The sequence below is a fragment of the Novosphingobium sp. FW305-C-111 genome (assembly GCF_058783565.1).
Genome location: NZ_JBYSYP010000015.1, coordinates 1 through 56,512, shown reverse-complemented (window position 1 = coordinate 56,512; position 56,512 = coordinate 1). Strand labels below are relative to the sequence as shown.

Below are 56,512 nucleotides of genomic sequence, written 5' to 3'. Positions count from 1 at the left end.
ACTGTGCGAGCGGCTGGCGCAGCCGCGCACGCGCGGGTCGTCGGGCCACGCGTCACGGAACAGCTGCGCGGTCCGATCCCGTTCCGCCAGCAGGATCCGAACGGGTCCATCGAATTGGCCGAGACGCGCCGCCAGCTGCGCGGCTAGCGTGGCGTGTTCGGGGTTTCCGCCGCCGGCCGCCTTGCGCAGGCCGCTGGCGAGCTTGCGCAGATCCACCCCGCCGCGCAGCAGGCGCAGGAGCTCGCGCGGATTGGCCAGCTTTTCGAGATAGCGTGCGCGGATCGCCGACGAAGGCATGGCTTCAGGCGCCTCATCGCCGTCGATCACCCACGGGTTGGCGAGGACCAGTCCGTCAAGGGCCAAACCGGACGCATGGAGGGCCAAGGTCGTCGCGCCGTCGCAGTTGCCGAAGGCGACTACATGGCGGACAAGGGGGGCCGCCTCGCGGAAGGCCGCAAGCGCGGCGTCTAGGTCCGGCCCTCCACCACGAAAGCCGGTGTTCGTCCCTTCGCTGTCGCCCACGCCGCGGCGATCGTAGCGAAACACGGGGCATCCCGCCGCGGCGAGCTCCGCAGCCAGGCGTGCGTGTCCCGAATAGGCTCCGCTGCGGACTTCGTTACCCCCGCTGACGATGAGCAGTCCGGTCTCCCCGTCCGCCTCGTCAAGCGTGGCGGCCAGCACCTCGCCCTCGCATCGAAACGTACAGTGGCGGCGACTCACGCCCGGCCCTCCGCGATGAGGCGGGCCAGGGCGTCGGCTTGGGCGGGGTCCTCCGAAGGCTCGGCCCGCATCCAGAGCGCGGCCCCGCCAAGGTCCGGCTGGCGGATTACCTGCTGTGCAGCGCTGTCCTGCCAGATTGCTTCGGCAAGCTGCTGAAGCAGCCGAGGACCGCAGGAATAGCCGTTCAATTCCAGCCCTTTGTCAGAACCTTCCGACAAAAGGCCTTCAATCGTCTCGCTGCGGCCTTCCTCCCTGGCGGCGATGGTGCGGGCGCGCAGTTGCTGGCGCAGCAGCGAAGCGCCCGATACCGGTTCAAGGACCCAGCCGGGGGCGTCGGTTGGCAGAAGCAGCGCGCCGCCGCGCACGGCAAGGATCGACGTGGCGGCAAAATGCGCGATCGCCGCGCCTACGCAGGCGCGCCAGCCCGAAAGCGTCTGATCGCGGAATGCCCGGAGGCTCTCGTTGCATCCCGGCAGGTCGGGGAGAAGGCTGTCGATCCCGGCCGCATCCAGCCGGCGCATTGTCTCGACGAGGAAGCGGCGGGTGCGGTTCGCTTCGTCGAAAAGCGGCGCAACGAACAGGACCCTGCGCCTGCGCGCGCGATCAAAAGTCATCGCCAGTTCCTGCACGGGGCCGTCCGGACCCGGACAAGGCCAGCTGGCGATCACGTCCGCTGCTTCGCCTCGACGAAGTTCAGCAGGTTTCCGTAAGTCTCAAGCAGTTCGCCATCGACCTCGTCGTCATCGATGACAATGTCCAGGCGATCCTCGATCTCGGTCAGCAGACCGGCCACGGCCATCGAATCGAGCTCGGGCAGTGCTCCGAACAGGCCCGTGTCGGCATCGAATCCGGCGACTTGCTCGGCACCCAGGCCGAGCACGTCGCACAGGATGGCACGCAAGGTGGCGTCTGCGGCACGTCCTGCGGGTTCTTCGGGCACCCCTGATCCTTCCCAAATCCTGTCCTGTCCGGCCTCTAGCCAGCGATCCGTGGTCAAACAAGACCTTGTTGCAATGCAGCAGTCATCAACGCAGCCACCGGCGCGCCCATTCCCTCGCGATGCGCGGCCAGACTGCCGGACTGCCCTTCCGGTAAAGCATGACGGCATGACGCTCGCGGCGCTGTTCCATCCAGTCGCGCTTGTAGGGGTCGTCGCCGGTGCCGAAATCGACAAGTTCGACCTTGTCGCGGTCGATGACGTGCTCGAACAGTGCCGCGGTGAGCAGGGTCCCCGGGGAGTGCGCCTTGGCGCGTTCGTCATGGGCGAGCTTGTGAATGAAGGCGGTTCCCGCCTCGACCGTCCAGAACTGCGCGGCGACCGGCTGGCCTTCGATCTCGGCGAGGCCCATGCGGAGGCGGCCGGCGCTGCCTTCGGCCAGGGCAAGGGCGCGGAGAAAATCGGGGCTGCCTTCGCCGGGCTTCCAGCTGAGCTGGTAGATCGTCTCGTACGCGTTCCACGCAGCCTGGTCGAAGCGGTCGAGCAGGCGAATTGTCACGGCGCCCTTGCGCGACTTCCGCCGGACTGTCTCGCGCAGTCGGCCATGGCGAGACGCCCAGTATTCGGCAAAGCTGCGGCCCTTGACCGGAAGCACGTGGTTGGCATCGCACGGGCTGGAAAATGCAGCCCACCCGCAGGCGCCGAACGAGGCGGCGATGGCGGCGGCCTCGTCTTCCGGCAGATGGTCGAGGCGAATGATGTCACAGCGTCGGCCAAGCATCCGGGCCAACGGCTGGAGCAGGCCGAGGTCGCCCAGCGGCCGCCACCAGAAACTGTACCAGTTGGCGAGCGGGGCGAGCGCGCGTGGCCCGGTCTGTATCAACGGCAGCGCGAGGACCCGGTCGCCTTCTCGCGCGACGGCGACGAGCGGACTGGAATCGGCCATCGCGTGCCGCGAGAGGAGCGCGAACCACTCCGCCCGGTCGAACGGGCCGGCTGCGCATGACCCGGCAGCCGCAAGGTCGCCTTGCGCTTCGTTAAGATCGACGTGATAGACGATCTCGACCACCCAGCCTGCCCTTGTCCTTTCTCGAGATCTTCGCGTGGCCGCCGAACCCGATTCCACTGTCTTTCCGCTCGATCACCTGGCGCTGCGCGGCGATCCTGCCGCGCCGGCCCTGATCCTGCGCGACCGGATCGTTAGCTTCGAGGAGTTAAATGCGCGTGTAGGTCTGCTCGCCGGTTGGCTCGAAAATCGCGTCGGCGAGAAAGGCGCTAGGATCGCCACCTGGTTGCCCAAGAGCGAGATGGCCTGCCTCATGCCGCTGGCAGCCGTGCGCGCGGGTCTTGTGCACGTGCCGATCAATCCGCTGCTCAAGCGTGCGCAGGTTTCACACATTCTCTCGGATAGCGGCTCCAGGCTCCTGATTTCAAACAAAGCAAGGTTGTCCACCCTCGAGGACGGCGATGCGGCCGACGCCTTGCCGGTGGAAGAGGGCGAGGCGTGGGCGCAGGCGGTGGCGCATGGGCAGTCGCTGGTCCCCGGAAACCTCGCGGCGGACGATATCGCGGCAATCCTCTACACCAGCGGATCGACCGGCAGGCCCAAAGGAGTGGTGCTTTCGCACGCCAACTTGTGGCTGGGCGCGGTCAGCGTCGCGCATTATCTTGGCTTGTCGCCGAACGATCGGACTTTGGCCGTACTGCCCCTGGCGTTTGACTACGGGCAGAACCAGCTGCTTTCGACGTGGTACGCCGGTGGTGCGGTCGCGCCGCTCGATTACCTTACTGCGCGCGACGTGGTGAAGGCTGTATCACGATTTAAGATCAACACTTTGGCGGCAGTTCCTCCGCTTTGGCTTCAGCTTGTCGAGCAGGATTGGCCGGCCGAAGCTGCGCGGCTGCTGCGGCGACTGACCAACAGCGGCGGGGCACTGACCCCGTTGCTGGTCCGGCGCCTGCGCGAGACGTTTCCGGGTGCCGACATTTTCGCAATGTACGGGCTGACCGAGGCGTTCCGCTCGACGTACCTTGAACCGCACCTGATCGACACCTGGCCGACCTCGATCGGCACTCAGATCCCCTTTGCCGAGGTCATGGTTGTGTCGGATGATGGCGGCGAGGCTGCACCGGACGAAGAGGGCGAACTGGTTCATGCGGGGCCGTTGGTCGCGCAGGGTTACTGGCAGGACGAGGCGAGAACCGCCGAGCGGTTTCGTCCCGCGCCCGCGTTCTCGAAGCTTGGCGGCACCGCGGTGTGGTCCGGCGACCGGGTGCGGCGCGATGCCAACGGTCTGCTCCATTTCGTGGGCCGGCGCGATGCCATGATCAAGACCAGCGGCAACCGGGTCAGTCCCCAGGAAGTCGAGGATGCCGCCGTGGCGACCGGGCTGGTGGCGGAAGCGGTGGCGATTGGCGTGCCTGATCCGGCGCTTGGTGCGGCGATCCATCTGGTTGCCCGCCCTGGAAATGACCGCGCGAAGGCCGAATCGGACCTGCTTCCGGCGCTGCTGCGGGCCTTGCCGAATTTCATGGTTCCCAAGGCCGTCCACTGGCGGGACGAGCTACCACGAAGCCCCAACGGCAAACTCGACCGGGTTGCGCTCGCCGCGGAACTGGCGCAGGCGCACGGGCAATGAAGCCGCTTGGACCCATCCCCGCCGGCTATGATGCCATCGACGGCGAACTCGCGGTCGATGGGCACAAGGCGAGCGCACTCGTGGCGCAGGCGGGATCGACCCCGCTGTTCGTCTATTCGCGGGCCCTGCTCAGCGAGCGGGCGGCCCTGCTGCGATCTGCGATGCCGAATGAAGTTGCCTTGCATTATGCTGTAAAAGCAAACCCCTATCGGCCCATTCTTGAACATCTATCAGGTTTGGTCGATGGCTTCGATATCGCTTCCGGCGGCGAGCAGGCCATGGTCGAGGCCGCAGGGATCAACCCCGAGCGGGTAAGCTTTGCGGGTCCGGGCAAGCGCGATGGCGAACTGGAAGCGGCGATCGCCGCGGGCGTGACGCTCAATCTCGAATCCGAAGGCGAGTCCGACCGGGCATTGGGCATCGCGAGCCGGCTCGGCACTGTCCCGCGCCTCGCTGTGCGGGTTAACCCGGATTTCGACCTCAAGGGCTCGGGCATGAAGATGGGCGGCGGGGCCAAGCCGTTCGGCGTGGATGCCGAGCGGGTTCCGGCGCTCGTCCGCAAGTTGGTGGAAGCAGGGGCCGATTGGCAGGGCTTCCACATTTTCGCGGGAAGCCAGGCGCTCGATGCTGCGGCGATCATCGAGACACAGGCCCAGACGCTGGCGCTGGCGGCGCGACTGGCGGACGAAGCGGGGGCGGCGCTGCCCAAGCTGAACCTCGGCGGCGGGTTCGGGATCCCGTACTTTCCGGGAGACGCTCCCGTCGACGTCCATGCGGTCGGAACGGCGCTCGCCGAACGACTGGCCGAGCGTCCGACTTCACTCGCGGGCACAAGATTCTGCATTGAGTTGGGCCGCTATCTTGTTGGGGAAGCTGGAGTTTATCTCTGCCGGATCGTCGATCGCAAGGTCAGCCACGGCGAGACCTACCTTGTCACCGACGGCGGCCTGCATCACCAGCTGGCGGCCAGTGGCAACTTTGGAACGGTGGTCCGCCGCAATTATCCCGTTGCCATTGCCTCCCGCTTCGGCGCTCCTGTCGAAGAAGAGGTGAACGTCGTCGGTTGCCTCTGTACGCCGCTCGACCGGCTCGCCGACAAGGGCGGTTTCCCGCGTGCCGATGAGGGGGATCTCGTCGCGGTTTTCTGCGCCGGGGCCTATGGTGCCAGCGCCAGCCCGGCCATGTTCCTTGGGCAGGGACCTGCGGCGGAATTGCTCGTCTAGGCCAAAAAAGCGTATTTTCAGCGCGTTAACTTACCCATCTGACGCCGTCCCCATTCGGGACGCGCCCGGATTGGCGCTTTGAACTGTCCGCTTTCGAGACAAGGCTAACGGTATCTTCACCCTTTTTGGCGAAGACGGCTGCCAGATGCGGCGCCCGTTCCGGGCCTCTTGCGCAAGGTCGGTCGCCTGCGCCGCGATGGAAGGACGACGAGGCCGATGCCGATCAATTCGCGTTTCACCCGCCTGCTCGCCGGCAGCGCCCTCGCGTCGCTGGCGCTTTCCGGGTGTTCGACCGCGAGCGGCCCGCAACTTCCCCCGGCGTCGTTCGTGGCGTTGCAGGAGGGACCGGGCGAGGAATACGTGATCGGCCCGCTCGACGAACTGACCGTTTTCGTCTGGCGCAACCCTGAGCTGGGCGCGAACGTCCAGGTGCGGCCCGACGGCCGCATCACCACGCCGCTGATCACCGACATGCCCGCCGTCGGCAAGACCCCGTCGATGCTCGCCGAGGACATCAAGCTCCAGCTGTCGCAGTACATCCAGGAGCCGATCGTTTCGGTCATCGTCAACAAGTTTTCCGGCACCTTCAGCCAGCAGATCCGCGTCGTCGGCGCAACCGAGAAGCCGGCATCGATCCCCTACCGCGCCAACATGACCCTGCTCGACGCGATGATCGCGGTCGGCGGGCTCAGCGAATATGCCTCGGGCAACCGGGCGCGGCTGGTGCGGTTCGACAAGGAGACCGGCAAGCAGCGCGAATACGGGCTGCGCCTCTCCGACCTGCTCCGCAAGGGCGAGACCAAGGCCAACGTCCTGCTGATGCCGGGTGACGTCATCATCATCCCCGAAAGCCAGTTCTGAGGGGCGGATGGGCAACCTTTACGAAGAGATCCGGATTGCGATCCACGGCGTCTGGAACCGCCGGTGGGTGGCACTGGCGATTGCCTGGGCGCTGTGCCTGGCGGGCTGGCTAGCGGTCGCCGTCGTGCCCAACAGCTATGAATCGAAGGCGCGGATCTTCGTCCAGACCGACGACGTGCTGGCCGACCAGATCGGCATCGGCTCCGGCGACCGCCGCCGCGACATCGAACGTGTGCGCCAGACCCTGACGAGTTCGGTCAACCTCGAGAAGGTCGTCCGCGCCACCCGGCTCGGCGACAACGTGACCACCGACAAGCAGATGGAAAGTGCCGTCGCCTCGCTCGGCGAATCGATCAAGGTCGTGAGCCAGCAGGACAACCTGTTCGAAATCACCGCGGTCGCGGGCGGCGGCGGGATAAGCGACCGGGACAACGCCAAGCTCGCGCAGGACGTCGTCCAGAAGATGATCGACATCTTCCGCGAGGAGAACCTTTCCGGCGGTCGCGGGCAGATGAACGACACGCTGGCCTTCATGGACCAGCAGCTCACCGCCCGTCAGAAGGAACTCGAAGCGGCCGAGCAGCGCCAGCAGGAATTCGAGGCCAAGAACGCCGATCTGATGCCGGGTGCGGGTTCGGTCAGCGCGCGCCTGTCCGCGGCTCGCAATGAGCTGCGCGGCGTGGAAGCCGACCTGCTCGCCGCCCAGAGTGCGCTCGCTGCGATCAATGGACAGCTCGCCAGTACGCCGCAGACGCTGGTCATCCCCGGCGCCGCCGGCGGTGCGCGGGGCGCGCTGGCCGATGCCCAGGCCCAGCTGGCCGGGATGCACGCTCGCGGGCTGACCGACGGCCATCCGGACGTGATCGCGCTCAAAAACCAGATCGCGCTGCTCCAGAAGCAGGCTGCAGGCGAGGGCAGCAAGGTTACGGGCACGCCGAACCCTGCCTATGCGTCGCTGATTTCGGTCAAGGCCGACCGCGAGGCGACGCTGGTGTCGCTCCAGTCACGCAAGGCCTCGCTCCAGCAGGATATCGCCCAGGCCACCGCCGGCCAGTTCAGTGAACCGGCGGTCGCGGCCGAGGCGGCACGTATCAACCGCGATTACGACGTGCTCAAGGACCAGTACGACAAGCTGCTTCGCGACCGCGAGGCGCTGCGCCTGCGCGGCCAGGTCGAGACCGAGCACAACGCGATCAAGTTCGAAGTGATCGACCCGCCCTCGACCCCGCGCAGCCCCGTCGCGCCGAACCGGCCGATGTTGCTGGCGCTGGTGCTGGTGCTGGGGCTGGGTGCAGGCGTGGGCGCGGCGTTTGCGGTCGGCCAGCTGCGCTCGACCTTCGCGACGACCGGCGCGCTGGAGCGGTCGACCGGACTCCATGTGCTCGGCTCGGTCTCGGAAGCGATGACCCGCGCAACCCGCGTGCGCCGCGCCAAGCAATTGCGCGTGTTTGCCGGGGCGACCGGGGCACTGGTGGTCGTGTTCGGGCTGCTGCTGGCGCTCGAGATGGTCAAGCGCGGGATGGTGGCGTGAGGGGGATGCGGTGACCGAACAGAGCAAGATCCCCGTGCCGCCCGAAGGCGCATCGCTGATCGAGCGGGCCGCCGGCCGCTTCGATCTGGGCAACTTCCGCGTGCCAGTTCTGCCGCCCGAAGCCCCGGTTCGTGCGCGCCCGCAGGCTCAGGTTCCTGAGCCGGTCCAGGTGTTCGCCGAGCCGGTCGTCGCCGCGCCGGCCGGGGCCGAGCGTGCGCCGTTCGCGCCGCCCGCTCCGCCGTCGGTTCTGCCGACGCGCAAGCCGTTTACCGGACCGTACCACGAGATCGACCGGCTGCATCTGCGCGAACAGTGCCTGATCGAGCCGGAGGGCGCGGTCACCGGTCTTCTCGAGGAGTTCCGCATCGTCAAGCGCCAGCTCCTGCTGGCGGCGGCGGAATCGCGTGCGGGCCATGGTCCGGCGCATGGCGAGCGCATCCTTATCTGCTCGGCCCATCCGGGCGAGGGCAAGACCTTCTGCGCCGTCAACCTCGCGCTGTCGATTGCCGCGGAAAAGGACAACGAAGTCCTGCTGGTCGATGCCGACTTCGCCAAGCCGTCGGTCCTCTCGACGCTGGGCCTGCCCGGCGGGCCGGGGCTGATGGACGCGCTGGCCGACGAGACGATCCAGGTCGAGGACTGCATCCTGGGCACTGACATTCCCGGCCTCTTCGTGCTGCCCGCAGGCAACTCGACCGGGTCCGACACCGAATACCTCGCCAGTTCGCGGACCGCGCGCGTGCTCGACCGACTGACCGAGGCCGCGCCGAGCCGGATCGTCATATTCGATTCGCCGCCCGCGCTCGCCGCGTCGCCGGCGTCGGAGCTGGCGATGCACGTCGGCCAGGCGGTGATGATCGTCCGCGCCGACCGCACCGACGAGGCGGCGCTCAAGGATGCGCTCAGCATCCTGTCGGGGTGTCCCGACATCAAGCTGCTGCTCAACGGCACGAAGTTCTCGCCCACCGGGCGGCGCTTCGGCTCGTACTACGGATACAAGGAATGACCCGGATGCACGCCATGAGGCGCGTCGTTGCGCTGGCGGGAGCGGGGCTCCTGGCCGCCCTGCCTTGTGCGGCTGGCGCGCAGACGCTGCCCTATGCGAGCGACGATTCTCCCCGTGACGAGAAACCGTCGGCGCAGGGCGCGCGGACATCGGTGCGCCCATATCTCGAAGCCGCGCAGGTCGTTTCGGCCGAGCTCTCTCCGGGTGACGACGTGCTGACCTACAGCACGATCGCCGCGGGCGTGGACGCGACCATCGCCGGTCGGCGGACCGCGGGGCAGGTCTCGCTGCGCTACGAACGGCGCATCGCGTGGGACGACAAGGTTGCCGGCGGCGATGTCATCTCGGGGATCGCCCGGGTGAAGCATGACCTCGTGCCGCGCACGCTGTCGATCGAGGCGGGCGCACTGGCGGCGCGCACACGTGTCGAAGCGTCGGGCGGCAACAGCCTCAATCCGGTGGGGGCCGGCGATTCCGTCACGCAGGTCTATTCGCTCTATGCCGGGCCGTCGTTCTCGACCCATGCGGGCGACGTCGCGCTGAGCGGATCCGGCGCGGTCGGGTATAACCGGGTGGAAAGTCCCGATGCGTTGCGGGTTGCACCGGGCCAACCGCTGGTCGACGTGTTCGACGATTCGGTCACGTACTCCGCGCAGGTCGCGGCCGGGGTCAGCCCCGGCGTCGTAGCACCCGTCGGCGCGACCGTCAGCGGCGCCTATGCCCGCGAAGACATCTCCAACCTCGACCAGCGGGTCGAGGACGGGCACGTCCAGCTCGATCTGCTCTATCCCGTCACCAACGACCTGGCGTTCGTCGCCGGGGTGGGCTGGGAGCACGTCAAGGTATCGAGCCGTGACGCGGTACGTGACGTAAACGGCGCGCCAGTGATCGGCTCGGACGGCCGTTACGTGACGGACAAGACCGGCCCGCGGCGCATCGCCTATGACGTCGACGGGCTGATCTGGAACGTCGGCGTGATGTGGCGGCCGAGCCGGCGGACCTCGCTCACGGCGAGCATCGGGCGGCGTTACGACAACACCAGCTATACCGCGAGCTTCGCCTGGGCGCCCGACGACCGGCGTTCGCTGAACCTTTCGGTCTATGACAGCGTCTCGGGTCTGGGCGGCTCGCTGAACCGGGCCCTGCGTGATCTTCCCACCGATTTCGAGGTAACCCGTAACCCGGTGACCGGCGACCTCGACGGGTGCATCGTCGCGCCGAAGAACGGCCTGTGCCTCAACAATGCCCTGGCATCGGTGTCCTCGGCCACGTTTCGCTCGCGGGGGATCAATCTCTCCTACGGGCAGCGGATCGGGCGGCTTTCTGCGGGTCTTGGTGCCGGCTACGACCGCCGGAGCTTCTTCGCCGCGCCCGGCACCGTCCTCGCGCTGGCCAACGGCGTGGTCGACGAGACCTGGTATCTGGGCGGTTCGCTCGCCGGGCCGCTCGGCCGCGACGCCAGCTTCACGACCTCGATCTACGCCAATTGGTACCGCAGCGGATTTTCCTCTGCTGGCGATGCCAATGCCATCGGCGCAAACGCAGCCTACTTTCGCAACCTGACCGACCACCTGACCGCCTCTGCCGCGATCAGCGTGGACGGGATCAGCCGCAAGGCACTTGAAGACGAGTGGTTCGCCTCCGCGCTTCTTGGCCTTCGCTACGATTTCTGAGCCTGGAGCGGTTCGATGTACGACGATTTCTACCAGCTGACGGGACGTCCCTTCCAGCTTACCCCGGACCCCGAGTTCTATTTCGAGAGCGCGACGCACCGGAAGGCGCTGTCGTACCTCGGCTATGGCCTGGCGCAGGGCGAGGGCTTCATCGTCGTGACGGGCGAGGTCGGCGCGGGCAAGTCCACGCTCGCCGCGCACCTGATGGCGACGATCGATCGCAACCGCCTGACCGCGGCGCAGATCGTCACCAGCAAGCTCGACGGCGAGGAACTGGTCCACGTCGCCGCGCATGCCTTCGGGCTGGACGTGGCCGGGCACGACAAGGCTTCGGCGCTCGGCCGGATCGAGCAGTTCCTCCACGAGGAAGCGCGTGCCGGGCGGCGCTCGCTGCTGGTGGTCGACGAGGCGCAGAACCTGTCGGTCTCCGCGCTTGAAGAGCTGCGGATGCTGTCGAACTTTCAGCTCGGCTCGCACCCGCTGCTGCAGATCCTGCTGCTGGGTCAGCCCGAGTTCCGCACGCTGGTGCAGACCTCGCCGGAGCTGGAACAGCTGCGCCAGCGCGTCATCGCCTCGCACCATCTCGAGGCGATGGAAGCCGGCGAGGTCGCCCAATACGTCGAACACAGGCTGTCGCGGGTCGGCTGGACCGGCGACAATCCGGGCGTCGACCAGCGCGTGTTCGCGGACCTTGCAAAGGCGAGCGGCGGCATCCCGCGGCGGATCAACCAGATCTTCAACCGCCTCCTCCTGATGGGCGCGATCGAACAGCGCCCGCGGCTGGATTCGGCGATGCTCAAGGCGGTTCTGGACGACCTGGCGCGCGACACCGCGTTGCCGGTCATCGAAGTCCCGGTCGCCCCGGTTGCGGCAGCCCAGGTGTCCGAACCGACGGGCGTTACGGAGCGTCCGGTCGCGGCATTGGGTGATTTCGGCAGCGAACTCGCCGAACTGCGCGCTGCCCTGGCCCAGCGCGACGAGCAGATCGCCGAGCTCCAGCAGGCTGTAGTCGAACTCGCCGAACAGCAGCCCGCCAACCTCGCGGTACCCGAAGGACCGAGCGACAGCGAATTGCTCGAAGCCCTGGGCGAGGCGGCGCGGCGCATCGCGACGCTCGAATCCCGCCAGCTCGAGCAGGAGCAGACGCTGCGCCACACGCTCACCATGCTGATCGAGTGGATCGAGTCCGACGACCCCCACCGCGTCGCCGCCTGACGCCCGCGAAAGGACACCGATGCACGGCCGCGCGCCCCGCGCCACCGCCCCGCTGAACGGCCTTTCGGTCGACGTCGAGGAGTGGTTCCAGGTCGGCGCGTTCGAGCGGACCATCGCGCCCGCCGACTGGGGCAGCCTTGAAAGCCGTGTCGAGCGCAACTGCGACGCGATACTCGCGCTGTTTGCCAACGCCGGCGTCTCGGCGACATTCTTCACGCTTGGCTGGGTTGCGGAGCGCCATCCCGCAATGATCCGCCGGATCGTGGAGGCGGGTCACGAGCTCGCCAGCCATGGCTGGGCGCACGACCGCGTGTTCAAGCTCGGCCACCAGGCGTTCGCCGCGGATATCGGGCGTGCCCGCAAGGTGCTGGAGGACGTGTCGGGCAGCGCGGTCATCGGTTACCGCGCGCCCAGTTTTTCGATCGACACGCGGACGCCCTGGGCGCACGAAGTGCTGGCCGAGCACGGGTATGCCTATTCCTCCTCGGTCGCGCCGGTCGTTCACGACCACTACGGCTGGCGCGAAGCGCCCCGCTTTGCCTTCCGTCCGGTGGCTGGGGCGGAGTTGATCGAGATTCCGGTGACGACGGCGGAGGCGATGGGGCGGCGGTTCGCTGCAGGGGGAGGCGGCTTCTTCCGCGTCCTGCCCTATGGCTTCACCCGCTGGGCCATCAGGCAGGTCAATGCGGCCGGGCATGGTGCGGCGTTCTATTTCCATCCGTGGGAGATCGATCCCGACCAGCCGCGCGTGGCCGGCGCTCCGCTGCGGTCGCGGCTGCGCCACTATACCGGCCTTTCGGGCATGGCGGCGAAGCTCTCGCGGCTCGCACGCGAGTTCCGCTGGGGGCGAATGGACGCGGTTGCGGCGCAGGACGCGGCGCTGATCGCATGAACGCGCCGTTTACTCCCCCGCGCACCCGCGTCCGCCGCGCCGACCTTGGCGACCGTCCGGCCGTTGCGGCCTTTCTAAAGCAGAACGGCGGGACCGCGTTCCATGACTTTCGCTGGCTCGATGCGGTCGAACGCTCCACCGGGCATCACCTGCACCTCCTGCTGTGCGAGAGCGGCGGCGACATTCGCGGCCTGCTTCCGCTCCACGAGGTCCATTCCCCGCTGTTCGGGCGGGCGCTGGTCTCGACGGGGTTTGCCGTGGGCGGCGGCATCATCGCGGACGGGCCGGCGGAGGCGGTCATGCTCGCAGAAACCGCCGAGGACATGGCCGCCCGCCTCTCCTGCCCGACGATCGAGCTGCGCGGCGGGCTGCTTCCTGACCGGAGCGGCTGGCACATCAAGACCGAAAGCCACGCCGGCTTTGTCACTGCGCTTGCGGACGACGACGAGGCGCAGCTGCTCGCGATCCCGCGCAAGCAGCGGGCCGAGGTGCGCCGGGGCCTTGGCAACGGCCTGGAGGTCTGCGTCGGGCGCGGCCCGGCGGAGCGCGCCTGGCACTACGCGGTCTACGCCGAATCTGTCCGCAATCTCGGCACGCCGGTGTTCCCCCGCGCGCTGTTCGAGGCGGTAATGGACGGGTTCGGAGACGACGCGGACATTCTCACCGTGCTGTCCGATGCCAGGCCTGTCGCCAGCGTTCTCAGCCTCTACCACGGCGGCGCGGTCATGCCGTACTGGGGCGGGGGCACCTGGGCGGCCCGGGCGCTGCGGGCCAACGACGTGATGTACTATGCGCTGATGAACCACGCGCGTGCCAGGGGCTGCGAGCGGTTCGACTTCGGCCGGTCCAAGACGGGCAGCGGTGCGTATCACTTCAAGCGCAACTGGGGGTTCGTGCCCGAGCCGCTGTCTTACGCAGTGTGGAGCGCCGACGGGGCCGCACCGCGCGACGTCAACCCGCTGAGCCCTCGCTACAAGGCCAAGATCGCGATGTGGCAGAAGCTCCCGCTGCCTGTCGCCAATCGCCTCGGCCCGCTGATCGCGGCCGGTCTCGCGTGAGCGTGGCGGCATGAGTGAAATCCTGTTCCTGGCCCATCGCATCCCGTTTCCGCCCGACCGCGGCGACAAGATCCGCTCGCACAACCTGCTGAAGGCGCTGGCCCGGCTCGCGCCCGTCCATGTCGCCTGCTTCATGGATGACGACGCGGATGCCGCCGAGGAAGCGAACCTTGCCGCGCTGGCGGCGAGCCACTGCCTGGTCCGCCGCACCAAGCCGGTTCCGCTGGCCGCGCTCGAGGCGCTGGCATCGGGGCGTCCGGTGAGCCTGCCGGCCTTCGCATCCTCGCGGATCGACCGTTATGTGGCCGACACGTTACGTAACCGGCCGATCTCGACGCTGTTCGTGTTCTCGGTCCAGATGGCGCAGTACATTCCGGACGACTTCGCGGGGCGGGTGGTCATGGATTTCGTCGACGTAGATTCGGCGAAGTTCGATGCCTATGCGGCCCGGGCGTCGCAGCCCCTGCGGTCGATCTACGCCCGCGAGGGCCGGCTGCTCTCGCGGTTCGAGGAACGGGTCGCCCGCCGCGCCGATGCCACCCTGCTGGTGACCCCGCAGGAAGCCGAGCTGTTCCGCTCGCGCCTCGCCGAACGCCGCAACCCGCCCCGGATCGAAGCGGTCGCCAATGGCATCGACAGTGCCTTCTTCGATCCCGCCGGGGTCGCCCCGACGGCCCGGATGGTCGAAGGTGGTCCGCAAGTCGTGTTCACCGGGCAGATGGACTATCCGCCCAACGTCGCGGCGGTCGAGATGTTCTCGCGCGAAGTCATGCCGGCAATCCTCTCGGCTCATCCCCATGCGCGGTTCCATATCGTCGGGCGCGAGCCCTCCGCCGCGGTGCGGGCGCTCGACGGCCTGAACGGGACGGCGGTGCAGGGCCGGGTGCCGGATGTTCGCCCGTGGCTCGCCGGCGCGGATCTGGTCGTTGCGCCGCTGACGATTGCCCGGGGCGTGCAGAACAAGGTGCTGGAGGCAATGGCGATGGCTCGCCCCGTCCTCGCCACGACCGCTGCCGCGACCGGTATCCCCGCAATGCACGGCACGGATCTGGCCGTTACCGACGGTGCCGATGCGCTGGCCAAGGAAGCGATCCGCCTGCTGCGCGATGCTTCCGCGCGGCAGGCCATGGGACTGTCAGCGCGGCGCTTCGTAGTCGAAAATTGCAGCTGGAACAGCGTTCTGGCCGGGTTGCCGTATCTGGTCGGTCTCGATCGGCGGGAGCAGCGCGATGCCGCCTGAGGCCGTGCTCACCCGGAGCGCTGCCCGCTGGGCCGAACAGGTCCCCGAAACGTGGCGCGCCCCGCTGGCACGGCTGGGCCTCGCGTGGACCGCGATCCTCGTCCTGTTCATCGGCGACTGGGCCGACATGGCCGCGCAGTGGTGGGACAGCTCGACCTACAATCACATCCTGCTGATACCCTTCATCCTCGGGTGGTTGGTCTCGCTCCGCTGGCAGCAGGTGCAGAAGCTGACGCCGACCGCGTGGTGGCCAGGGCTGGTCCCGTTTGCCGGGGCCGCCTTCCTCTGGCTGTTGGGCTCGCTCGCCGGGGTGGGGCAGGCAAGTCAGCTGGCAGTCGTGGTGATGGCGCAGGCGGCGGCGGTTACCCTGTTCGGTCCGCGAGTCACCGCCGCACTCGCCTTTCCGCTGGCCTACATGCTGTTCCTCGTTCCGTTCGGCGACGAGCTGATCCCGACTCTGCAGACCGTGACCGCCAAACTGACGATGGTCCTGCTGTTCTGGACGCACTTGCCGGCGACGATTGAGGGCGTGTTCATCACCACGCCGACCGGCTACTTCGAGGTGGCCGAGGCTTGCTCGGGCGTGAAGTTCCTGATCGCGATGATCGCCTACGGTGCGCTGGTTGCGAACGTCTGCTTCCGGTCGTGGCCGCGCCGGGCGGCGTTCATGGCGGTATCCGTGGCCATGCCGATCCTTGCCAACGGGGTGCGAGCATGGGGGACGATCTTCATCGCGCACTACCGCGGCATCGAGTTCGCCGCGAGCTTCGACCACGTGTTCTACGGCTGGGTGTTTTTCGCCGTGGTCATGGCGCTGGTCATGGCGCTGGGCTGGAAGTTCTTCGACCGGGCGGTGGACGATCCGATGATCGATGCAGGAGCCATCGCCGCTTCTCCGACGCTTGGCCGACTTGAGCGGTTTGGCCTTGGCGGAGGCAGGGCGCTGCTGTCGGTCGCCGGAATCCTCGCGCTCATGCTCGGCTGGGCGACCCTCGCGAGCCATGTCCGCGCCGATCTGCCACGACAGGTGTTCCTGCCCGAGGTGCCCGGCTGGCAGCGCATCGACTACCAGCCGGCGACATGGTGGGAGCCGCGCCACGGCGGGGCTGACCATCGCCTGCTCGGAAGCTATCGTGACGGGCAGGGGCGGGTGGTCGACGTCTCGTACGCGCTCTATTCGAGCCAGGAGGAAGGGCGCGAGGCGGGCGGTTTCGGCGAGGGTGCTCTGCCGCCGGGCCATGTGTGGAACTGGGTCGCACAGGGCCCTGCGATTGCCAATGGCAAGTCCGACCGGATCCAGGCCGCCGGCCCGCTCGACCGCCTGGCCGTGACGTACTACCGCACCGACGGTCTCGTAACGGGCAGCAACCTTCGCCTGAAACTGGCGAACATCCGCGACCGGTTGCTGCTTTCGGCGTCGCCCACGGCCGTGCTCGTAGTTTCGGCAGAGGACAGCGCGGAACGCCCGGCCGGGGATGCCGTCAACGCCTTCCTCGCGGGGACCGGCCCGGTGAATGCGTGGATGGACCGGTTGGGTCAGGGAAGGTAGCAGGGCACCATGTGCGGCATTGCCGGGATCTTCCACACCGAGGGCCTCAAGCCCGTCGATCCCGCCCGGCTCGAGCGGATGGGCGAGGCGATCGTTCACCGCGGCCCCGATGGCGACGGGGTGTGGACCGCGCCCGGTGTCGGCCTTGGCTTTCGCCGCCTCGCGATCATCGACCTCGCCGGCTCGCCCCAGCCGATGCAGTCGGCGGACGGCGGGGCGGTGCTGGTGTTCAACGGCGAGATCTACAACTTCCGCGAACTGCGCGAGGAACTGAAGTCGCTCGGCGCGACATTCCGCACCGATGGCGACGGCGAGGTCATTCTTGCGGCCTGGCAGCAGTGGGGCGTCGATTGCCTGCCGAAACTGCATGGCATGTTCGCCTTTGCGCTTTACGACCTGCGGCAGAAGACGCTGCTGCTGGCGCGCGATCGGCTCGGCGTGAAACCGCTGCACATGGCACGCCTTTCGGACGGCAGCGTGATCTTCGGCTCGGAACTGAAGCAGCTCCTCGCCCATCCGCTGCTGCGACGGGAGATCGATCCGCTGGCGGTCGAGGACTACCTGACCTGGGGCTTTGTGCCCGATCACCGCTCGATCCTTGCCGGGGTAGAGAAGCTTCCGGCGGGCCACTACCGCCTGCTGCGCCACGACGCACCGCCGCCGCCTCCGGTGCAGTGGTGGGACGTTTCCTTCGAGCAGCGCGAGAAGGGCAGCGCCGCCGATCTCGGCGCGCACCTGCTCCACCGCCTGCGCGAGGCCGTGACCTCCCGGATGTTGGCGGACGTTCCGCTTGGGGCGTTCCTCTCGGGCGGGGTGGACAGTTCGGCGGTCGTCGCCCTGATGGCCGAAGCCAGCCGCGATCCGGTCAAGACCTGCTCCATCGGCTTCGACGTCGCCGCCTATGACGAGACCGGCTATGCCACGCAGGTCGCGCAGCGGTTTGCCACCGACCATCGCCAGCGCCTCGTCTCACCCGACGACTTTGCCTTGGCCGATACCTTGGCCGGGGTCTTCGACGAGCCCTTTGCCGACGCCTCTGCCTTGCCGACATACCGCGTCTGCCAGCTCGCCCGCGAGACGGTCACCGTTGCCCTCTCCGGCGACGGCGCGGACGAGGCGTTCGCCGGGTATCGCCGCCAGGCGTTCCACTTGCGCGAGGAGCAACTCCGCCGGCTCCTCCCCGGTTCGCTGCGGGCCCCGATATTCGGCGGGCTTGGCCGCGCCTACCCCAAGGCGGATTGGGCGCCGCGTCCGCTGCGGGCCAGGACGACGCTGCTGAGCCTCGCCCAGAGCGGGGAGGAGGGTTATGCCCGCGGCCTCTCCGTGACGGAGCCCGGACTGCGCGACGCGCTCTACACCGAAGACTTCCTGAAGCTGCGCGGCGATTACCGGGCCGAGCAGCCCTTCGTCGACCTGATGCGGGCCGCGCCAGCACGGACCGGGCTGGATCGCGCGCAGTATGCCGACCTCAAGTTCTACCTGCCCGGCGACATCCTCACCAAGGTCGACCGCGCGAGCATGGCTGTGAGTCTTGAAGCACGCGAACCGCTGCTCGACCACCGCCTGATCGAGTTTGCGGCGCGTCTACCCGAAGGAATGCGGGTTCGCGGGATGACCGGCAAATGGCTGCTAAAGCGCGCGATGGAGCGCTACTTGCCGCGTGACGTCCTTTACCGGCCGAAGATGGGCTTCGTCACCCCGATTGCCGCATGGTTCAGGGGCCCGCTCGCCGGGGAGGCGCGTGCGTTGTCGTCGAGCGCGGCGCTGGCGCGGACCGGTTGGCTGCGCGGCGACAGGGTAGCTGAGCTGGCCACCGCGCATATCGCAGGCCGCAGCGACCATAGCCGCTTGTTGTGGCAGTTGCTGATGCTCGACAAGTCGCTTTCGCGCCTCGGCGTCTGAGCGCGGCCAGGCGGGGCGTTACCACGCCGAAGTATGGTAACCGGCCTTTAACCGTCAAAATGGTAGCAGTTCCTGTCAACAAACAGCTTGCGGGACAATGCGCGCCTTCTGGAAGTCTCCTCTTTTCATCGCGATCGCGCTCGGGCTGGTGACCATCATCAGCCGCGACGCCCGCGATCTGGAGCATTTCGTCCAGAATACGTGGTTTCGTTATCATAGCGAAAAGGTCCCGACGGGCGCTGCCATTGTCTCTCTCGATGGCGAAACACGGCCCGAATCGAGCTCACCCGTTACCGCCACTGCCGAACAGGCAAAGCTTGTAACCAAGCTCCTGGCGGCGGGCGTTGATCATATCTATCTTGATTTTCCAGCGACCGCTGGAGCGGATCCGATTGGCGATGAACTCCTTCGCCAACAGGTCTGGGCGGCGCGGGATCGGGTAACTCTGGTCAATCGAGGCGTCGTCACTGCGCGTCCGGCCGCAGCCATGAGGCTGACCCAGCCGCGCTTCCAGCCCGCGCCGGGTACTGATGTGGCGTTTTCCTCGTGGTCGCTGAATTTCCTTTTCACCCCACTGTCTTCCGATGCGACCGCTAATCTTGGTGGACGACGGCTTCGGGCCGTCGCAGCCGCGATGAATCCGGAAGTTGAGGCGCCCACTGAGCTCTATCCGGATTTCACGATTGCGCGCGACAGCGTGCCGACCGTCGATGCTCGCGGTCTCCTTACGGACGATAGCGACCTGTCGGGGATGGCCGGCAAGAAAGTCTTCGTGACCCAGACGGGTGTCAATCTCGATACCGCGGTCAACTATTTCGGCGTCGGCAAGGTGCCGATGGCTTTTGTCGATATTGCGACAGCGACCGGCATGGGGAGGGGCGGCAGCGACTTCCTGTGGTGGCAGCCATTCCTGCTAGTGCTCGTTGCTGGCGTGCTGGTGGGGCGCAGGGTTCAGTCGCGCCAGCGCCGCGCGGCCCTTTACACGATGGTTGTGGTGATCATCACGGTCGGGCCGCTTTACCTGCGATCACACGGATTTGTGACGAACTTTGGCGGCGCACAGGTGGCGCTCGTCATCTACGGCGCGTTGCGCGGTTGGCAGAAGTGGCGCGAGCGGATGCGCACGACCGCGTCGGGCTCGGGTCTTCCCAACATCGAGGCCCTGTCCCAGGGAGGAATCCCGCCAGGGACAGACGTCGTCGCGGTTTCCGTCAGCAATTACGAGCAGATGCTCGCGAGCCTGCCTCGCGAGCTACATGGCGAATGTGCGCGGCAAATTGCGCGCCGGCTCTCGGTCGCGGCGTCGGGCTCGCGCGTCTATGACAATGACAACGGCCACTTTGTCTGGCTCGTCCAGCCATATGCGCTCGATGCGCTGATCGCCCAGTTCGAAGGTCTGAAGGCGCTGTTCTCGGCTCCGCTGGTCATCGGCGGGCACGTCCTCGATACCAATGTCCACTTCGGGCTCGACCGCAATTCCGCGAACCAGGCAATCAACCGGATCCGTTCAGCGATCGTCAGCTCGTCGGAAGCGCAGTCGAAGGGCAAGCTTTATGAGGAGTTCGGCCAGCAGCGTCTCGCCGAAGCGCCTTGGGAGCTATCGCTCAATGCGCGCATCGACGAGGCGCTGCGCAACGGGGATATCTGGCTGGCGTTCCAGCCGCAGCTGGACCTGCGCCGCGACCGCATTTCCGGCGCCGAAACCCTGATCCGCTGGACCGATCCGGAGCGCGGCGTGATCCCGCCCGATTCCTTCATCATCCAGGCCGAGCGCGCCGGGCGGATCGATGCGATTACATATTGGGTGCTGGAGCGGGCGATCGAGGCTTCGGGCGATCTGGGCAGCCTCGTCGGCAAGGATTTCCACCTCGGCGTCAACCTTTCGGCGTGGATGGTAGACCAGCCCGGACTTGTCTCACACGTCAGCGAGATCGCAGCGCGTACCGGGTTCGACTGTCGCAAGCTGACGTTCGAGGTCACCGAGACCTTCAGCATGACCAATCGCGAGCTGGCCAAGCGGAATCTTGAAGACCTGCGCGCGATGGGCTTCCGCCTGTCGATCGATGATTTCGGGACCGGGTGGGCCAGCCTGTCCTATCTTTCGGAGATCCAGACCGACGAGATCAAGCTCGACAAGCGCTTCGTCCAGGCGGTCTGCCACAACCATCGGGACCGCGCGATCGTGCGCAGCACCATCCAGCTGGCCCAGTCGCTGGGGCAGGTGATCGTGGCAGAAGGGGTCGAGGACCTGCCGACCTTGAGGGCACTGCGCGAACTCGATTGCGACGTCGCGCAGGGCTACCTGATTGGTCGGCCTGTCCGGTACGACGAGTTCGTCCGAACCCTGGATATGCTTCCAGATCGGAGGCAATCCGCGATTTAGGGCTTGTTAACCATAGAGTTTTACCATATTTCTTGGGCTCCCTCACAACGGGAGAACAGGAATGCTTATCGCTGGTATCATTGAGTGGTTCTTCCAGACCTTCGGGATGTGAGAACCGGATGCCGGTTTCCGGTGTCACAGTTCATCGGGATCTAAGCCCGTGAAAAAGTTCAAAAATCAGGGGTAAGTCGTTTGCGCGGCTTGCCCCTGATTTGCTTTCGGCGGCGCAATTCGGGACGCCGAAGAGTGCTCCCGGATTGGCTATGGAAAGCGGTTAACCACGATTCGGCGGGCACTGTCCGACCTATCCAACGTTAACCTGATTTTTGGGCCGATCCGGGGCTATGCCGCCGCGATCACGCTTCGCCGTGGCCGAGCGCGAGATAATCCTGGCTCTGCATTTCCATGAGTCGGCTGACGGTCCGGTCGAACTGGAATCGGCCTTCGTCGTCCCCCTTGCCTGACCCGTAAAGCGCGATCGGTTCGGCATCGGCGGAGGCGATCAGCTTGACCTTGTGTTCATACAAGGCGTCGATCAGCGTTATGAAGCGCGCCGTCTCGTTGCGCTGCTCCGCGCCCAGTTGCGGGATCCCGACGATGATCACGGTATGGTAGTGCCGGGCAATGGCCAGATAATCCGCCGCGCCGCGCGCCTCCGCGCACAATCGCTTGAAGCTGAAGACCGCAACGCCCTTGAGGCTTTTGGGTACGTGAATCGTGCGGCCGACGCCGACGTCGAGATCCGCAGCGGGCACGTGCTCGCTATCCTCGGGCGGATAGTCGGTCAGGCGGAAAAAGGCCTCGCGAACCGCTGCCGTCGCTTCTGGGCCGTTCGGGACATGCCACGTGCCGACCCCCTGCAGGCGTTCGAGCCGGTAGTCCGTTGGCCCGTTGAGACCCACCACATCGAGCCGCTCGCCGATCAGCGCGATGAAGGGCAGGAAATGCTCGCGGTTCAGCCCGTCCTTGTAGAGATCCTGCGGCGGCCGGTTCGAGGTGGTAACGATGGTCACGCCGCCTTCCACGATCAGCGCCGTGAACAGCCGGCTCATGATCATGGCGTCGGCGCTGTTGTTCACCACCATCTCGTCGAAGGCCAGTACGCGGACCTCGCGGGCGATTTCGGCGGCGACGGGCAGAATCGGGTCGCCGCTTTCCTTCTTGCGCTCTTCGCGCAGGCGCGCGTGCACCTCGAGCATGAATTCGTGGAAATGGGCGCGGCGCTTCTGCGGGATTTCCAGGCAGTCGTGGAACAGGTCCATGAGCATCGACTTGCCGCGACCGACCCCGCCCCACATGTACACGCCGCGCGGGCTTTCCGGTTTCTTTCGCCCGAACAGCTTGCCGAGCAGGCCGCCGGTGTCCTGCGGTGCTTCAAGCTCCTGTTGCAGCCGGTCCAGCCGCGCTGCCGCTGCGGCTTGCTCGGGATCGGGCCTCAGTTCCCCGGCGGCAACCAGTTCGGCATAACGCGCCGAAACCCGCGTCACCGCTTCGACGCCTTGCGGACGGTTGCGGAAAACGAGGCGAGGATCGCGTCATCCTGTTCGACCAGCCCGCGCAGGAACACGAGCCGGCCGGTTTCGCGCAGAACTTCGACCACGGCGTCGACCGGCGTCCCGAACTTGCCGGCGGACAGGAACTGCTGGTTGAGATCGAGCGTCACCGCGCCGTCGCCGTCGCCTTTCAGGACAAGCCGGATCGCGGCGAACAGTGCGAGATCCACCAGCAGCATCATCGCGCCGCCGTGGAGCGTGTTCAGCATGTTGCAGTGCTGGCGCGCCGGTTGCATCCGCAACCGCGCGCGCTGCTTTCCGTCCGGTCCATCCTCGACCCGCACGCTGAGGGGGGCGATGACGTGCGCGAAGCTCTCCGCATCGCGCGCCCGGTACGTATGCCAGCCGGGATTGTCGGGATCGGGCTCGAAATGGAACCGGGCGAGATTATCGGACAAGCGTCATCACCCGGGCAGGATCAGACCAGCCGTTCCGCCGTCATCTTCTTGATTTCGGCGATCGCCCGCGCCGGCGACAGGCCTTTCGGGCAGACGTTGGCGCAGTTCATGATCGTGTGGCAGCGATAGAGCCGGAACGGATCCTCGAGCTCGTCGAGGCGTTCGCCGGTCATCTCGTCGCGGCTGTCGGCCAGCCAGCGATAGGCCTGAAGCAGGATCGCCGGGCCGAGGAACTTGTCGGAATTCCACCAGTAGCTGGGGCACGAGGTGCTGCAGCAAGCACACAGGATGCACTCGTACAGCCCGTCGAGCTTTTCGCGCTGTTCCGGCGACTGGAGCCGCTCCTTGCCCGAAGGCGTGGTCGACACAGTCTGCAGCCACGGGCGGATCGAGGCGTACTGGGCGTAGAAGTGCGTGAAATCGGGCACCAGGTCCTTGATCACGTCCATGTGGGGCAGGGGCGTGATCCGCACGTCGCCCTTGAGATCCTCGATCGCGGTGGTGCAGGCGAGGCCGTTGCGGCCGTTGATGTTCATCGAGCACGAACCGCAGATGCCTTCGCGGCACGAGCGGCGGAAGGTCAGGGTCGGGTCCTGTTCGGACTTCATCTTGATGAGCGCGTCGAGCACCATCGGGCCGCACTGGTCGAGGTCGATCTCGAAGGTGTCGTAACGCGGGTTCTGGCCGCTGTCGGGGTCGTAGCGATAGACCTTGAACTTGCGGATCTTGCCGTTGGTGGCCGAGGCGTGGTGCCGCGACTTGCCGGTGATCTTGCTGTTCTTCGGGAGAGTGAAGGTCGCCATCGTTCTGCCCCTATGCGCTACGGTTCGCGCCGTGATCCGCGCTTTTGTCCAAGCTAGCTGAGTCGGGTTCTTAGCGAAAGGGGCGCGAGGCACAAGCGTTGACGCCGCAAAATTTCGACCGCCGGCCAAGGGGCGGGGACGCTACGGCTTTGTCGGAGGGCCCGGGGAGGCGGAGCCGAGGAGACCGGGAAGGCTCCGCCTCATGAAGACTATCGGGATACCGGTACCAAAGCACGGACCGTGCCAGTTTCCCAACGTGCCGCGATTGCGGGCGTTCGGCACGGTGTGCGGAGTCGCCACTTCATCAGCTTGTCAAATATCCCGACAAGTATGGAGGGGTCTTGGCAAGCGCAGCGAACCGGCGCAAAGCTGGCGGCGATGATGAACGTAAGCGACCTGGGCGACAATGCGGACGCCCCGCCGGCCATCCCGGCAGCCACCGTAGTTATCTATCGCCGCGACCCGGGCGGGGAGGAGCGCGCGGCGCAGGTGCTCATGGTCATCCGCTCGAAGACGATGAGCTTTGCCGGCGGTGCGGCGGTGTTTCCGGGCGGGCGGATCGATCCGGCGGACTATGACCTGGCCCGCGAGATCGCCCCGCACCTGCCAGAGATAGACGCGGCTTCGCGGATCGCGGCGATCCGCGAAACGCTGGAGGAAACCGGCCTCGCGCTTGGCATCGCAGAGGCGGTCAGCGCCGAAGTGGCCTCAGAAGCCCGCGCCTTCCTGCTCGAGCAGGGCGCGCTCGCCCCGGTATTGCAGCGGCACGGCTGGACCCTGATGCTCGACCGGCTGGTGCCGTTCGCGCACTGGCTGCCGCGGCACAAGGGCATGAAGACCTTCGACACGCGCTTCTATATCTACGACATCGGCACCGGCGCCGTGGACATCTCGGTCGACGCTACCGAGAACAACCACCTGTTCTGGGCGAGCCCTGCGGAAGTGCTCGAAAGGGTCGAGGCGGGCGAGATCGAGGTGATCTTCCCCACCCGCCGCAATCTCGAACGGCTCGCCGCTTACCCCACGTTCGAGGAATGCCGGGCCCATGCCGACGCGACTCCGATCGTCACCGTAACCCCGCGGGTCGAGGAGCGCGACGGCGGGCCGTGGCTGGTGATACCCAGCCACGCCGGTTACCCGTGCGACGGCGAACCGATCGAGATGGCCCGCAGGATGTAAGCCGGAAAGGCTGGCGCGCCCGGCAGGACTCGAACCTGCTGCCTCAAGATTAGAAGTCTCGCGCTCTATCCAGATGAGCTACGGGCGCGCGCCGGGGCTGCTCATACCGGGCTTTGCGGGAAGCGCAAACCGGGTTAGCAGGTGCGGCCATGAGCGATCTGCACATCCATCGCATCGACGGGACCACCGGCGCGCGCCGTCACTTCCGCTATTTCGACTATGTAATGGCCTCGTTCGTCGCCATCCTCTTGCTGTCGAACCTGATCGGCGCGGCCAAGCTCGCGCAGGTTGGTGGCTATACATTTGGCGCGGGCATCCTGTTCTTTCCCGTCTCCTATGTCATCGGCGACGTGCTGACCGAGGTCTATGGCTATGCCAACGCCCGCCGCTGCGTGTGGATGGGGTTCTTCGCGCTGATCTTTATGGCGTTCATGAGCACGATCGTCGTCGCCATGCCGCCGGCGCCGGGCTGGGACGGGCAGGCCGCCTACGAAAGCGTGTTCGGCTCGACCTGGCGGATCGTCCTCGCCTCGATCACCGCGTTCTGGGCGGGCGAGTTCGTCAACTCGTTCGTCCTCGCCAAGATGAAGATCCTCACGCAAGGCAAGGCGCTGTGGACCCGGACGATCGGCTCGACGGTGTTCGGCCAGGCGGTCGACAGCCTGCTGTTCTACCCGATTGCCTTCCTCGGCATCTGGACGACCGAGCAGGTGCTGACCGTGATGGTCACCAACTGGCTGATGAAGGTGGTGTGGGAAGCGGTGCTGACGCCGGTGACCTATGCCGTGGTCGGCTGGCTCAAGGCCCGCGAGGGGACCGAGGTGTTCGACACCGGGACCGATTTCTCGCCGTTCGCCAAGGCCCCGTCGCAGTAGAGGCGGTTCAGGTTCGGCCTGCCATTCCTGGCGAAGTTGACACGGTTGACAGTGTCCTGAGCGAAAACTCGCGAGGCCCCGCAAGAGGGCCGCGCCGGTCCCGCATGGTCTGCGGGAGCCCGGCGAATCCGGGGTATTCAGGCTGCGAAAGAGCGGCGCCGTCCATGGCAGGAAACCCGCCTGTAGGACAGCGCCGCCTTGGTTACCCGAACCCTCAGTCCGCGATCAGGCCGATCGCGATGTAGACGAGGATCAGCGAGCCGAAGCCGAGCAGGGTGCCCAGCACCCAGGCGACGCGGACGAGGGTAACGTCGACCCCGGTGTAGTCGGCGATGCCGGCCGAAACGCCCATCACCTTGCCGCGCGCCTTGTTCAGGCGGAAACCGCCGCGGCTGTTGCTGACGGGACGCGCACCAAAGTCGCTGGCTCCCTCTTCGAAACGCAGGTCGCTCATGCCGAAATCTCCTGGGCAAAGTCCGCGCCCTGCTGCGGCGCGGGGGTGGAAACGGTGGTCCCGATCAGCGCGAGGCTGAGCGCGAAGGCGGTGCCGGCGGCCACGATATGGGCGGCGAAGTTGCGGATGGTGGTCATTCTTGTTCCCCTTTAGTGTTCGGTTTCACCGGTGGTCCGGTGGATGAACGAAGCATTGCAGGGGGCGTGCCAAATGCGGGAAATGGCGGTTTTGGGCCGTTTCGGCCCGGGGAACTGGAAATTCCGGAAGTCCGCAATCCGAACGATTGGGAAATTCTCCGGAAAAATAGCAAAAGGACAAGCCCCGGCCGCGCGGCAGGCGGCCGGGGCTTGCTTAACCGTCAGGCGAGCATGCGGACCTTCGGTTCGCGGTTCCAGTGACGCTTGGGCGCGATCCCGGCAAAGTCGGCGAGCGTGACAACGCCCTCGTCCGCCACGACCCCGGCCTTGTCGAGCAGCGCCTGTGCGCCCGGATTGTGGCCGATGGTCTTCACATGGCCGAACGCATCCATCACGAACTGGACTGCCGCGCCGTCCATGGCCAGCTTCTCGGCCGCATCGGGGTGGAGCACCACCGCGATCGCATCGAACAGGACCGAGGGTGACCCGGCCAGCTGGCCGTCGGCCTTCATGGTGCCGCCCTTCAGTTTCAGTCCGCCGACCTTGGGGGCCACGGTGAACACCGAACCGCCAGCCTTCTCCACGGCAGCGGTGACCTTGTCGATCTCCGCCTTGTCGGATGCTTCGTCGAACAGCAGCGCGACCTTGCGGCCCTTCATGGGCGTGTCGCCCTGCTTGACGATCGACAGCGCATCGGACGGGTCGAGGTCGATCGGCGCGCTCGCCGGCACCGATGCCGCGGGCAGGTCCATCGCCAGGCCAGCCGCTACCCGAGCGGCGAGGTCTTCATCGACGTTGCGGAGGTTGGAAAGCATCCGCAGGCGGATCGGCTCGAGCATCACCTTGGAAAGCTCGAACGTGAACGCCGACGCCATGTGCGCCTGCTCGATCGGGGTCTGCGAGCGATAGAACAGCCGCGCCTGGCTGTAATGGTCGGCGAATGTCTCGCTGCGGATCCGCAGCTTCTGGGCTGCATCGTTGCGCTCGGCGTTCTTGGCGACGGTGCGGAAGCCGGCATCGCTTTCGCGCGGGCCGCCGTCCTCGCCGTTATCGGCCAGGCTGTTCGGCTCGTAGTTGGCCCGGCCCTTGGGGACCATCGTCTGCATCATCCCGTCGCGTTCGAAATTGGCGAACGGGCAGCGCGGTGCATTGATCGGGATCTGGTGGAAGTTCGTGGTGCCGAGCCGCGACTTCTGGGTGTCGAGATAGGAGAACAGCCGACCCTGCAGCAGCGGGTCGTTCGAGAAGTCGATGCCCGGCGGGACGTTGCTGGGCAGGAATGCGGCCTGCTCGGTTTCCGCGAAGAAGTTGTCGACGTTCCTGTTCAGCGTCATCCGGCCGATGATCCGGACCGGGAGCAGTTCTTCGGGAATGAGCTTGGTGGCGTCGAGCACGTCGTATGGCAGGCTCGCGGCGAACGCTTCGTCGAACACCTGGATGCCGAGGTCCCATGCCGGAAAGTCGCCGCTGTCGATCGCTTCGAACAGGTCGCGGCGATGGTAGTCGGGGTCAGCGCCCGCGATCTTCACCGCTTCGTCCCAGCAGGTTGACTGAAGGCCGAGCACCGGCTTCCAGTGGAACTTGACGAAGGTATCGTCGCCATCGGCATTGACCAGGCGGAACGTGTGGACCCCGAACCCTTCGATGGTGCGGAGCGAGCGGGGGATCGTGCGGTCGCTCATCGCCCACATCAGCATGTGGGTCGATTCCGGCATCAGGCTGACGAAGTCCCAGAACGTGTCGTGCGCGCTGGCGGCTTGCGGATAGCCGCGGTCGGCTTCCATCTTCACCGAATGGACGAGGTCGGGAAACTTGATCGCGTCCTGGATGAAGAACACCGGGATGTTGTTGCCGACAAGGTCCCAGTTGCCTTCGGGCGTGTAGAACTTGACGGCGAACCCGCGCACGTCGCGCGGCGTGTCGACCGAGCCGGACCCGCCGGCCACCGTCGAAAAGCGGGCGAACACTTCGGTCGTCGTGCCCTTCGCGAACACCGCGGCGCGGGTGAGGTCGCTGATGTCCTCCTTCGCCTCGAAGATGCCGTGCGCGCCCGAACCGCGGGCGTGGACGATGCGTTCGGGAATACGCTCGTGATCGAAGTGGAAGATCTTTTCGCGCAGGACGAAGTCCTCGAGCAGCGTCGGCCCGCGAGAGCCCGCCTTGAGGCTGTTCTGGTTGTCGCTGATCGGCACGCCGAAATTGGTGGTGAGGCCGCCGCCCTGCTGGTGGGTTTCACCGCCGGATGTCGAGCGGGCGCTGGCGGGGGATTTGGCGGGCGACTTCGGAGACTTGGCCATGAACGGACTTTCGTGGAGGACGATGACCGAGCAACGAAGCGGCCCACCCAAAGGTCCAAGTCTCGAAATTAAAAGTTGGTTTTCCTTCGTTTTTCCCGCGCCCGTTCGCGGGCCGCATTACCCCATGGTCAGCCGATATCCCACTCCCGGCTCGTTGACGATCAGCGCCGGATTTGCCGGTTCGCGCTCCAGCTTCTGCCGCAGGGCGCGGATCGCCACGCGCAGGTAGTCGACGTGGGCCTGCTGCGCCGGGCCCCAGACCGCGCGGAGTATCTGGGCGTGAGTAAGCGTCTTGCCGGCATGCTTGGCCAGCTCGGCGAGGACAGCGAATTCCTTCGGAGTGAAGTGCAGTGCCTCGGCCCCGCGTCGGACGGACCGGCGATAGAGGTCGATGGCGATGTCGCCGAACACCAGCGGTTCGTGCTCGGCGCCGGGGGTGAGGTCGACGAGATTGTCGATATAGCGGTCGACCTGGGTTACCTCGCCGTCGAGCGCGGCAGCCAGCGTGCGGGGGTCGCCGTCGCCGCGGCGCAGGGCGCGCACTGCGGACTGGATCTCCCTGAGACGCGGCTTCACGTCGTCACCGATGGAGGCCAGCCAGGCGGAGCGGAGCTTGTCGCGGGCCCGCAGCGCGGCGCTGTCGCGGGCCTCGCGGTCGAGCCGGGCGCGTTCCAGGGCGAGCGCCAGCTGGTCGAGCAGGCTTTCAAGCAGGAGGGCGCGGTCCTCGTCCACCGGGGGGGTGCCGTCGGAGCGGGCGAGGCCGGCGGCGGCGATGGCGACCTTGCCCGACAGCACCGGGTGGAACTGCCAGTCGGCCTCGGCGGCGCGCTTCTCGCCCCGGCCCGAGGGTTCGCCGGATTCGAGGGTGTAGGCCCCGGCGGCAAGATCGCTCGGCGAGAGCATGACGGAGCCAGGCACCGCGGCCGCCGTCGCGCCGTCCGGCCCGAGGATCACTGCATGGCAATCGAACAGCGCGGCGAGCTGGCCGGCGGATAGCTCGGTGACCTCGGCCTCGCTCGCGGCAGAGAGCAGGCGGCGCGAGAACCCGGCAATGGCCGCGTTGCGCGCGGCGTGCTGCTGCGCCAGCCGGGCCTGGGTACGCACCGACGCGGCGAGCTGGCTCGAAACCACGGCGACGAGGAACAGGACGATGACCGTGACGATGTCTGCCGGGCGGTCGATGGCGAAGGTGTGGACCGGCTCGGTGAAATAGAAATTGTAGGCCAGCGTCGAGGCAGCGGCGGCGAAAAGACCGGGGCGCAGGCCGGCGAAGATTGCGGCAGCGAGCACTGGCGGAAGGTAGAGCATGACCACCGGCGAACTGCCCCACCGCGCCGCGACGGCGAGGCCGATCACGGTCGACAGGGCGACGAGCAGCAGCGCTGCGGCGTAGGACGCGAGGCCCAGCGCGGGAGAGGCGCGATGGTCGGGGGCGGGGAGAAGTCGGTCGAAGCTCATGCCCGGATAAATGCGCTCGCAGTCCGTATGGGTCGAGAGATTATGGCGGCGCAGCGCGAAATCCACATGGAATCTTTATGCGCTTCACCCCCACTATAAAGACATGTCACCGACCTCAGACGAACCCGCCGTTCCCTCGCGAACCACCACTCCTGCGCTTGGCCCCGTCCATGGCCCGGCCGAGCCGCTTCCTGTGCTGATGCTGGGCGCGATCGGGGTGGTCTATGGCGACATCGGGACCTCGCCGCTCTACGCCATGAAGGAAAGCTTCATCGGACCGCACCCGCTGGCGGTCGATCCGCTGCACATCTTCGGGGTGCTCAGCCTGGTGTTCTGGACGCTGATGCTGATCGTCACCGTCAAGTACGTGGCGGTGGCGATGCGCGCCGACAACAAGGGCGAGGGCGGCTCGTTCGCGCTACTCGCGCTGATTTCGCGCCAGCTCGACGATCCACGCAGGCGCGCGGTGCTGATGGTGCTGGGGGTGCTGGCGGCGGCGCTGTTCTATGGCGACGCGATGCTGACCCCGGCCATCTCGGTGCTCTCGGCGGTCGAGGGGCTGACCATCGTCGAATCCGACATGACCCCGCTGATCGTGCCGATCGCATTGCTGGTGCTGGTCGGCCTGTTCCTGATCCAGTCGCGCGGGACGGCCCGGGTGGGGGCGCTGTTCGGGCCGGTGGTGCTGGTCTATTTCGTGGTGCTGGCGGTGCTCGGCATCGTCAACATCGCGCAGCAGCCGCAGATCCTCGGCATCTTCGACCCGCGCTGGGCGATGCGGTTCTTCGCCTATGACCCGCGCCTTGCGTTCCTCGCGCTGGGCTCGGTGTTCCTCGCGGTCACCGGGGCGGAGACGCTTTATGCCGACATGGGCCACTTCGGGCGCAGGGCGATCGGGTTTAGCTGGCTCGGCCTCGTCTTCCCGGCGCTGATGCTCAACTACATGGGGCAGGGCGCGCTGCTGCTCGGCAATCCGGCGGCGGTGGAGAATCCGTTCTACCTGATGGCCCCGGAGTGGGCGCGGCTGCCGCTGATCATTCTCGCGACGCTGGCGACGATCATCGCCAGCCAGGCAGTGATCTCGGGCGCATTCTCGGTCACCCACCAGGCGATCCAGCTCGGCTTCCTGCCGCGCCTCAAGTTCCTCCACACCAGCGACAAGGCGGCGGGGCAGATCTACATGCCGGCGGTCAACTGGGCGCTTGCGGGGATGGTCGTGGTGCTGGTCCTGGGCTTCAGGGAATCGAGCAAGCTCGCCTCGGCCTATGGCATTTCGGTGGTCGGCACGATGCTGATCACCACCGCGATGCTCGGTTTCCTGCTCCTGAAGGTCTGGCGCTGGAACCGCTGGCTGGCGTGGGGCACGATCTCCCTGTTCGCGGTGGTCGATACCGCCTTCTTCCTCTCGAACGTGACCAAGCTTGCCGACGGCGGATGGGTGCCATTGCTGGTCGCGGGGGTGATCTTCACCGTGCTGACCACCTGGGCCGCCGGGCGGCGCCTCCTCCGCGCCAAGCTGGAGGAGGAAGCGATGCCGCTTGAATTGTTCGTGAAGTCGGCGGCGAGTTCGGTCCACCGGGTCAAGGGCACCTCGGTGTTCCTTTCCGCCGCCAAGGACGGCGTGCCGGCGGCGCTGCTCCACAACCTCAAGCACAACCAGGTGCTCCACGCGAACGTGGTCCTGCTGACGGTCGAGGTCGGCGAGACCCCGCGGGTGAGCGAGGACAAGCGACTCGAGATCCACGACGTCGGTCGCGGATTCTTCCGGGTGGTGCTGCATTACGGCTTTACCGAAGAGGTCGACATTCCACGCGACCTCGCCCCCGCGGCGGACCGCGGAATCGCGCTCGACCCGATGCGGACCAGCTATTTCCTCGGCCGGCAGAAGCTGATCGCGGCGCGGGAGGTGGCGGGCATGGCCCTGTGGCGCGAACAGCTGTTCGCGTGGATGCTGAAGGCGTCGGAATCGGCGATGGATTATTACCGGTTGCCGGCGAACCGGGTGGTCGAACTCGGCAGCCAGTTGCGAATCTGAGGCGCGCACCTATCGCTTGCAATCTTCTGCTCTTGCCCCTATCTGGCCGCTCATCCCGACATTGTGAAAGCAACGTCAGGCTGGCGCCGAGAGGGGCCGGCCCGAAACCAGTTTTGCTCTTCCATCGGGACCGGACGGAGATTGCATGGCGGATATCGCGCGGATTACCGAGATTGTGGAGCCCGAGGCCAAGGCCCTCGGCTTCGATCTCGTGCGCGTGATCGTGTTCGGCAGGAGCGAGGTCGGTGACGAGGAAGTCACCCTCCAGATCATGGCCGAGCGGCCCGAAACCGGCCAGCTGGTGATCGAGGATTGCGCCGCGCTGTCGCACCGGATCTCCGATCGCATCGATGAACTGGAAGAAGCCGGCGAGATGCTGATCGAGGAGGCCTACCGCCTCGAGGTCAGCTCGCCGGGCATTGATCGTCCGCTGACCCGCGCCAAGGACTTCACCCAGTGGGCCGGGCACGAGGTGCGGGTCGCGCTGAAGAACCCCGTGGACGGCAACCGCAAGTCGCTCCAGGGCGACCTCGCCGGCATCGAGGACGGCACCGTGACGCTGGAGGACAGGAAGTCCGGCCGCGTCTCGTTCCCGCTGTCCGATATCCATTCCGCCAAGCTGGTCCTTACCGACCGGCTGATCGCCGCCACCCGCCCGCTGGACACCAGCGGGGCGGATGAAATTCTCGAAGAACAGGAAGACTGACCCATGGCCAGTACGGTTTCCGCCAACCGCGCCGAACTGCTCGCGATCGCGAACGCGGTCGCGACCGAGAAGATGATCGACAAGTCGATCGTCATCGAGGCGATGGAAGAGGCGATCCAGAAGTCCGCGCGCAACCGCTACGGTGCGGAGAACGACATCCGCGCCAAGCTCGATCCGCGCACCGGCGACCTGCGCCTGTGGCGCGTGGTCGAAGTGGTCGAGGAGGTCGAGGACTACTTCAAGCAGGTCGACCTGAAGCAGGCCGAAAAGCTCCAGCCCGACGCCAAGGTCGGTGACTTCATCGTCGATCCGCTGCCGCCGGTGGATCTGGGCCGGATCGACGCCCAGTCGGCCAAGCAGGTGATCTTCCAGAAGGTCCGCGATGCCGAGCGCGAGCGCCAGTACGAGGAATTCAAGGACCGCGCCGGCGAAGTCATCACCGGCGTGATCAAGTCGGTCGAGTTCGGCCATGTCATCGTCAACCTTGGCCGCGCCGAGGGCGTGATTCGCCGCGACCAGCAGATCCCGCGCGAAGTGCCGCGCGTGGGCGAGCGCGTCCGCGCCTGGATCAGCAAGGTCGAGCGCCAGAACCGCGGTCCGCAGATCTTCCTCAGCCGCGCGCACCCCGAATTCATGAAGAAGCTGTTCGCGCAGGAAGTGCCGGAAATCTACGACGGCATCATCGAGATCAAGGCCGCCGCCCGCGATCCGGGCAGCCGCGCCAAGATCGGCGTGATCAGCCGCGACAGTTCGATCGACCCGGTCGGCGCCTGCGTCGGCATGAAGGGCAGCCGCGTCCAGGCCGTCGTGCAGGAACTGCAGGGCGAGAAGATCGACATCATCCCCTGGAGCGAGGACACCGCGACCTTCGTCGTCAATGCGCTCCAGCCGGCGACCGTCAGCCGCGTGGTGATCGACGAGGAAGAGAGCCGGATCGAGGTCGTCGTGCCCGATGACCAGCTCAGCCTCGCGATCGGCCGCCGCGGCCAGAACGTCCGCCTCGCCAGCCAGCTGACCGGCTCGGCCATCGACATCATGACCGATGCCGAAGCCTCGGAGAAGCGCCAGCGCGAGTTCGCCGAGCGTTCGAAGATGTTCGAGGAAGAGCTCGACGTCGACGAGACCCTGTCGCAGCTGCTGGTCGCCGAAGGCTTCAGCGAGCTGGAGGAAGTCGCCTACATCGAGATCGCCGAACTCGCCGGGATCGAGGGTTTCGACGAGGAACTCGCCGAAGAACTGCAGAGCCGCGCGGCCGAGGCGCTCGAGCGCCGCGACGAAGCGTTCCGCGAACAGCGCCGCGCGCTGGGTGTCGAGGACGACCTTGCCGAATTGCCGCACCTGACCGAGGCGATGCTGGTCACGCTGGGCAAGGCCGGGATCAAGACGCTCGACGACCTGGCGGATCTCGCCACCGACGAGCTGATCCTCAAGAAGCGTGCCGAACCGCGTCGCCGCAGCGAAGGACCGCCGCAGCGCCGTGAGCGGAGCGAGCGGCTCGAGGACAAGGGCGGCGTGCTGGGCGAGTATGGCCTGTCGGAAGAGCAGGGCAACGAGATCATCATGGCCGCGCGTGCCCACTGGTTCGAGGACGAACCGGCAGCAGAGGAGGCCGCTGATGCGGATTCCTCACAATGAACCGCTAGAGGTCGACACTATCGACGGCCGGCCGGCGAAGCACGCTTCGCCGGAGCGGCGCTGCATCCTCTCGGGCGAGCACGGTTCGCGCGATGAGCTGGTGCGGCTTGCGCTTTCCCCGTCGGGCGAGATCGCGCCGGACCCGCTGGCGCGCGCGCCGGGGCGGGGGGCGTGGATTGCGGTAAACCGCGAAGCCCTTGAAAAGGCGCTCGCCAATGGCAAACTCAAGGGGGCGTTGGCGCGCGCGTTCAAGGGCGCGCCGGTCGCAATCCCCGCGGACCTTGGCGAACGCACCGCGACGGCGCTGACCCGCGCGCTCCTCGACCGCCTTGGCGTCGAACTGGCGGCGGGCAAGATCGTGCTCGGGGGCGAGAAGATCGCCCAGGCCGCGCGCAACGGGCAGGTCGCGGCGCTGTACCACGCGAGCGACGCGCGCGAGGACGGCTCGCGCAAGCTCGACCAGGCCTGGCGCGTCGGCGAGGAGGCCGAAGGTTCGGGCATGCAAGGCGTAATCTTGCCGCTGGACCGGGCGGCGCTGTCTGTGGCATTGGGCCGCGACAACGTCGTCCACCTGGCGCTGAGCGATTCCGCGGCTGCCCAAAGGGTTGCCGCGCCATTGCAGCGCCTCGTGCGCTTCCTCGGTCGCGATGAGCATACGGGAAATGACAGCGGTGCGGGGCGCGACAGCGTCCGCGCCGCGTGAACGACGTTTTTGATGAAGGGCGTATTGGTTAGATGACGGACAGCAACGACAAACCGAAGCTCGGCCGCAGGCCGCTGGGGCTTAAGACTTCGGTTGAAGCCGGCGAGGTCAAGCAGACCTTCAGCCACGGCCGCACCAACAAGGTGGTGGTCGAGGTGAAGCGCCGCAAGCTCGTCGGGCGTCCCGGCGAGGTGGCCGCGCCTGCGCCCGCGCCGACCCCTGCGCCCGCCCCGGTCGCAGCGCCCGTCGCCCCGCCGCCGCCTGCGCCGCGCCCGGCGGTGAGCCAGGAAACGCGCCAGGAAATGCAGGCCCGCCTGCTGCGGGAGGCCGAGGAACAGCGCCTCCAGCTCGCCGAGGAAGCGCGCCGCCGCGAGGAAGAGGCCAAGGCCCGCGCGCTTGAGGAAGAGCGCCGCCGCGCCGAAGACAACCGCAAGGCCGAAACCGAAGCTCCGGCCGCGCCGGCTCCCGAACCGGTCGCTGCGCCGGAACCGGCTGCCGAGGTGCCTGCGCCTGCGGCTGCCGCCGAAGCCGAAGCGGCGCCCGCGTCCGCCCCGGTCGAGGCCAAGGCCGCTGCCCCGGCCGCCCCGGCGCCGCGCCGGTTCACCCCGGTCGCCCCGGTCAAGCGTCCCGAGCCGCCGAAGAAGCCGGCCCACGCCCGCGACAAGACCGCCGGCGACAACCGCCGCCAGTCGGGCAAGCTGACCGTCACCCGCGCCCTCAACGAGGACGAAGGTGCCCGCGCCCGCTCGCTCGCCGCGCTCAAGCGTGCCCGCGAGAAGGAGCGCCGGGCCCACTTCGCCGGGCAGTCGCAGCCGCGCGAGAAGCAGGTCCGCGATGTCGTCGTGCCGGAAGCGATCACCGTCCAGGAACTCGCCAACCGCATGGCCGAAAAGGGCGCCGACCTGGTCAAGGCGCTGTTCAAGATGGGCATGATGGTCACCGTCAACCAGACGATCGACCAGGATACCGCCGAGCTGCTGGTCGAGGAATTCGGCCACAACATCCAGCGCGTCAGCGAAAGCGACGTCGACATCGACACCACTTCCGATGTCGATACCGAGGAATCGCTCAAGGTGCGTCCGCCGGTGGTCACGATCATGGGCCACGTCGACCACGGCAAGACCAGCCTGCTCGACGCCCTGCGCGGCACCGACGTGGTCCGCGGCGAGGCCGGCGGGATCACCCAGCACATCGGCGCGTACCAGATCAAGACCAAGGGCGGCGACCTCGTCACCTTCCTCGACACGCCGGGCCACGAAGCCTTTACCGAGATGCGGATGCGCGGCGCGAACGTGACCGACATCGTCATCCTGGTGGTCGCGGCCGACGACGGGATCATGCCGCAGACGATCGAGGCAATCAATCACACCAAGGCGGCCGGCGTGCCGATGATCGTCGCGATCACCAAGGCCGACAAGCCCGAAGCGAACCCGCAGAAGATCCGCGAGCGCCTGCTCGAGCATGAAGTCATCGTCGAGGAGATGAGCGGCGACGTGCAGGACGTGGAAGTCTCGGCCAAGACCGGCGCTGGGCTCGACACGCTGATCGAGAAGATCCTGCTCCAGGCCGAACTGCTCGAACTCAGGGCCAATCCGGATCGCGGGGCGGAAGCCACGGTGATTGAGGCCAAGCTCGACAAGGGCAAGGGTCCGCTGGCGACCGTGCTGGTCAACCGCGGCACACTGAAGGTCGGCGACATTCTCGTCGTCGGCACCCAGTCTGGCCGTGTCCGTGCGATGCTCGACGACAAGGGCCGCCAGGTGAAGGCCGCGCCGCCGTCGCTACCGGTCGAGGTGCTGGGCATCGGCGGCGTGCCGATGGCTGGCGACACCCTGACCGTGGTCGAAAGCGAGGCCCGCGCCCGCGAGGTTGCCGCCTATCGCCAGGAAAAGGCCACCGCCAAGCGCACCACCGCCGCCCCGGTCAGCCTCGAGAACATGTTCTCGGCGCTCGCCACCAAGCAGGCGGTGATCGAGTACCCGGTGGTCATCAAGGCCGACGTCCAGGGCTCGACGGAGGCGATCATCAACGCGCTCAACCGCCTGTCGAACGACGAGATCAAGGTCCGCGTGCTCCAGTCGGGCGTGGGTGCGATCACCGAAAGCGACGTGACGCTGGCTTCGGCCTCCGGCGCGCCGATCATCGGCTTCAACGTCCGTCCGAACGCCAAGGCGCGCGAGATGGTCGAGCGCCAGAAGGTGCGGATGAAGTACTTCGACGTGATCTACCACCTGACCGAGGACGTCGCCAAGGAAATGGCCGGCATCTGGGGTCCGGAGCGGATCGAACACGTCGTCGGCCGCGCCGAGGTCAAGGAAGTGTTCCCCGCGGGCAAGAAGGACAAGGCCGCCGGCCTCCTCGTGCTCGAAGGCTACATCAAGAAGGGCATCTCCGCGCGCCTCACCCGCAACGACGTCATCGTTTCAAAGACGATCATCGCCTCGCTGCGCCGCTTCAAGGACGACGTTCCGGAAGTGCGCGCGGGCCTCGAATGCGGCGTGGTCCTGCAGGACACCAACGACATCAAGGCCGGTGACATGCTCGAAGTCTTCGAGGTCGAGGAACGCGAACGGACGTTGTGAGCGACGATCCGGAACAGGAAACCATAGAGCGTCGCTCCCAGAATGCGGACGCGACGCTCGGGTGCCTTGGGGAGGGGTTGGGCTGCGCGTGGGTTCTTTCCAGCATCGCATTTTTGGTGATTGGCATCGGAGTGGGATTCGTCTCGTCCCACGGAGCCTGAATGTCCCGCTACGTAGCCTTCCTCGGTTCGATCAACGTCGGCGGCAACCGGCTGACGATGGCGGAACTGCGCGCGGCGTTCGAGGAGGAGGGGTTCAGCGACGTCGAGACCGTCGTCGCCAGCGGCAACGTGCTGTTCACGCATGAGGAGCGCCCGACCCGCGGTCTCGAGGAAAAGCTCGAGCTCCTGGTCCGCCAGCGCTTCGCCATGACGACGATCGCCGCGGTGCGCAGCCGCGACGAGGTGGCCGAGGCGATCAGCGGCAATCCGTTTGCGGGGCCCAAGGAGGGAGCCGGCGAAGACAAGCTGGTCCACACCATGTTCCTCGACCGTGACCCCGATCCCGCTCAGTTCCGGGTGCTGGTGACCGACCACGAGGGGCGCGGGCCGGAGCGTCTCGCCATCGGGCCGCGCGCGCTCTATATCGATTTTGTCGAAGGGGTCGGGAACAGCCGCCTGACCGCGCCCTTCATCGAACGCCGGCTGCAGTGCCGGGGCACGGCGCGGAACATGCGCTCGCTGGCCCGCATCGTCGCCAAGATGGACGAAAGTTGAGAACCCGGCCGATGGCCCGCCAGCAATCCACTCCCGAAACCCGCTCGGTCCGGCTGCTCAAGGTCGGCGAGCAGGTGCGCCACGTGATTTCCGAGCTGCTGACCCGGCAGGAGGTCCACGACGACGTGCTTTCGGCACACTCCGTTTCGGTCACCGAGGTGCGGATGAGCCCCGACCTGCGCCACGCCGCGGTGTTCGTGAAGCCGCTGCTCGGCGCCGACGAGCCCGAGGTGCTGAAGGCCCTGCGCACGCACACCGCGTTTTTCCAGAAGGCGGTCGCGGGCAAGCTCAAGCTGAAATACGCGGCCCGGATCAAGTTCCTGTCCGACGAAAGCTTCGACGAGGCCGGCCGGATCGAGCGGCTGCTGAGCGACCCCCGCGTCGCGCGCGATCTTTCCGAGGACTAGCTGGGGACCATCCGCGCGCGGATGGTGATTGTGACCTCGCGCCCCACGATCAGGCTGTAGGCGGTCATTCCGAAGTCGCGGCGGTTGATCGTCGTGCGCCCGGTCAGGCCCACCGCGACGCGGCCCGTGGCCTGCGCCGGCGGGCTGTCGAACGTGACCGCCAGAATTGCCGGGCGTGTGACGCCGCGCGCGGTGATTTCGCCGACGACATCGGCGTTGCGGTCGCCGCGCATGGTCATACGCTTGCCGACGAAACGAACGGTCGGATAGCGGGCGACATCGAAGAAGTCCTTGCCCTTGAGCCGCGACTGCGTGACCCGATCGCCCGCCGTCAGCTTGCTCGCATCGAGTGTGACGTCGAGGTCGATCGTATCCAGCCGGTCCGGCTCGAGCGAGACCCCGCCGCTCACTTCGGGAAAGCGCGCGGTCTTGCTGGCCAGCCCGAAGAACGCGACCTTGGCGCTGACGGAGCTGCCGGCGGGATCAATGGTGTAGCGATGAACCGGCCCGCTCGCGGCCACGAGCGACAGCGCGGCGACCAAGGTGGTGGTAGCGAGGACGGCTCGGCGCAAACTCATGCGGCGTCTCCTTTCAGCCCTGCCACAACGCCGGACCCGGCGAGTTTATCCATAGCGCAGCCTCCGCGCTACTGGCCTTTCCGCCGCGAGCGCTTATGTCGGGGTCCGGGATGGCCAAGCTCTATTTCTACTACGCCAGCATGAACGCGGGAAAGTCGACCACGCTGTTGCAGGCCGACTTCAACTACCGCGAGCGGGGCATGGCGACGATGCTGTGGACTGCGGCGCTCGACGATCGCGGCGGGGCCAAGGGCGCCGACTATGCGATCGAGAGCCGGATCGGGCTCCACGCCGAGGCTCAGCGCTTCGATGCCTCGACCGACCTGTGGGCGCGGGTGACCGGCGCGCATGCGGTCCAGCCGCTCGCCTGCGTGCTGGTGGACGAGGCGCAGTTCCTCAGCCGCGAGCAGGTCTGGCAGCTCGCCCGGCTGGCGGACGAAGCCAATATCCCGATCCTTTGCTATGGCCTGCGCACCGATTTCCAGGGCGAGCTGTTCCCGGGATCGGCGGCGCTGCTGGGAATTGCCGACGCCTTGGTCGAGCTCAAGGCCGTGTGCCACTGCGGGCGCAAGGCGACCATGAACCTGCGGGTGGACGAAACCGGCGCGGCGGTGCGGGCCGGGGCGCAGACCGAGATCGGCGGCAATGACCGCTATGTCGCGCTGTGCCGCAAGCATTTCAGCGAGGCCATGCGATGAGGGATGATCCGCTCGGACTGCTGACCGTCCTGGAAGACGGACCGCTCCGGCTCGAACCGCTGGAAGAGCGCCACCGCGATGCCCTGCGCGCCGCCTGCGCCGAGGACGAGGCGATCTGGGCGATGTACGCGGTCTCCTATGGCACCGGTCATTTCGACACCAGCTTTTCGAATCTGATCAGCAACGCCGCCCGCCTGCCATCCGCGATTCTCGTCGATGGCGAGCTGGCCGGGATGACGGCGTGGATTGCCACCCATCCCGCTTGGCGGACCAGCGAGATCGGCAACACATACCTTCGCCCGAAATTCCGGGGCGGTCACATCAACGGCCCGCTCAAGCGGCTGATGTTCGCACACGGTTTTGCCTGCGGGCTGAAGCGCATCCAGCTGTGCGTCGATGTGCGCAACCAGCGTTCGCAGGCGGCCTGCCGGAAGGTCGGCGCGACCTTCGAGGGCATCCTTCGTAACGAACGCATCACCTGGACCGGGCACGAACGCGACAGCGCGATCTTTTCGGTCGTCGAACGCGACCGCGAAAGGCTCGGCCTGTGACAGACATGATGGACAACCCGTTCTATGCGGCGGCGGCGCTGATCATCCCGCTGGTGATCGCGATCGTTTTCCACGAAGTCGCGCATGGCTGGGTTGCCAACATGCTCGGCGATCCGACCGCGCGCGACTTGCGGCGGCTGAGCCTCAATCCCATCCGCCACGTCGATCCGATCGGCACGCTGGTCCTGCCGGGCATGCTGGCGCTCGCCGGTGCGCCGGTGTTCGGCTGGGCCAAGCCGGTGCCGGTCAACAAGTGGCGGCTGAGCAATCCGCGCTTCGGGATGATGGCGGTTGCGGCGGCGGGGCCGGGCACGAACCTCGTGCTGGCGCTGTTCGGCGCGGTTGCGCTGGGCCTCCTGGTGCGGCCTTATCTCGGCGTGCAGGAGCCGGGGCCGGTGATCGCCTTCGTCGCCGAGAACCTCAAGAATTTCCTGCTCATCAACATCTTCCTCGCGCTGTTCAACCTCCTGCCGATCCCGCCGTTCGACGGCTCGCATATCGTCGAGGGCCTGCTGCCGCCGCGGCTGGCGGCTGGTTATGAAAAACTGCGCCCATTCGGTTTCCCGCTGCTGTTTCTCATCCTCATCGTGATCCCGTGGGCGCTGCCGCAGTTCCGGATCCTCGAGTGGGTGCTGCTACCGCCGGTCGAGTGGCTGTCGCAGCACTACCTTGCGGTCACCGCCTGGGTGATCAAGGCCTGAGTCCGTGCCGAACGGCTGGATCATCCTCGACAAGCCCGTCGGGCTCGGCTCGACGCAGGCGGTCGCCGCGGTCAAGCGCAACCTGCGCGAGGCGGGCTATGGCAAGAAGGTGAAAGTCGGGCACGGCGGCACACTCGATCCGCTGGCGAGCGGCATCCTCCCGATCGCGCTGGGCGAGGCGACCAAGCTTGCCGGGCGGATGCTCGATGCCAGCAAGGCGTATGCGTTCACCGTCCGGTTCGGGGCAGAGACCGATACGCTGGACCTCGAGGGGCAAGTCATCGCGGAGAGCGACCATCGGCCTTCGCTGGCCGATCTTGAAGCGGTGCTGCCTCGCTTCACCGGACCGATCGAGCAGGTCCCGCCGGCCTATTCCGCGATCCTGATCGACGGGACGCGTGCCTACGACCGCGCGCGGGCGGGGGAGGCGGTAGAGATGAAGCCGCGGGCGGTGACAGTCCACGCGCTCACGATCCTGCCCCAGCGGGGGAGGGGGACCACCGCAGGTGGTGGAGGGGCACCCACCGTGAACACAGCCTCGCCGAGAGCACTCGTTCAGCCGCCCGTGCCCCTCCACCATGCTTCGCATGGTCCCCCTCCCCGCTCCGGGGAGGACCTTGCGGAAATCACCCTCCATGCCCATGTTTCAAAGGGCACCTACATCCGCAGCCTTGCCCGCGACATTGCGCGCGCGCTCGGCACCGTGGGGCACGTGACCATGCTGCGCCGCCTGCGCGCCGGGCCGTTCGGCCTCGATCAGGCGATTTCGCTGGACAAGCTGAACGAAATCGGCAAGGGCGCGCCCCTTGAGAATGTACTCTTGCCGCTGGAGGCAGGGCTGGTCGACATCCCGGCTCTTGACCTCGGTCCGGAACAGGCAAGGGCGGTCCGACAGGGCCGCGTTCTGACCGGACTGCCTGACGACGACGGGCTTTACTGGGTGCGCTCCGGCATGGTGCCGGTGGCCTTGGTGGAGCTTACGGGCGGAAGCCTGACCGTCTCGCGGGGTTTCAATCTCGATGTCGCGGAGTGAATGACATGTCGGTGACCGCCGAAAAGAAGCAGGAAATCATCAAGGACAACGCGCGCCAGGCCAATGACACCGGCTCGCCGGAAGTCCAGGTCGCGATCCTGACCAGCCGCATCCAGACCCTGACCGAGCACTTCAAGTCCCACCACAAGGACAACCACTCGCGTCGCGGCCTGCTGATGATGGTCAACAAGCGCCGTTCGCTGCTCGACTACCTGAAGAGGAAAGACGTCGAGCGCTACAACGCCCTGATCGCCAAGCTGGGTCTTCGCAAGTAACCGGAGGCGGCCCCAAAGCGGGCCGCTTCTTGCATCTGGCCCCGACGCAATGAGGCGGCGGGTCCAGCGAGGGAGGCGCAAAGCCGCGCCTCGACCGGACCGGGACGGTACCCCGGCACAGAGGCCCCGCGCCGCAATAGGGCCGCGCGGGTTCACAAGGAAAATACATGTTCGACGTCAAAACCGTATCGATGGAGTGGGGCGGAAAGACCCTCACCCTGGAAACCGGGCGCATTGCCCGTCAGGCCGATGGGGCCGTGCTCGCCACTTATGGCGAAACCGTGGTGCTGTGCGCCGTGACCGCCGCCAAGTCGGTCAAGGAAGGGCAGGATTTCTTCCCGCTCACCGTCCACTACCAGGAAAAGTTCTTCGCCGCCGGCCGTATCCCGGGTGGCTTCTTCAAGCGCGAACGCGGCGCGACCGAGAAGGAAACGCTGGTTTCCCGTCTCATCGACCGCCCGGTCCGCCCGCTGTTCCCCGAAGGGTTCTACAACGAAATCAACGTCATCGCCCAGGTCCTGAGCTATGACGGCGAAGTCGAGCCCGACGTCCTCGCGATGATCGCCGCCTCGGCTGCGCTGACCATCTCGGGCGTGCCGTTCATGGGCCCGATCGGCGCGTGCCGCGTCGGCTATGAAGACGGCGCCTACACCCTGAACCCCAAGCAGGACGTAGCCGCCAACGGCGCGCTCGACCTCGTCGTCGCCGCCACCGGCAACGCGGTGATGATGGTCGAATCCGAAGCCAAGGAGCTTTCGGAAGAGGTCATGCTCGGCGCGGTGCTGTTCGCGCACGACGAGATCAAGAAGGTCGTGAACCTGATCATCGATCTCGCCGAAAAGGCCGCCAAGGATCCGTGGGACGTCGCCATCAGCGACAACACCGCGATCAAGGACAAGCTCAAGAAGCTGATCGGTGCCGACATCGCTGCCGCCTACAAGCTGACCGACAAGTCGGCCCGCTCGAACGCGCTCAACGAAGCCCGCGCCAAGGCCAAGGAAGCCTTCGCGAGCGAGGACGCGCAGACCCAGATGGTCGCGATCAAGTCGGTCAAGAAGGTCGAGGCGGACATCGTCCGCGGCGCGATCCTCAAGGACGGCACCCGCATCGACGGGCGCAAGGTCAACCAGGTTCGCCCGATCGAATCGATCGTCGGCTTCCTGCCGCGCACCCACGGTTCGGCGCTGTTCACCCGCGGCGAAACGCAGTCGATCTGCACCACCACGCTGGGCACCAAGGACGCCGAGCAGATGATCGACGGGCTGGAGGGTCTCTCCTACTCGAATTTCATGCTGCACTATAACTTCCCGCCGTACTCGGTTGGCGAAGTTGGGCGTTTCGGCGCTCCCAGCCGCCGCGACACCGGCCACGGCAAGCTCGCCTGGCGCGCGCTGCGCGCGGTGCTGCCGACGAAGGAAGAGTTCCCCTACACGATCCGCGTGGTCTCGGACATCACCGAGTCCAACGGTTCCTCCTCGATGGCGACCGTCTGCGGCGGCGCGCTTTCGATGATGGACGCCGGCGTGCCGATCAAGCGCCCGGTTTCGGGCATCGCGATGGGCCTGATCCTTGAAGGCAGCGAGTTCACCGTGCTCTCCGACATCCTCGGCGACGAGGACCACCTCGGCGACATGGACTTCAAGGTGGCCGGCACCTCCGAAGGCATCACCACGATGCAGATGGACATCAAGGTCGCCGGGATCACCAAGGAGATCTTCGAGAAGGCGCTCCACCAGGCCAAGGAAGGCCGCGCGCACATCCTCGGCGAGATGACCAAGTCGCTGGGCGAGGCCCGCACCGAGCTTTCGGCCCACGCTCCGCGCATCGAGACGCTGCAGATCGACAAGTCGAAGATCCGCGACGTCATCGGCACCGGCGGCAAGGTGATCCGCGAGATCGTCGCCACCACCGGCGCCAAGGTCGACATCGACGACGAGGGCCTGATCAAGATCAGCTCGTCGGACCTCGGCCAGATCGAAGCCGCCAAGAACTGGATCCTCGGCATCGTCGAGGAAGCGGAAGTCGGCAAGGTCTACAAGGGCAAGGTCGTCAACATCGTCGACTTCGGCGCCTTCGTGAACTTCATGGGCGGCAAGGACGGTCTCGTCCACGTCTCCGAAATGAAGAACGAGCGCGTGGAAAAGCCGACCGACGTCGTCAAGGAAGGCCAGGAAGTCTTCGTCAAGGTCCTCGAGATCGACAACCGCGGCAAGGTTCGCCTGTCGATGCGCGTCGTCGACCAGGAGACCGGCGAGCAGCTCGAAGACACCCGTCCGCCCCGCGAACCGCGTGAACCGCGCGGCGACCGTGGTGGCGACCGCCGTGGCCCGCGTGGCGGTGGTGACCGTGGCGGCCGTGATCGCGGCCCGCGCCGCGACCGCGACGACCGCGGCCCGCGCCGTGACCGCGAAGAAGGCGGCAACCCGGACCACGTCCCGGCGTTCCTCAAGAACGACGACTGAGGCCGACCGCTTCGGATCAAAACGAAAGGGCTCGCGGGAAACCGCGGGCCCTTTTCGCTTGCATGACGGCGGTTTGCGGCGAATTCTGCCTGCGACGAGCGAGGGAGGGTGTGATGAAGCGGATCGTGCTGGCGGCAGCGGGGCTGATGGCGCTGGCGGTGCCTGCCGCGCTCCACGCCAGCGGCGATTATTCGTGCGATGTCGTCTGGAAGCTCGCCTCGGGCGGGCCGGATTGCGCGGACCGGATTGCCATTGCGCCGGGCAACGACAGCCGGGTCAACCTGCTGCTGCTCCTGCGCGCGAAGGCCGGGCTGCGCACGCCGGAGGGGCCGTACACCAAGGTCGGCTACGAGAGCGAAGGGTACGGGCACACCTTCCTCGATTGGGACATGCTGGCCGAAGGGGCGTTCCCGGGGACCCGCTCGGGCGAGGACGGGAGTTATGACCCCGATGCGCCTGTGCCGCCCAGCGAGGCGACTTTGGCGTTCCTGGCCGCGCTGGACGGCGCGCAGGGAGTGCCCGCAAGCGAGAAGCAGGCTCTGGGCGACTTGCGCCGCGCGCTCGACAGCTATGCGACGCGGCTCGTCAACTGGCAGGCGGCGAAGCAGCGGGAGGACTGGTGGAAGGACTACCACTCCGGCTGCGACCTCGATGCGTCCCCAAGCGCGGAGCCAGCGAGCGAGGCGGCTTGCGAAGACACTTACCGGCCCGAACCGGCAGGACCCGAGCCAGTCCAGCCCAGCTTCGACCTTCCGGTCGGCAGCGTCGCCGGCAAGGCGTTCCTCGCCTACCTGAAGGCCGCCGATGCCTTCAACGCGGAACGCTGGGACGAGGCCAGCGCCGGCTTCACCGCGCTCGGCACGTCGCCCGAACCCTGGGTGCGAGAGGTCTCCAGCTACCTCGTCGGCCGCACGCTGCTGCGGCAGGCGCTCGCGGAGACGATCAGTGACGATGGCTGCTGCGAAGACCTCGACAAGGTTCGCAAGGACCGGGTCGAGGCGGGCGAAGCGGCGCTGCTGGCCTACCTGCGGGCCTATCCGACCGGGCGTTACGCGGAGTCCGCGCGCGGTCTCCAGCGCCGGGCCCTGTGGCTGAAAGGCGACCAGAAGGGCCTTGCCTCCGCGTATGAGGTGCTACTCGGCAAGGCGGATGCGGCGCGGCCTGAAGTCACCGCGCTGGTCGAGGAGGTCGACAACAAACTACTGTTCTACCCCGGCCGCGATCCCGCGGCGCAAGGGCCGTTGCTGCTGGCCGCGCTCGATCTCGTCCAGATGCGCAGCGATATCGAGGAAGACTGGGACGAGGCGACCGACAAGCCCGTCACTCGCAAGGTCGAGCCCAAGCTGACCGAGGCGGATATCGCCGCGCAGGCGCAGGCCTTTGCCGGGGAACCTGCGCTTTATGGGCTGATCAAGGCCAATCACGCGTTCTATGTGAAAGGCGATTACCGGCAGGTCCTGGCCTTGGTCCCGGACGATGCGCGCAAGCCTTCCTACAATTCGGTCGACTTCAGCCGCCAGGTCCTGCGAGGCCTCGCGCTGGCCGCGCTGAACGACCCCAACACCGAGGGCTTCTGGCGCGAGCTACTGGGCGGCGCCAACGACATGTGGCAGCGCCCGACAGTTGAACTCGGCCTCGCCATGGCGATGGAGCGGGGTGACCGGGTGGCGCAGGCGCTGGGTCGGGAGTCTGTCCTGCGCGATAGCCTGACGCGCAGGGTGCTCGCCGGGCGTTCCGCCAGCGCCGCGACGCTGCGCGACATCGCGCTTAACGAGCAGCGCCCGCAGGAAGAACGCGACAGTGCGCTGTTCGCGCTGCTCTACAAGCAACTCACGCGGGGCGACTACGCCGGGTTCGTCGCCAACCGTGCATTGGTCCGCAAGGGCGCGGACACCGAGGCGGGGCTGTGGGACTATTTCGCCGCCGAGACGATCCCGGTCGGGCTGTTCACCGCTGGCAAGTGGTCCGACGGCTACCCCTGCGCCTCGATCGGCGAGACCGCGCAGAAGCTCTCCGCCAATCCCCGCGATCCCGCCGCGCGGCTGTGCGTTGGCGAGTTCCTGCGGCTCAACGGCTTCGATTATTTCACCGCGCTCGATGCCGCGCCCGAAAGCGACGAGTTGGGTGGGGCGCGGCGCGACTTCCGGGGCGAGCCCACGCCGCGGGGCATGATCTACCGCAGCCTGATCGACGACCGCACCACCCCGGCGAACGAGCGCGCCTATGCGCTTTATCGCATGGTCCGTTGCTATGCCCCGTCGGGCAACAACAGCTGCGGCGATCCTGACGTCGAGGAGCCCCAGCGGGCTGCGTGGTTCCAGCAGCTCCAGCGCGAGTATCCGCAGAGTCCGTGGGCGCGGAAGCTGAAGTTCTACTGGTAGTGCGCCGGGCGCTCTTCGCGCTGCTTGCGGCGCTGCTCTGCGCCTCGTGCGGTTCCGGCAAGGGGCGGGTCAATCCGGCGGATTACGACAGCTTCTTCCTGTGGGGCGGGGTGCGCGCCGGGCCTTATCTGGAAAAGGGCCGGGAGTTCTACATCCTGTCCGGCGAGGTACGCGGGCGAGACGGAACCCGGCTCGAGCCGCGCCGCCCGCAAGTGCCACGGATGGGCGATCGGCGGGTCTGGGTGGTTGTACGCAGCGAGACGCCCCGGTGGAGCCCCGCGGTGCGCGAGGCGGTGCTGCGCGATGTGACCCGCTGGGCGGCAGCGAACCCGCGGTTCGAGGGATTGCAGGTCGACTTCGATTCCGCGACCCGTGATCTGTCAGGCTACACCGCGTTCCTGCGATCGCTGCGGGAAAGCCTGCCGGCAGGGTACAAGCTGTCCATCACCGGCTTGCTCGACTGGAGCGCCAATGCCGATCCGGCAGACCTTTCAGACCTTGCGGGCACGGTGGACGAGATCGTCGTCCAGACTTACCAGGGGCGCAGCACGGTCCCCGGGTACCAGGACTACATGCCCTCGCTGAAGCGCCTGCCGCTGCCGTACAAGGTCGGTCTCGTCGCGGGCGGGGAGTGGCGGCCGCCTGACTGGCTCGAACATTCGCAGGACAATTTCCGCGGCTACGTCGTGTTCCTCACCCCGCCGGAGCGTCGGCCCTGACAATGCGGTTGCGGCCCTCGTTCTTGGCCCGGTAAAGCGCCTCGTCGGCGGCCTTGAGCGCCGCGCTCTTGGTCTTGAACGCGAACAGGTCGGCTATCCCGGCGGAAAACGAGACGCGGCCGAACGGCACGTCGGTGGCGCGGTTGACGAGACGGCGATCGGCCAGGTCCTCGCGCGCTGCGTCGAGCCGGTCGAAGGCCTCGCGTGACGTCAGGTTACGAAACAGCACCGCGAATTCCTCGCCGCCGTGGCGGGCGACGTGGCACTTGTCGTCGGAGATGCGGGCCAGCGTTTCGGCGACGACCTTGAGCACGCGATCCCCGGCGGCGTGGCCGTGGGTGTCGTTGATCCGCTTGAACAAGTCGATGTCGCAGAACGCGACCGACAGCGGCTGGCCGGCGTCGCGGGCCTCCTTGAACTCCCTGTCGAGCAGTTGCTCGAACGAGCGCCGGTTGGGCAGGCCGGTGAGGTGGTCGTGGTCCGCCAGCCGCCGCGCTTCCTCGAGGTTCTTCTGGAGTGACCGGGCGCGCTTCTCGCTGCGGTCGAGTTCGTATTCGATGGCGCGGGTGCGTTCCATCATCGCCTTGGTCAGGGTGGCGAGATCGGAGATCACCACGCCCGCCTTGCCGACTTTTTCGAGGTCGTCGACATGCTGCTTCAACGCGACGTTGTAGTCGCTTGCTGCGTCACGCGCCGAAAGCGTGTTGCGGCTGAATTCGTCGATGCTTTCTTCGAGCCGGCTCATGAGCGTGGAAAGCAGCGTCTCCTCGCGGACGCGTCCGGAATCGCGCGCCACTTCCTCCAGCCAGCCCAGCGTGATCGGCTGCCCACTCTCGCTGCGTTCGCGGACGAGCTCGGTCAGGCGCGGGCTGTAGCCGGTGACGCAGTCATAGGCGATGGTCAGCGTATAGGGCATCAGCTCGAGCCCGTGGGTGGCGAGGAAATCGCCGATCTCGCCAAGCAGGGGGCGCTGCAGTTCGAGCCGCATGTCGCGAAGGCTGCGCGGTTTTGGGAGATCGGGGGAGCGGGCGGAACTCTCGTCGTCAGCGGTGCGGCCAAGCCACTGCCAGAACCGGCTGCGGCGAGCGGAGAGATCGGGATCGTGCGCGGTCATGGCGACCCTATGGCGCGGCAATGGTCGATTTTAACCATCCGCGGGGATCGGGACTTTTGCTTAGTCCGAAGGCGGATCTCGAAGCTCAACGTCATTGCGAGGCCGCAGGCCGCGGCAATCCAGCAGCGCGCAACGCTCTGGATTGCTTCGTCGCTACGCTCCTCGCAATGACGAGGGGGAGGAGGGCTACTCCGACCGCACCAGATAGCGCCCCCCGATAAACAGGCCGAGCCCGCCGGCGAACGGGATGCCGCCGAAGATCAGTAGGACCGGAATGCCACCGGCGAGGTCCGACCACTGGCTGTTATTGGCTTCGGACAGGGCGATGCCGATGATCCACAGACTGCACAGCCCGCTCGCCCCGGCGATCAGCAGCCCCGCCGCCATCATCAGCCCGCCCATCAGCTTGCGCATCGTCTTGCCCCCCCTGCTGTCGTCAGCGCCGCGCCCGGTTGCGGGCGAGCACGCCCGCGCCCTCGGCCCCGTCGCGGTAGAACGTGTTGTAGGTGTCGAACGGAACGATCTGCCCCTCGGGCGTCACGAAGTGGACGCAGCTGCGTTTCACCGTGCCGAGGTCGAAGTTGTAGCGATCGAGGAACTGGAGGATTACCACCCGGAACGAGTTGGCATAGCCCAGCTCTTCCGGCACCATCGCCTGCGGCAGGCAGCACAGCAGACCGGCCAGCTTGTCCTCGGTATTGCACTGGCTGGTGGCGAGCGAGAGCAGGTCGAAGATCCTCTCGCGCAGCAACGGATAGGCTTCGTAGCTGATCGTGTTCGGCCCGGCGAGGATCACCTCGCGCGGGAGCAGCGAGGTGATCGGGGTGACGCTCCGCCCGTCGCGTAGGCCATAGCCGATGCAGATCTGGTCGGGGTTGCAGGGCAGGGGGATCATGTCCTCGAGGCTGAACACGCCCGATTTTGCCACCTCGCGCCGGATCTGGGTGACGAGCACGCGGTTCTCGTTTGCGTCGAACCCGTCGTTGCGTCCGGCGTCCTGCACCGGCTGGAAGGTCACCCCGCGCACGCAGCGCCATTCGAGCGCGTGGCGGACGATGTCGGCCACCTCGTGATCGTTCACCCCGCGCTTGACCACCGCGACCAGCGTGGTGGAGAGGTTCACCCGCTCCAGCTGTTCGAGCGCCTGCCGCCGGATCCGCGCCAGCTTGGCGCCGCGCAGGTCGACCAGCGCATCGTCGCTGAGCGAGTCGAACTGGAGATAGACCTCGAGCCGCGGGGCATAGCTCGCCAGCCGCTCCACGAACGCCGGGTCCTGCGCGATGCGCACGCCGTTGGTGTTGATCATGACGTGGCGGATCGGGCGGCGTTTCACCGCGTCGAGGATCGCGAAGAACTCCGGATGAATTGTCGGCTCACCGCCGGAGAGCTGGACAAGGTCGGGCTCGCCCTCGCTCTCCACCAGCGCGTCGAGCATCGTCTCGATCTCGGCCAGCGGGCGGTGGCTGCCGTGGATGTCGGTGGCGTTGGCGAAACACACCGGGCAGGCGAGGTTGCAGGCCTGGTTGATCTCGACGATGGCGAGGCACGAATGCTGCTCGTGATCGGGGCACAACCCGCAGTCCCACGGGCACCCGGCCTCGGTCCGCGACTGGTAGGCGAGCGGGCGGTCACCCGGCTTGATCCACAGCTTCTGCGCGCGCCAATAGTCGAGATCGTCGCTGATCAGGGTCTTCTGGACCCCGTGGTCGCGGCAGCGCTTGAGGTAATAGACGCGCGCCTCGTTCTCGACGATGACCTTTGCGGGCACGACCTCGAGGCAGGTCTCGCACAGGCTGCTGGTCTGGCCGTGGAAGACATACGGCGCGGACTTGCGTTCAGGCGCGGGCGGGCTCGCCGCCATCACGTCTCCACCAGGCAAGTCCATAGGCGATCAACCCCAGCATCAGCAGGTGGAAGACGTTGAGCGGACCCACCACCGGCGGATACGGTTTCACGAACTCCCACGCGAACCGCTGGGCAGCATAGACGATAACCAGCGCGTGGAAAGCGTGGGCCGTGGCCCACCGCGCACCGTTGCCGCGGGCGCGCACATAGATGCAAGCGAACAGCGCCATCGTCGCGCTCTCGTAAAGCTGCACCGGGTGGCGCGGGATGCCGTCGCCAAGGTCGACTGCCCAGGGCAGCGCAGTCGGCGCGCCATAAGTGAAATCGGCCAGTCCCGCGAAGAAGCAGCCCAGCCGCCCGACCGCGATGCCGACCGCCAGCGGCAGGACGAACGCCCCACCGGTCGAGCGCCGGATGCCGCGTCGCCACTTCCACAGCTCGACGCCAAGGATGCCGCCCGCGAGCGCGCCCGCCACCGAATGCGACGGCGTCGCCAGCAGGCTGCGCAGCGAGTTGGCGGAGCCGAGCAGCCATGCGCCCGCCAGCGCGCCGAGTGCCAGGGCGATGAAATAGGATGGCTCGGTTACCCGAGCGAGCGCGTTCGCGTCAGTCGGCCAGCGCCGGTGCTGCCAGCGCGCGGCCAGCGCCGCGCTCACCCATGCGGCAAGGTCGAACAGATAGTGCGCCCACCACGCCGTCGGCGGATGGAGCGCCACCACTTGGCCGGATCAGCGGACCCGCGGGCCGCCGAACGGCATCGGCGGAGGGGGCCGGCGGGCGCCGCGCGGAAGCTGCGCCTGGTAGGCCCGGCCGCAGTGCTCGACGCAGTACGGGAACCCGGGGTTCACCTTCTCGCCGCAGAAATGGAAGTCCGGCTCGCCCGGATGGCCCATCGGCCAGCGGCAGATGCGATCGTTAAGGTCGAGCAGGCTGGTCTTGTCGGCAATCTCCGGGCTCGGCCGCGCGGGCACAAGGCGGCGCGGCGGGGCCGGCGGGATCGGAGCCTGCTGGTCGCCGGGACCCTGGCGAAGGAAGCCGCCAGGGCCGACCGAGACGATCCGCGGCTGCGGCGCCGCGGGCGCGGCGGCGACGACCGGCGCTTCGGTGGCCGGGCGCGCTTCAGCGGCCGGAGTGGCCGGTGCGGCGCTCGGCGTCGGTGCAGGAGCCGGGCGCGGCGCGGCGGCGCGCGGTTCGGCTGGAGCTGGCGCGGGCTTGGGCGCAGCGGCGCGGGGAGCCGGCGCTTCGGCCTTTTCGTTGGCCTTGACCGGGGAAGGGCGTGCCTTCAGCCCCAGCCGGTGGGCCTTGCCGATCACGGCATTGCGACTGACCCCGCCGAGTTCATCGGCGATCTGCGAGGCGGTCGACCCGCCCTCCCACATCTTGGTCAGCTTTTCGATCCGTTCGTCGGTCCAGCTCATTACCCAACCTTGTCCTTCGTGCGGCGACGGGAAAACCGGCGCGTCGATCTTGTCATGCGCGGCGGTGCGCGATACCGCCGTGCCCATGGCCGAAAACAACACGACCCCGCAAGGGGCAGATGCCGGTCCGATCGGGGCCCGCAGCTTTCATGGATTTCCTCCGCCCGGGACGCCGCTGATCCGCGGCATGAACCGCCTCGGGCTGTGGACCCTCTATATGAAGGAGGTGCGGCGTTTCTTCAAGGTCCAGACCCAGACGATCTGGGCTCCGGCAGTGACAACGCTGCTCTACCTGATGATCTTCACCCTCGCGATGGGGCAGGGTGGGCGGATGGTGCTGGGGGTGCCCTTCGCCAGCTTCGTCGCGCCGGGGCTGATCGCGATGGGGATGATCAACAATTCCTTCGCGAACGCCAGCTTCGGCCTGCTCGGCGGCAAGATCCAGGGCACGATCATCGACTACCTGATGCCTCCGATCAGCGAGGGAGAGCTGCTCGCCGGTCTCGTCGGTGCGGCGGTGACCCGGGCCATCCTCGTCGGCCTTGCGGTGTGGGCGGCGATGCTGCTGTGGCCGGGCGTCGATCTGACCATCCGTCACCCGTGGGCGGTCGTGTGGTTCGGGCTGATGGGCTCGATCCTGCTCGCGCTGGTCGGTGTGCTGACTTCCTTGTGGGCGGAGAAGTTCGATCACAACGCGGCGGTGACCAACTTCGTCATCACTCCGCTGTCGATGCTTTCGGGCACGTTTTACGTGATTACCAACCTTGCGCCGGTCTTCCAGACGGTCAGCCGGATGAACCCGATCTTCTACGTGATCTCGGGCTTCCGCTATGGCTTCCTCGGGCAGAGCGACATCGGCAACACCAACGAGGCGGTGCTCCACGGGGCGATCGGGCTGGGCGTGCTGAACCTGGTGTTTGCGCTGGGCGTCTATGCCCTGTTCCGCAGCGGCTGGAAGCTGAAGAGCTGATCGCGGGGCTTTTGTGGCAACGTGGCGCTAGTGCCGCATGCCCCGGCGCAGCTTGTAACGTCCGTTGCGGAACGCCTCGAACAGTTCGTCCACCTTCGGGTGGTCTACAGGCCCGGCATCGGCGTCGCTCAGCAGGTTCTGCTGGCTGACATAGGCGATATAGTTCGAATCCTCGTTCTCGGCGAGGAGGTGGTAGAACGGCTGCTCGCGCGAGGGGCGGACTTCGGCCGGGATCGACTCGTACCATTCCTCGCTGTTGGCGAAGACCGGGTCGATATCGAAGATGACCCCGCGAAAATCGAACATGCGGTGTTTGACCACGTCGCCGATGGCGAAGCGGGCATGACTGACCGGGGGGGCCGAAACGAAGCGGCCGGTGTGGCTCGAGAAGTAGTTCGCGCGCTCCATGCCTGTGGATATAGGTGCAGTGCAGCACGCAGACAAGCGAGGGGCGACGGTTTTGCGCAGTCTTCCCGCGCTTTGCTCTTGGCAAGCGGCAAACCTTGCGCTAACCGCCCGCTTCCTCGACCGGGACCGCGCATCCGCGCCCCCATCGGCACTTCACGGAGAGGTGGCAGAGTGGTCGAATGCGCCGCACTCGAAATGCGGTGTACGGGCAACCGTACCGTGGGTTCGAATCCCACCCTCTCCGCCATTTCCCATTGAAAAATAACGATAAATTTCTGGTTTGAGGTTTCTGCCCCAACTTCTGCCCTAATAGCTAATGTTGCCCTCTCGCCAGAGCGGCCGATGCCAACGCGGCCGGCGAAATTAGCGGCAATCCGTCATCCTTCACGAGTCCGTCTGAAACTGGCGCAAAGAGCGACGCGAGAACAATCTTGCGGTCATCCTCTGTGGCTGCTTGGTCTTTAGATAGGGCAAGGTATGTGTGTGCCATCGCGGAACGGACAGAGGCGTCCGTTGCAAGGTGACCTTGTGAAATCATCGATCGTACAATGACTCGCATTGTCCACAGGTAGAGCGTGAAGAGCACAACGGAGCTGGCAGCGTAGGCGGCAATCCGCGCGGTTTGGTCGCGATCAAATAGCCAGGATGCCAATTCCAAGCCCCCATAGATCCAGCCGATCGCTGCAAGGCCCCCGACGATTCCGACGCCTATCGCCCAGCTCTTGAACGATTGATAGGCCGTGCGATGGTTTGTCGCGCGACTTTCCCAAAGTTCCACGGCGGTTTCAGTCTTCAGTTGCTCAATGAAGGAATTGTAGGCTTCCAACCAGGATGATTGAGCCTTGGAAAGATTCTCCGCCGCTTTGTCTCGATACTCGTTCAGCGCATCTTTGAAATAAGTTTCTGTATCGGCAAATGAATTTCGCTGTGCCTGAAGCTCGGCCTCGTCATTTGTTAACAAGTCTTGTAGACGAAACTCAAATTCATTAATAACGTCGGTGAGCATTTTGTTGGTATTAGGCTTCCTTAACTGACTTTCCAAATTCGCAGAAACTGACATTCGTATAATTGTATCTAAATCTTGATAATTCAAATTATGTAAAGCATAATTGCCATGAGATGGATCCAAAAATTCGCGCAATCTTTGGGCAGCATTATTTCCAGAGTTTCTAGAGGCATCTAAGAGCGATCGGTAGACGTTTAAATGAGGAGTCACTGTTGGGTTAGCGCGTATCCACGCGTACAGCTGCTCGTCGTTTAGATCGCTGTTAGATTTTGCCTCAATTTCTCGCCAGCGACTTTGGTAGTAGTTCCCCCAAATATCCCAAGCGGCCTTGTCCGAAGCCTTCAAATCCGAAAGATTGCTTTGCTGAGCCTGAGCGTAGGTTTGCAATTCAGCCCGCGTCCGAAAAGATTTCGGCTGCTCATACCGATTAAACTGCACCTGCATTTGCCGCCCCTCGCTTTGCCCCTAGAACAAAGCGAGTATATGCCGCCTGAGCGACCGCGCCAGAGCGCAGCCACCTGTTCATGTGGAAATCCCGCCTAGCCGCTCATCGCCTGCCGGACCGCGCCAGCGTTGTCGCGGATGAAATTCAAGAAGGCCTTTTCGCCGGTTTTGGTCGCCAGTCCCTCGCGATACATGGCGCCGGCATCAATCGTATTCACAACCTTCAGGTTGACCGGCGATTGGCCTCCGCCGTTTGCGACGTGGCGCGGATCGTTGGCTGTCAACACTTCCTCGCCACGCTTCAGGACCGCGGGAACCTCGCCAGGGAGCAATCCGGCGATGCCGCCCCGATGGTAACGCATGGCGGCCGCGAACCATTCCGGCTGTACCGCGCGGGGACCGGATAAGCCGGTCGCACGGAGACCGGGCAGCAAGTTGGCTTCGCCGATGACGCCGCCCCCGTGCGCCATGACTCCGCCCATCGCGCCAAACCCGCCCGTCATACCCGCGCCATTCGACAGGGAGCCGCCCGCCGCACCGCCAAGGCTCGAAAGGATCCCAGAGACCAGGTTGAAAATGAGCTGTTGCTCAATCATCCGCGCGATTTGCCGCAGGAAGTCGAATGCGAACGAAAGGAACGCGTCGCGCGCCGATCGGAATACGTTGGCCCCTTGCGCAACCGACTGTGCGAACCGGTCAAACGCGTCCGTTGCGCCCGATGCCGCTTGCTCCGCGATCGTGCCCAGGCTGATCCCCAGGAAGGTCCCCAGTCGCTGCGTACTGAGCGCCGCGGTTTCGAGCCGCAGAATGATGGAGTCCAGTTCGCCGGCCAATTCCGGCATGGCTGCCAGGGCTTCAGGATTTCCCCGCAATGCCTCATAGAACGCCTTTGCGCGTTCGATCGCGTCGGAAAGCCGGCCGTTGATGTCGTCCAGGCGCGGGACAAGGGCGTCCGCTTGGCTGGCCTGCCCGTTGTCGCGGAAAAACTGAATCTGTTGCTGCAGTTCGTCGCGCTGTGCCTGTAGCTGCGAAACGCGGTTGTCGACTTCCTCGCGCTGTGCCTGCAGTTGGACACCTCGAAGAACTCGCTGTTTTCGGCCTGAAGGGGGTGCGAAGGGTCTGATCGCGGTCTTTGGTGCGTG

51 protein-coding genes and 2 tRNA genes (1 of these 53 cut by a window edge) are annotated in these 56,512 nt (G+C 66.5%); 32 read left to right on the top strand and 21 right to left on the bottom strand.

The window, feature by feature from the left end; translation table 11 throughout:
- The 4 genes from AC3WLD_RS15895 to AC3WLD_RS15880 all read right to left on the bottom strand — a co-directional run.
- A protein-coding gene (locus AC3WLD_RS15895; protein WP_492557951.1) for a hydrolase 1, exosortase A system-associated crosses the window boundary here: on the bottom strand, positions 1-720 show its 5' portion. 63 nt of this gene lie to the left of the window's left edge; only the first 720 of its 783 coding nucleotides appear in the window; its start codon is at positions 718-720; the stop codon falls past the left edge of the window.
- The gene (locus AC3WLD_RS15890) at positions 717-1,334 is read right to left on the bottom strand and encodes an alpha/beta hydrolase family protein (protein ID WP_492557950.1); all 618 of its coding nucleotides are present in this window, start codon (positions 1,332-1,334) and stop codon (positions 717-719) included. Before AC3WLD_RS15890 ends, AC3WLD_RS15895 begins: the two co-directional genes overlap by 4 nt.
- A 50-nt stretch (positions 1,335-1,384) precedes the next feature.
- On the bottom strand, positions 1,385-1,660 hold the full coding sequence (locus AC3WLD_RS15885) for a phosphopantetheine-binding protein (protein WP_492557949.1): 276 nt from the start codon (positions 1,658-1,660) through the stop codon (positions 1,385-1,387).
- A gap of 85 nt (positions 1,661-1,745) precedes the next feature.
- A complete protein-coding gene (locus AC3WLD_RS15880) occupies positions 1,746-2,726 on the bottom strand; it encodes a GNAT family N-acetyltransferase (RefSeq protein WP_492557948.1) in 981 nt (326 codons plus the stop codon).
- Positions 2,727-2,760: 34 nt separating this feature from the next.
- On the opposite strand from AC3WLD_RS15880, the gene AC3WLD_RS15875 reads away from it, so the two are divergent.
- The 13 genes from AC3WLD_RS15875 to AC3WLD_RS15815 all read left to right on the top strand — a co-directional run bounded on the left by AC3WLD_RS15875 (position 2,761) and on the right by AC3WLD_RS15815 (position 20,829).
- Positions 2,761-4,296, top strand: coding sequence for an acyl-CoA ligase (AMP-forming), exosortase A system-associated (locus AC3WLD_RS15875; RefSeq protein WP_492557947.1), 1,536 nt, complete (start codon positions 2,761-2,763; stop codon positions 4,294-4,296).
- Complete coding sequence (locus AC3WLD_RS15870; RefSeq protein ID WP_492557946.1) at positions 4,293-5,519, top strand: pyridoxal-dependent decarboxylase, exosortase A system-associated; 1,227 nt, start codon at positions 4,293-4,295, stop codon at positions 5,517-5,519. The genes AC3WLD_RS15875 and AC3WLD_RS15870 overlap by 4 nt, the downstream gene beginning before the upstream one ends.
- A gap of 216 nt (positions 5,520-5,735) precedes the next feature.
- The gene (locus AC3WLD_RS15865) at positions 5,736-6,380 is read left to right on the top strand and encodes an XrtA/PEP-CTERM system exopolysaccharide export protein (RefSeq protein WP_492557945.1); all 645 of its coding nucleotides are present in this window, start codon (positions 5,736-5,738) and stop codon (positions 6,378-6,380) included.
- 7 nt (positions 6,381-6,387) lie between these two features.
- On the top strand, positions 6,388-7,911 hold the full coding sequence (locus AC3WLD_RS15860; RefSeq protein WP_492557944.1) for an XrtA system polysaccharide chain length determinant: 1,524 nt from the start codon (positions 6,388-6,390) through the stop codon (positions 7,909-7,911).
- A gap of 10 nt (positions 7,912-7,921) precedes the next feature.
- On the top strand, positions 7,922-8,917 hold the full coding sequence (locus AC3WLD_RS15855) for an AAA family ATPase (RefSeq protein ID WP_492557943.1): 996 nt from the start codon (positions 7,922-7,924) through the stop codon (positions 8,915-8,917).
- 14 nt (positions 8,918-8,931) lie between these two features.
- On the top strand, positions 8,932-10,590 hold the full coding sequence (locus AC3WLD_RS15850) for a preprotein translocase subunit YajC (RefSeq protein ID WP_492557942.1): 1,659 nt from the start codon (positions 8,932-8,934) through the stop codon (positions 10,588-10,590).
- A 15-nt stretch (positions 10,591-10,605) separates the two neighbouring features.
- Positions 10,606-11,805: an XrtA/PEP-CTERM system-associated ATPase gene (locus AC3WLD_RS15845; protein ID WP_492557941.1), complete on the top strand. Its 1,200-nt coding sequence runs from the start codon at positions 10,606-10,608 to the stop codon at positions 11,803-11,805.
- Between the two features lie 19 nt (positions 11,806-11,824).
- Complete coding sequence (locus AC3WLD_RS15840; RefSeq protein WP_492557940.1) at positions 11,825-12,697, top strand: XrtA system polysaccharide deacetylase; 873 nt, start codon at positions 11,825-11,827, stop codon at positions 12,695-12,697.
- Positions 12,694-13,755 carry a FemAB family XrtA/PEP-CTERM system-associated protein gene (locus tag AC3WLD_RS15835; RefSeq protein WP_492557939.1) on the top strand — a complete coding sequence of 354 codons (1,062 nt, stop codon included), beginning with the start codon at positions 12,694-12,696 and terminating at the stop codon, positions 13,753-13,755. Before AC3WLD_RS15840 ends, AC3WLD_RS15835 begins: the two co-directional genes overlap by 4 nt.
- 10 nt (positions 13,756-13,765) lie before the next feature.
- On the top strand, positions 13,766-14,995 hold the full coding sequence (locus AC3WLD_RS15830) for a TIGR03087 family PEP-CTERM/XrtA system glycosyltransferase (RefSeq protein WP_492557938.1): 1,230 nt from the start codon (positions 13,766-13,768) through the stop codon (positions 14,993-14,995).
- Positions 14,985-16,544 (top strand): exosortase A, encoded by a 1,560-nt coding sequence (xrtA, locus tag AC3WLD_RS15825; protein WP_492557937.1) that lies wholly within the window; start codon positions 14,985-14,987, stop codon positions 16,542-16,544. Before AC3WLD_RS15830 ends, xrtA begins: the two co-directional genes overlap by 11 nt.
- A gap of 9 nt (positions 16,545-16,553) precedes the next feature.
- Positions 16,554-18,446 (top strand): XrtA/PEP-CTERM system amidotransferase, encoded by a 1,893-nt coding sequence (locus AC3WLD_RS15820; protein WP_492557936.1) that lies wholly within the window; start codon positions 16,554-16,556, stop codon positions 18,444-18,446.
- Between the two features lie 97 nt (positions 18,447-18,543).
- A complete protein-coding gene (locus AC3WLD_RS15815; RefSeq protein ID WP_492557935.1) occupies positions 18,544-20,829 on the top strand; it encodes an EAL domain-containing protein in 2,286 nt (761 codons plus the stop codon).
- 356 nt (positions 20,830-21,185) lie between these two features.
- Here the strand turns inward: AC3WLD_RS15815 and zapE are convergent, their stop codons facing one another.
- Genes zapE through AC3WLD_RS15800 form a run of 3 tightly spaced genes read right to left on the bottom strand, consistent with a single transcriptional unit; the run spans position 21,186 to position 23,583 of the window.
- Positions 21,186-22,316, bottom strand: coding sequence for a cell division protein ZapE (gene zapE, locus AC3WLD_RS15810; protein ID WP_492557934.1), 1,131 nt, complete (start codon positions 22,314-22,316; stop codon positions 21,186-21,188).
- Positions 22,313-22,780, bottom strand: a complete 468-nt coding sequence (locus AC3WLD_RS15805) for a PaaI family thioesterase (RefSeq protein WP_492557933.1) — start codon at positions 22,778-22,780, stop codon at positions 22,313-22,315. The genes zapE and AC3WLD_RS15805 overlap by 4 nt, the downstream gene beginning before the upstream one ends.
- Before the next feature lie 20 nt (positions 22,781-22,800).
- The gene (locus tag AC3WLD_RS15800) at positions 22,801-23,583 is read right to left on the bottom strand and encodes a succinate dehydrogenase iron-sulfur subunit (protein WP_492557932.1); all 783 of its coding nucleotides are present in this window, start codon (positions 23,581-23,583) and stop codon (positions 22,801-22,803) included.
- Positions 23,584-23,961: 378 nt separating this feature from the next.
- Between AC3WLD_RS15800 and AC3WLD_RS15795 the strand changes: the two genes are divergently transcribed.
- Positions 23,962-24,762, top strand: a complete 801-nt coding sequence (locus AC3WLD_RS15795; RefSeq protein WP_492557931.1) for an NUDIX hydrolase — start codon at positions 23,962-23,964, stop codon at positions 24,760-24,762.
- An 11-nt stretch (positions 24,763-24,773) separates the two neighbouring features.
- On the opposite strand, the gene AC3WLD_RS15790 is transcribed toward AC3WLD_RS15795, so the two are convergent.
- Positions 24,774-24,850: transfer RNA gene (locus tag AC3WLD_RS15790), tRNA-Arg, on the bottom strand.
- Positions 24,851-24,911: 61 nt separating this feature from the next.
- Here AC3WLD_RS15790 and AC3WLD_RS15785 point away from each other — a divergent pair.
- Positions 24,912-25,637 carry a queuosine precursor transporter gene (locus AC3WLD_RS15785; protein ID WP_492557930.1) on the top strand — a complete coding sequence of 242 codons (726 nt, stop codon included), beginning with the start codon at positions 24,912-24,914 and terminating at the stop codon, positions 25,635-25,637.
- A gap of 214 nt (positions 25,638-25,851) precedes the next feature.
- Here the strand turns inward: AC3WLD_RS15785 and AC3WLD_RS15780 are convergent, their stop codons facing one another.
- From AC3WLD_RS15780 to AC3WLD_RS15765, 4 genes are all read right to left on the bottom strand, one after another.
- A complete protein-coding gene (locus AC3WLD_RS15780) occupies positions 25,852-26,091 on the bottom strand; it encodes a PspC domain-containing protein (RefSeq protein WP_492557929.1) in 240 nt (79 codons plus the stop codon).
- Complete coding sequence (locus AC3WLD_RS15775) at positions 26,088-26,228, bottom strand: hypothetical protein (protein WP_492557928.1); 141 nt, start codon at positions 26,226-26,228, stop codon at positions 26,088-26,090. The genes AC3WLD_RS15780 and AC3WLD_RS15775 overlap by 4 nt, the downstream gene beginning before the upstream one ends.
- A 221-nt stretch (positions 26,229-26,449) precedes the next feature.
- On the bottom strand, positions 26,450-28,525 hold the full coding sequence (locus AC3WLD_RS15770) for a catalase (protein ID WP_492557927.1): 2,076 nt from the start codon (positions 28,523-28,525) through the stop codon (positions 26,450-26,452).
- 117 nt (positions 28,526-28,642) lie between these two features.
- Positions 28,643-29,983, bottom strand: coding sequence for a DUF4118 domain-containing protein (locus tag AC3WLD_RS15765; RefSeq protein WP_492557926.1), 1,341 nt, complete (start codon positions 29,981-29,983; stop codon positions 28,643-28,645).
- A 103-nt stretch (positions 29,984-30,086) separates the two neighbouring features.
- Between AC3WLD_RS15765 and AC3WLD_RS15760 the strand changes: the two genes are divergently transcribed.
- From AC3WLD_RS15760 to rbfA, 7 genes are all read left to right on the top strand, one after another.
- Positions 30,087-32,018, top strand: a complete 1,932-nt coding sequence (locus AC3WLD_RS15760) for a potassium transporter Kup (protein WP_492557925.1) — start codon at positions 30,087-30,089, stop codon at positions 32,016-32,018.
- Positions 32,019-32,163: 145 nt separating this feature from the next.
- On the top strand, positions 32,164-32,724 hold the full coding sequence (gene rimP / locus AC3WLD_RS15755) for a ribosome maturation protein RimP (protein ID WP_492557924.1): 561 nt from the start codon (positions 32,164-32,166) through the stop codon (positions 32,722-32,724).
- A gap of 3 nt (positions 32,725-32,727) precedes the next feature.
- Positions 32,728-34,359 (top strand): transcription termination factor NusA, encoded by a 1,632-nt coding sequence (nusA, locus tag AC3WLD_RS15750; protein ID WP_492557923.1) that lies wholly within the window; start codon positions 32,728-32,730, stop codon positions 34,357-34,359.
- Entirely contained in the window at positions 34,340-35,062 is a 723-nt protein-coding gene (locus tag AC3WLD_RS15745) for a DUF448 domain-containing protein (RefSeq protein WP_492557922.1), read from the top strand. Before nusA ends, AC3WLD_RS15745 begins: the two co-directional genes overlap by 20 nt.
- Before the next feature lie 32 nt (positions 35,063-35,094).
- Positions 35,095-37,644, top strand: coding sequence for a translation initiation factor IF-2 (infB, locus tag AC3WLD_RS15740; protein WP_492557921.1), 2,550 nt, complete (start codon positions 35,095-35,097; stop codon positions 37,642-37,644).
- A gap of 161 nt (positions 37,645-37,805) precedes the next feature.
- Positions 37,806-38,360 (top strand): DUF1697 domain-containing protein, encoded by a 555-nt coding sequence (locus AC3WLD_RS15735; protein ID WP_492557920.1) that lies wholly within the window; start codon positions 37,806-37,808, stop codon positions 38,358-38,360.
- An 11-nt stretch (positions 38,361-38,371) separates the two neighbouring features.
- Positions 38,372-38,767, top strand: a complete 396-nt coding sequence (rbfA, locus tag AC3WLD_RS15730) for a 30S ribosome-binding factor RbfA (RefSeq protein ID WP_492557919.1) — start codon at positions 38,372-38,374, stop codon at positions 38,765-38,767.
- On the opposite strand, the gene AC3WLD_RS15725 is transcribed toward rbfA, so the two are convergent.
- Positions 38,764-39,345 (bottom strand): YceI family protein, encoded by a 582-nt coding sequence (locus tag AC3WLD_RS15725; protein ID WP_492557918.1) that lies wholly within the window; start codon positions 39,343-39,345, stop codon positions 38,764-38,766. The genes rbfA and AC3WLD_RS15725 overlap by 4 nt on opposite strands.
- A 110-nt stretch (positions 39,346-39,455) precedes the next feature.
- Between AC3WLD_RS15725 and AC3WLD_RS15720 the strand changes: the two genes are divergently transcribed.
- The 8 genes from AC3WLD_RS15720 (at position 39,456) to AC3WLD_RS15685 (ending at position 48,165) form a co-directional block, all read left to right on the top strand.
- Positions 39,456-40,043: a thymidine kinase gene (locus AC3WLD_RS15720; protein ID WP_492557917.1), complete on the top strand. Its 588-nt coding sequence runs from the start codon at positions 39,456-39,458 to the stop codon at positions 40,041-40,043.
- A complete protein-coding gene (locus AC3WLD_RS15715) occupies positions 40,040-40,594 on the top strand; it encodes a GNAT family N-acetyltransferase (protein ID WP_492557916.1) in 555 nt (184 codons plus the stop codon). Before AC3WLD_RS15720 ends, AC3WLD_RS15715 begins: the two co-directional genes overlap by 4 nt.
- 5 nt (positions 40,595-40,599) lie before the next feature.
- Complete coding sequence (locus AC3WLD_RS15710) at positions 40,600-41,295, top strand: site-2 protease family protein (RefSeq protein ID WP_492557988.1); 696 nt, start codon at positions 40,600-40,602, stop codon at positions 41,293-41,295.
- Between the two features lie 4 nt (positions 41,296-41,299).
- Positions 41,300-42,328, top strand: a complete 1,029-nt coding sequence (truB, locus tag AC3WLD_RS15705; RefSeq protein ID WP_492557915.1) for a tRNA pseudouridine(55) synthase TruB — start codon at positions 41,300-41,302, stop codon at positions 42,326-42,328.
- A 5-nt stretch (positions 42,329-42,333) separates the two neighbouring features.
- Positions 42,334-42,603 (top strand): 30S ribosomal protein S15, encoded by a 270-nt coding sequence (rpsO, locus tag AC3WLD_RS15700; RefSeq protein ID WP_492557914.1) that lies wholly within the window; start codon positions 42,334-42,336, stop codon positions 42,601-42,603.
- 167 nt (positions 42,604-42,770) lie between these two features.
- A complete protein-coding gene (gene pnp / locus AC3WLD_RS15695; protein WP_492557913.1) occupies positions 42,771-45,065 on the top strand; it encodes a polyribonucleotide nucleotidyltransferase in 2,295 nt (764 codons plus the stop codon).
- 113 nt (positions 45,066-45,178) lie between these two features.
- A complete protein-coding gene (locus AC3WLD_RS15690) occupies positions 45,179-47,446 on the top strand; it encodes a PA5441 family protein (protein WP_492557912.1) in 2,268 nt (755 codons plus the stop codon).
- Complete coding sequence (locus AC3WLD_RS15685; RefSeq protein ID WP_492557911.1) at positions 47,446-48,165, top strand: DUF3142 domain-containing protein; 720 nt, start codon at positions 47,446-47,448, stop codon at positions 48,163-48,165. The genes AC3WLD_RS15690 and AC3WLD_RS15685 overlap by 1 nt, the downstream gene beginning before the upstream one ends.
- Here the strand turns inward: AC3WLD_RS15685 and AC3WLD_RS15680 are convergent.
- From AC3WLD_RS15680 to AC3WLD_RS15660, 5 genes are all read right to left on the bottom strand, one after another.
- On the bottom strand, positions 48,140-49,279 hold the full coding sequence (locus tag AC3WLD_RS15680; RefSeq protein ID WP_492557910.1) for a GGDEF domain-containing protein: 1,140 nt from the start codon (positions 49,277-49,279) through the stop codon (positions 48,140-48,142). The genes AC3WLD_RS15685 and AC3WLD_RS15680 overlap by 26 nt on opposite strands.
- A gap of 186 nt (positions 49,280-49,465) precedes the next feature.
- Complete coding sequence (locus tag AC3WLD_RS15675; protein ID WP_492557909.1) at positions 49,466-49,693, bottom strand: hypothetical protein; 228 nt, start codon at positions 49,691-49,693, stop codon at positions 49,466-49,468.
- A 22-nt stretch (positions 49,694-49,715) separates the two neighbouring features.
- Positions 49,716-51,140 (bottom strand): radical SAM protein, encoded by a 1,425-nt coding sequence (locus AC3WLD_RS15670; protein ID WP_492557908.1) that lies wholly within the window; start codon positions 51,138-51,140, stop codon positions 49,716-49,718.
- Positions 51,115-51,840 carry a prolipoprotein diacylglyceryl transferase gene (locus AC3WLD_RS15665; RefSeq protein ID WP_492557907.1) on the bottom strand — a complete coding sequence of 242 codons (726 nt, stop codon included), beginning with the start codon at positions 51,838-51,840 and terminating at the stop codon, positions 51,115-51,117. The genes AC3WLD_RS15670 and AC3WLD_RS15665 overlap by 26 nt, the downstream gene beginning before the upstream one ends.
- Before the next feature lie 12 nt (positions 51,841-51,852).
- Positions 51,853-52,542: a GcrA family cell cycle regulator gene (locus tag AC3WLD_RS15660; RefSeq protein WP_492557906.1), complete on the bottom strand. Its 690-nt coding sequence runs from the start codon at positions 52,540-52,542 to the stop codon at positions 51,853-51,855.
- Between the two features lie 85 nt (positions 52,543-52,627).
- On the opposite strand from AC3WLD_RS15660, the gene AC3WLD_RS15655 reads away from it, so the two are divergent.
- Positions 52,628-53,512: an ABC transporter permease gene (locus AC3WLD_RS15655; RefSeq protein WP_492557905.1), complete on the top strand. Its 885-nt coding sequence runs from the start codon at positions 52,628-52,630 to the stop codon at positions 53,510-53,512.
- A gap of 27 nt (positions 53,513-53,539) precedes the next feature.
- On the opposite strand, the gene hspQ is transcribed toward AC3WLD_RS15655, so the two are convergent.
- Entirely contained in the window at positions 53,540-53,920 is a 381-nt protein-coding gene (gene hspQ / locus AC3WLD_RS15650; RefSeq protein ID WP_492557904.1) for a heat shock protein HspQ, read from the bottom strand.
- 157 nt (positions 53,921-54,077) lie between these two features.
- Between hspQ and AC3WLD_RS15645 the strand changes: the two genes are divergently transcribed.
- Positions 54,078-54,167, top strand: a tRNA-Ser gene (locus AC3WLD_RS15645).
- Positions 54,168-54,233: 66 nt separating this feature from the next.
- Here AC3WLD_RS15645 and AC3WLD_RS15640 read toward each other — a convergent pair.
- On the bottom strand, positions 54,234-55,370 hold the full coding sequence (locus AC3WLD_RS15640; RefSeq protein WP_492557903.1) for a DUF6161 domain-containing protein: 1,137 nt from the start codon (positions 55,368-55,370) through the stop codon (positions 54,234-54,236).
- A gap of 95 nt (positions 55,371-55,465) precedes the next feature.
- On the bottom strand, positions 55,466-56,512 hold a 1,047-nt coding region (locus AC3WLD_RS15635), incomplete at its 5' end, for a phage tail tape measure protein (protein WP_492557902.1).

Coding starts and splice junctions, on each gene's coding strand:
- AC3WLD_RS15795 (WP_492557931.1), top strand. CDS start 23,962: ATGATGAACGTAAGCGACCTGGGCGACAATGCGGACGCCCCGCCGGCC.
- AC3WLD_RS15670 (WP_492557908.1), bottom strand. CDS start 51,140: ATGGCGGCGAGCCCGCCCGCGCCTGAACGCAAGTCCGCGCCGTATGTC.
- AC3WLD_RS15845 (WP_492557941.1), top strand. CDS start 10,606: ATGTACGACGATTTCTACCAGCTGACGGGACGTCCCTTCCAGCTTACC.
- AC3WLD_RS15835 (WP_492557939.1), top strand. CDS start 12,694: ATGAACGCGCCGTTTACTCCCCCGCGCACCCGCGTCCGCCGCGCCGAC.
- AC3WLD_RS15785 (WP_492557930.1), top strand. CDS start 24,912: ATGAGCGATCTGCACATCCATCGCATCGACGGGACCACCGGCGCGCGC.
- AC3WLD_RS15760 (WP_492557925.1), top strand. CDS start 30,087: ATGTCACCGACCTCAGACGAACCCGCCGTTCCCTCGCGAACCACCACT.
- AC3WLD_RS15830 (WP_492557938.1), top strand. CDS start 13,766: ATGAGTGAAATCCTGTTCCTGGCCCATCGCATCCCGTTTCCGCCCGAC.
- AC3WLD_RS15775 (WP_492557928.1), bottom strand. CDS start 26,228: ATGACCACCATCCGCAACTTCGCCGCCCATATCGTGGCCGCCGGCACC.
- AC3WLD_RS15770 (WP_492557927.1), bottom strand. CDS start 28,525: ATGGCCAAGTCTCCGAAGTCGCCCGCCAAATCCCCCGCCAGCGCCCGC.
- nusA (WP_492557923.1), top strand. CDS start 32,728: ATGGCCAGTACGGTTTCCGCCAACCGCGCCGAACTGCTCGCGATCGCG.
- AC3WLD_RS15660 (WP_492557906.1), bottom strand. CDS start 52,542: ATGAGCTGGACCGACGAACGGATCGAAAAGCTGACCAAGATGTGGGAG.
- AC3WLD_RS15870 (WP_492557946.1), top strand. CDS start 4,293: ATGAAGCCGCTTGGACCCATCCCCGCCGGCTATGATGCCATCGACGGC.
- AC3WLD_RS15735 (WP_492557920.1), top strand. CDS start 37,806: ATGTCCCGCTACGTAGCCTTCCTCGGTTCGATCAACGTCGGCGGCAAC.
- xrtA (WP_492557937.1), top strand. CDS start 14,985: ATGCCGCCTGAGGCCGTGCTCACCCGGAGCGCTGCCCGCTGGGCCGAA.
- AC3WLD_RS15675 (WP_492557909.1), bottom strand. CDS start 49,693: ATGCGCAAGCTGATGGGCGGGCTGATGATGGCGGCGGGGCTGCTGATC.
- AC3WLD_RS15780 (WP_492557929.1), bottom strand. CDS start 26,091: ATGAGCGACCTGCGTTTCGAAGAGGGAGCCAGCGACTTTGGTGCGCGT.
- AC3WLD_RS15815 (WP_492557935.1), top strand. CDS start 18,544: ATGCGCGCCTTCTGGAAGTCTCCTCTTTTCATCGCGATCGCGCTCGGG.
- hspQ (WP_492557904.1), bottom strand. CDS start 53,920: ATGGAGCGCGCGAACTACTTCTCGAGCCACACCGGCCGCTTCGTTTCG.
- AC3WLD_RS15720 (WP_492557917.1), top strand. CDS start 39,456: ATGGCCAAGCTCTATTTCTACTACGCCAGCATGAACGCGGGAAAGTCG.
- AC3WLD_RS15800 (WP_492557932.1), bottom strand. CDS start 23,583: ATGGCGACCTTCACTCTCCCGAAGAACAGCAAGATCACCGGCAAGTCG.
- AC3WLD_RS15860 (WP_492557944.1), top strand. CDS start 6,388: ATGGGCAACCTTTACGAAGAGATCCGGATTGCGATCCACGGCGTCTGG.
- AC3WLD_RS15850 (WP_492557942.1), top strand. CDS start 8,932: ATGAGGCGCGTCGTTGCGCTGGCGGGAGCGGGGCTCCTGGCCGCCCTG.
- rimP (WP_492557924.1), top strand. CDS start 32,164: ATGGCGGATATCGCGCGGATTACCGAGATTGTGGAGCCCGAGGCCAAG.
- rbfA (WP_492557919.1), top strand. CDS start 38,372: ATGGCCCGCCAGCAATCCACTCCCGAAACCCGCTCGGTCCGGCTGCTC.
- AC3WLD_RS15865 (WP_492557945.1), top strand. CDS start 5,736: ATGCCGATCAATTCGCGTTTCACCCGCCTGCTCGCCGGCAGCGCCCTC.
- rpsO (WP_492557914.1), top strand. CDS start 42,334: ATGTCGGTGACCGCCGAAAAGAAGCAGGAAATCATCAAGGACAACGCG.
- AC3WLD_RS15765 (WP_492557926.1), bottom strand. CDS start 29,983: ATGAGCTTCGACCGACTTCTCCCCGCCCCCGACCATCGCGCCTCTCCC.
- AC3WLD_RS15725 (WP_492557918.1), bottom strand. CDS start 39,345: ATGAGTTTGCGCCGAGCCGTCCTCGCTACCACCACCTTGGTCGCCGCG.
- infB (WP_492557921.1), top strand. CDS start 35,095: ATGACGGACAGCAACGACAAACCGAAGCTCGGCCGCAGGCCGCTGGGG.
- AC3WLD_RS15840 (WP_492557940.1), top strand. CDS start 11,825: ATGCACGGCCGCGCGCCCCGCGCCACCGCCCCGCTGAACGGCCTTTCG.
- AC3WLD_RS15690 (WP_492557912.1), top strand. CDS start 45,179: ATGAAGCGGATCGTGCTGGCGGCAGCGGGGCTGATGGCGCTGGCGGTG.
- AC3WLD_RS15655 (WP_492557905.1), top strand. CDS start 52,628: ATGGCCGAAAACAACACGACCCCGCAAGGGGCAGATGCCGGTCCGATC.
- AC3WLD_RS15715 (WP_492557916.1), top strand. CDS start 40,040: ATGAGGGATGATCCGCTCGGACTGCTGACCGTCCTGGAAGACGGACCG.
- pnp (WP_492557913.1), top strand. CDS start 42,771: ATGTTCGACGTCAAAACCGTATCGATGGAGTGGGGCGGAAAGACCCTC.
- AC3WLD_RS15710 (WP_492557988.1), top strand. CDS start 40,600: ATGATGGACAACCCGTTCTATGCGGCGGCGGCGCTGATCATCCCGCTG.
- AC3WLD_RS15890 (WP_492557950.1), bottom strand. CDS start 1,334: ATGACTTTTGATCGCGCGCGCAGGCGCAGGGTCCTGTTCGTTGCGCCG.
- AC3WLD_RS15745 (WP_492557922.1), top strand. CDS start 34,340: ATGCGGATTCCTCACAATGAACCGCTAGAGGTCGACACTATCGACGGC.
- AC3WLD_RS15680 (WP_492557910.1), bottom strand. CDS start 49,279: ATGACCGCGCACGATCCCGATCTCTCCGCTCGCCGCAGCCGGTTCTGG.
- AC3WLD_RS15640 (WP_492557903.1), bottom strand. CDS start 55,370: ATGCAGGTGCAGTTTAATCGGTATGAGCAGCCGAAATCTTTTCGGACG.
- AC3WLD_RS15820 (WP_492557936.1), top strand. CDS start 16,554: ATGTGCGGCATTGCCGGGATCTTCCACACCGAGGGCCTCAAGCCCGTC.